The 56,717-nt window shown below is 71.8% G+C and carries 50 protein-coding genes and 4 tRNA genes (1 of these 54 running past the window's edge); 24 read left to right on the forward strand and 30 right to left on the reverse strand.

The genetic code is table 11. The annotated features are described in order from the left end of the window. The 3 genes from ACX6XY_RS20115 to glmS all read left to right on the forward strand — a co-directional run. Positions 1–192, forward strand: a 192-nt coding sequence (locus ACX6XY_RS20115; protein ID WP_460332485.1) for an SHOCT domain-containing protein, incomplete at its 5' end; no start/stop codon positions are given. A 133-nt stretch (positions 193–325) separates the two neighbouring features. Beyond that, positions 326–583 (forward strand): hypothetical protein, encoded by a 258-nt coding sequence (locus tag ACX6XY_RS20120; RefSeq protein WP_460332487.1) that lies wholly within the window; start codon positions 326–328, stop codon positions 581–583. 44 nt (positions 584–627) lie between these two features. Next, positions 628–2,445, forward strand: coding sequence for a glutamine--fructose-6-phosphate transaminase (isomerizing) (gene glmS / locus ACX6XY_RS20125; protein WP_460332489.1), 1,818 nt, complete (start codon positions 628–630; stop codon positions 2,443–2,445). A 258-nt stretch (positions 2,446–2,703) separates the two neighbouring features. Here the strand turns inward: glmS and ACX6XY_RS20130 are convergent, their stop codons facing one another. Beyond that, entirely contained in the window at positions 2,704–3,228 is a 525-nt protein-coding gene (locus ACX6XY_RS20130; protein WP_460332491.1) for a universal stress protein, read from the reverse strand. Positions 3,229–3,950: 722 nt separating this feature from the next. On the opposite strand from ACX6XY_RS20130, the gene ACX6XY_RS20135 reads away from it, so the two are divergent. The 3 genes from ACX6XY_RS20135 (at position 3,951) to ACX6XY_RS20145 (ending at position 6,151) form a co-directional block, all read left to right on the forward strand. Next, entirely contained in the window at positions 3,951–5,336 is a 1,386-nt protein-coding gene (locus ACX6XY_RS20135) for a helix-turn-helix domain-containing protein (protein WP_460332493.1), read from the forward strand. A gap of 5 nt (positions 5,337–5,341) precedes the next feature. Further along, positions 5,342–5,944, forward strand: coding sequence for an oligoribonuclease (gene orn / locus ACX6XY_RS20140; RefSeq protein ID WP_460332495.1), 603 nt, complete (start codon positions 5,342–5,344; stop codon positions 5,942–5,944). Positions 5,945–6,078: 134 nt separating this feature from the next. Then, positions 6,079–6,151 (forward strand) — tRNA-His (locus ACX6XY_RS20145). Positions 6,152–6,259: 108 nt separating this feature from the next. Here ACX6XY_RS20145 and argG read toward each other — a convergent pair. From argG to ACX6XY_RS20160, 3 genes are all read right to left on the reverse strand, one after another. Further along, positions 6,260–7,705: an argininosuccinate synthase gene (gene argG / locus ACX6XY_RS20150; protein ID WP_460332497.1), complete on the reverse strand. Its 1,446-nt coding sequence runs from the start codon at positions 7,703–7,705 to the stop codon at positions 6,260–6,262. 88 nt (positions 7,706–7,793) lie between these two features. Further along, positions 7,794–8,234: an SRPBCC family protein gene (locus tag ACX6XY_RS20155; RefSeq protein ID WP_460332499.1), complete on the reverse strand. Its 441-nt coding sequence runs from the start codon at positions 8,232–8,234 to the stop codon at positions 7,794–7,796. An 83-nt stretch (positions 8,235–8,317) separates the two neighbouring features. Continuing rightward, entirely contained in the window at positions 8,318–9,352 is a 1,035-nt protein-coding gene (locus ACX6XY_RS20160; protein ID WP_460332596.1) for a LacI family DNA-binding transcriptional regulator, read from the reverse strand. Positions 9,353–9,696: 344 nt separating this feature from the next. Between ACX6XY_RS20160 and ACX6XY_RS20165 the strand changes: the two genes are divergently transcribed. Genes ACX6XY_RS20165 through ACX6XY_RS20180 form a run of 4 tightly spaced genes read left to right on the forward strand, consistent with a single transcriptional unit; the run spans position 9,697 to position 14,408 of the window. Then, positions 9,697–11,031: an ABC transporter substrate-binding protein gene (locus ACX6XY_RS20165; protein WP_460332501.1), complete on the forward strand. Its 1,335-nt coding sequence runs from the start codon at positions 9,697–9,699 to the stop codon at positions 11,029–11,031. Positions 11,032–11,036: 5 nt separating this feature from the next. Further along, positions 11,037–12,035: a carbohydrate ABC transporter permease gene (locus ACX6XY_RS20170; protein WP_460332503.1), complete on the forward strand. Its 999-nt coding sequence runs from the start codon at positions 11,037–11,039 to the stop codon at positions 12,033–12,035. Continuing rightward, on the forward strand, positions 12,032–12,946 hold the full coding sequence (locus ACX6XY_RS20175; protein ID WP_460332505.1) for a carbohydrate ABC transporter permease: 915 nt from the start codon (positions 12,032–12,034) through the stop codon (positions 12,944–12,946). Before ACX6XY_RS20170 ends, ACX6XY_RS20175 begins: the two co-directional genes overlap by 4 nt. Before the next feature lie 37 nt (positions 12,947–12,983). Next, positions 12,984–14,408, forward strand: a complete 1,425-nt coding sequence (locus ACX6XY_RS20180; protein ID WP_460332507.1) for a GH1 family beta-glucosidase — start codon at positions 12,984–12,986, stop codon at positions 14,406–14,408. Between the two features lie 5 nt (positions 14,409–14,413). Here the strand turns inward: ACX6XY_RS20180 and ACX6XY_RS20185 are convergent, their stop codons facing one another. From ACX6XY_RS20185 to ACX6XY_RS20205, 5 genes are all read right to left on the reverse strand, one after another. Further along, a complete protein-coding gene (locus ACX6XY_RS20185) occupies positions 14,414–15,265 on the reverse strand; it encodes a spermidine synthase (protein ID WP_460332509.1) in 852 nt (283 codons plus the stop codon). Between the two features lie 91 nt (positions 15,266–15,356). Continuing rightward, positions 15,357–16,727: an AAA family ATPase gene (locus ACX6XY_RS20190; RefSeq protein WP_460332510.1), complete on the reverse strand. Its 1,371-nt coding sequence runs from the start codon at positions 16,725–16,727 to the stop codon at positions 15,357–15,359. Then, positions 16,724–18,328, reverse strand: a complete 1,605-nt coding sequence (locus tag ACX6XY_RS20195; RefSeq protein ID WP_460332512.1) for a hypothetical protein — start codon at positions 18,326–18,328, stop codon at positions 16,724–16,726. The genes ACX6XY_RS20190 and ACX6XY_RS20195 overlap by 4 nt, the downstream gene beginning before the upstream one ends. Then, positions 18,319–19,524 (reverse strand): hypothetical protein, encoded by a 1,206-nt coding sequence (locus ACX6XY_RS20200; protein WP_460332598.1) that lies wholly within the window; start codon positions 19,522–19,524, stop codon positions 18,319–18,321. Before ACX6XY_RS20200 ends, ACX6XY_RS20195 begins: the two co-directional genes overlap by 10 nt. Then, positions 19,439–20,452, reverse strand: coding sequence for a phosphatase PAP2 family protein (locus tag ACX6XY_RS20205; RefSeq protein ID WP_460332514.1), 1,014 nt, complete (start codon positions 20,450–20,452; stop codon positions 19,439–19,441). Before ACX6XY_RS20205 ends, ACX6XY_RS20200 begins: the two co-directional genes overlap by 86 nt. Before the next feature lie 405 nt (positions 20,453–20,857). On the opposite strand from ACX6XY_RS20205, the gene ACX6XY_RS20210 reads away from it, so the two are divergent. Beyond that, positions 20,858–21,454 carry a histidine phosphatase family protein gene (locus ACX6XY_RS20210; RefSeq protein ID WP_460332516.1) on the forward strand — a complete coding sequence of 199 codons (597 nt, stop codon included), beginning with the start codon at positions 20,858–20,860 and terminating at the stop codon, positions 21,452–21,454. Positions 21,455–21,497: 43 nt separating this feature from the next. Here the strand turns inward: ACX6XY_RS20210 and ACX6XY_RS20215 are convergent, their stop codons facing one another. Continuing rightward, on the reverse strand, positions 21,498–22,955 hold the full coding sequence (locus ACX6XY_RS20215; protein ID WP_460332518.1) for a hypothetical protein: 1,458 nt from the start codon (positions 22,953–22,955) through the stop codon (positions 21,498–21,500). Between the two features lie 262 nt (positions 22,956–23,217). Here ACX6XY_RS20215 and ACX6XY_RS20220 point away from each other — a divergent pair, with 262 nt between their 5' ends. The 4 genes from ACX6XY_RS20220 to ACX6XY_RS20235 all read left to right on the forward strand — a co-directional run bounded on the left by ACX6XY_RS20220 (position 23,218) and on the right by ACX6XY_RS20235 (position 25,018). After that, positions 23,218–23,697, forward strand: coding sequence for a hypothetical protein (locus ACX6XY_RS20220; RefSeq protein ID WP_460332520.1), 480 nt, complete (start codon positions 23,218–23,220; stop codon positions 23,695–23,697). 78 nt (positions 23,698–23,775) lie between these two features. Next, entirely contained in the window at positions 23,776–24,117 is a 342-nt protein-coding gene (locus tag ACX6XY_RS20225; protein ID WP_460332521.1) for a hypothetical protein, read from the forward strand. Between the two features lie 210 nt (positions 24,118–24,327). Beyond that, positions 24,328–24,759 carry a CchlQ gene (locus tag ACX6XY_RS20230; RefSeq protein WP_460332523.1) on the forward strand — a complete coding sequence of 144 codons (432 nt, stop codon included), beginning with the start codon at positions 24,328–24,330 and terminating at the stop codon, positions 24,757–24,759. A gap of 185 nt (positions 24,760–24,944) precedes the next feature. Then, a tRNA-Lys gene (locus ACX6XY_RS20235) sits at positions 24,945–25,018 on the forward strand. Positions 25,019–25,090: 72 nt separating this feature from the next. Here the strand turns inward: ACX6XY_RS20235 and ACX6XY_RS20240 are convergent. From ACX6XY_RS20240 to ehuB, 5 genes are all read right to left on the reverse strand, one after another. Beyond that, on the reverse strand, positions 25,091–25,849 hold the full coding sequence (locus tag ACX6XY_RS20240) for an IclR family transcriptional regulator (RefSeq protein ID WP_460332525.1): 759 nt from the start codon (positions 25,847–25,849) through the stop codon (positions 25,091–25,093). 199 nt (positions 25,850–26,048) lie between these two features. Continuing rightward, positions 26,049–26,819, reverse strand: a complete 771-nt coding sequence (gene ehuA, locus ACX6XY_RS20245) for an ectoine/hydroxyectoine ABC transporter ATP-binding protein EhuA (RefSeq protein WP_460332600.1) — start codon at positions 26,817–26,819, stop codon at positions 26,049–26,051. A 73-nt stretch (positions 26,820–26,892) separates the two neighbouring features. Next, the gene (gene ehuD / locus ACX6XY_RS20250) at positions 26,893–27,540 is read right to left on the reverse strand and encodes an ectoine/hydroxyectoine ABC transporter permease subunit EhuD (RefSeq protein ID WP_460332527.1); all 648 of its coding nucleotides are present in this window, start codon (positions 27,538–27,540) and stop codon (positions 26,893–26,895) included. Next, positions 27,537–28,271 (reverse strand): ectoine/hydroxyectoine ABC transporter permease subunit EhuC, encoded by a 735-nt coding sequence (ehuC, locus tag ACX6XY_RS20255; protein ID WP_460332528.1) that lies wholly within the window; start codon positions 28,269–28,271, stop codon positions 27,537–27,539. Before ehuC ends, ehuD begins: the two co-directional genes overlap by 4 nt. Then, a complete protein-coding gene (gene ehuB, locus ACX6XY_RS20260; RefSeq protein ID WP_460332530.1) occupies positions 28,268–29,194 on the reverse strand; it encodes an ectoine/hydroxyectoine ABC transporter substrate-binding protein EhuB in 927 nt (308 codons plus the stop codon). The genes ehuC and ehuB overlap by 4 nt, the downstream gene beginning before the upstream one ends. 96 nt (positions 29,195–29,290) lie before the next feature. On the opposite strand from ehuB, the gene ACX6XY_RS20265 reads away from it, so the two are divergent. Continuing rightward, entirely contained in the window at positions 29,291–29,779 is a 489-nt protein-coding gene (locus ACX6XY_RS20265) for a DUF3830 family protein (RefSeq protein WP_460332532.1), read from the forward strand. Here the strand turns inward: ACX6XY_RS20265 and ACX6XY_RS20270 are convergent. Beyond that, entirely contained in the window at positions 29,760–31,307 is a 1,548-nt protein-coding gene (locus tag ACX6XY_RS20270) for an amidase (RefSeq protein ID WP_460332534.1), read from the reverse strand. The genes ACX6XY_RS20265 and ACX6XY_RS20270 overlap by 20 nt on opposite strands. A 135-nt stretch (positions 31,308–31,442) precedes the next feature. After that, a complete protein-coding gene (locus ACX6XY_RS20275; RefSeq protein WP_460332536.1) occupies positions 31,443–32,393 on the reverse strand; it encodes a D-2-hydroxyacid dehydrogenase in 951 nt (316 codons plus the stop codon). A 262-nt stretch (positions 32,394–32,655) separates the two neighbouring features. On the opposite strand from ACX6XY_RS20275, the gene ACX6XY_RS20280 reads away from it, so the two are divergent. The 3 genes from ACX6XY_RS20280 to ACX6XY_RS20290 all read left to right on the forward strand — a co-directional run bounded on the left by ACX6XY_RS20280 (position 32,656) and on the right by ACX6XY_RS20290 (position 35,531). Continuing rightward, on the forward strand, positions 32,656–33,549 hold the full coding sequence (locus ACX6XY_RS20280) for a maleate cis-trans isomerase family protein (RefSeq protein WP_460332538.1): 894 nt from the start codon (positions 32,656–32,658) through the stop codon (positions 33,547–33,549). A gap of 38 nt (positions 33,550–33,587) precedes the next feature. Beyond that, positions 33,588–34,319, forward strand: coding sequence for a maleate cis-trans isomerase family protein (locus tag ACX6XY_RS20285; protein WP_460332540.1), 732 nt, complete (start codon positions 33,588–33,590; stop codon positions 34,317–34,319). 120 nt (positions 34,320–34,439) lie between these two features. After that, positions 34,440–35,531, forward strand: a complete 1,092-nt coding sequence (locus ACX6XY_RS20290; protein ID WP_460332542.1) for an LLM class flavin-dependent oxidoreductase — start codon at positions 34,440–34,442, stop codon at positions 35,529–35,531. Here the strand turns inward: ACX6XY_RS20290 and ACX6XY_RS20295 are convergent. Further along, on the reverse strand, positions 35,528–37,501 hold the full coding sequence (locus ACX6XY_RS20295) for a putative bifunctional diguanylate cyclase/phosphodiesterase (protein WP_460332544.1): 1,974 nt from the start codon (positions 37,499–37,501) through the stop codon (positions 35,528–35,530). The genes ACX6XY_RS20290 and ACX6XY_RS20295 overlap by 4 nt on opposite strands. Before the next feature lie 378 nt (positions 37,502–37,879). Between ACX6XY_RS20295 and ACX6XY_RS20300 the strand changes: the two genes are divergently transcribed. Next, positions 37,880–39,133, forward strand: a complete 1,254-nt coding sequence (locus ACX6XY_RS20300; RefSeq protein ID WP_460332546.1) for a M6 family metalloprotease domain-containing protein — start codon at positions 37,880–37,882, stop codon at positions 39,131–39,133. Positions 39,134–39,218: 85 nt separating this feature from the next. Here ACX6XY_RS20300 and ACX6XY_RS20305 read toward each other — a convergent pair. The 3 genes from ACX6XY_RS20305 to ACX6XY_RS20315 form a co-directional block, all read right to left on the reverse strand. After that, a tRNA-Lys gene (locus ACX6XY_RS20305) sits at positions 39,219–39,292 on the reverse strand. A gap of 75 nt (positions 39,293–39,367) precedes the next feature. Further along, on the reverse strand, positions 39,368–40,495 hold the full coding sequence (locus tag ACX6XY_RS20310; RefSeq protein WP_460332602.1) for an SPFH domain-containing protein: 1,128 nt from the start codon (positions 40,493–40,495) through the stop codon (positions 39,368–39,370). 649 nt (positions 40,496–41,144) lie between these two features. Next, positions 41,145–42,428 carry a peptidoglycan-binding protein gene (locus tag ACX6XY_RS20315; RefSeq protein WP_460332548.1) on the reverse strand — a complete coding sequence of 428 codons (1,284 nt, stop codon included), beginning with the start codon at positions 42,426–42,428 and terminating at the stop codon, positions 41,145–41,147. A gap of 185 nt (positions 42,429–42,613) precedes the next feature. On the opposite strand from ACX6XY_RS20315, the gene ACX6XY_RS20320 reads away from it, so the two are divergent. The 3 genes from ACX6XY_RS20320 (at position 42,614) to glxA (ending at position 46,830) form a co-directional block, all read left to right on the forward strand. Next, positions 42,614–42,687: transfer RNA gene (locus tag ACX6XY_RS20320), tRNA-Lys, on the forward strand. Between the two features lie 301 nt (positions 42,688–42,988). After that, the gene (locus ACX6XY_RS20325; RefSeq protein ID WP_460332550.1) at positions 42,989–44,893 is read left to right on the forward strand and encodes a glycosyltransferase family 2 protein; all 1,905 of its coding nucleotides are present in this window, start codon (positions 42,989–42,991) and stop codon (positions 44,891–44,893) included. Continuing rightward, positions 44,890–46,830 (forward strand): radical copper oxidase GlxA, encoded by a 1,941-nt coding sequence (glxA, locus tag ACX6XY_RS20330; RefSeq protein WP_460332552.1) that lies wholly within the window; start codon positions 44,890–44,892, stop codon positions 46,828–46,830. Before ACX6XY_RS20325 ends, glxA begins: the two co-directional genes overlap by 4 nt. A gap of 94 nt (positions 46,831–46,924) precedes the next feature. Here glxA and ACX6XY_RS20335 read toward each other — a convergent pair whose 3' ends face one another. From ACX6XY_RS20335 to ACX6XY_RS20345, 3 genes are all read right to left on the reverse strand, one after another. After that, a complete protein-coding gene (locus ACX6XY_RS20335) occupies positions 46,925–47,974 on the reverse strand; it encodes a glycoside hydrolase family 6 protein (protein ID WP_460332554.1) in 1,050 nt (349 codons plus the stop codon). Positions 47,975–48,107: 133 nt separating this feature from the next. Further along, positions 48,108–48,770 (reverse strand): class F sortase, encoded by a 663-nt coding sequence (locus tag ACX6XY_RS20340; RefSeq protein WP_460332556.1) that lies wholly within the window; start codon positions 48,768–48,770, stop codon positions 48,108–48,110. A 19-nt stretch (positions 48,771–48,789) separates the two neighbouring features. Continuing rightward, positions 48,790–49,341 (reverse strand): hypothetical protein, encoded by a 552-nt coding sequence (locus ACX6XY_RS20345; RefSeq protein WP_460332558.1) that lies wholly within the window; start codon positions 49,339–49,341, stop codon positions 48,790–48,792. 239 nt (positions 49,342–49,580) lie between these two features. On the opposite strand from ACX6XY_RS20345, the gene ACX6XY_RS20350 reads away from it, so the two are divergent. After that, the gene (locus ACX6XY_RS20350) at positions 49,581–50,360 is read left to right on the forward strand and encodes an HAD-IIA family hydrolase (protein ID WP_460332560.1); all 780 of its coding nucleotides are present in this window, start codon (positions 49,581–49,583) and stop codon (positions 50,358–50,360) included. 79 nt (positions 50,361–50,439) lie between these two features. Here the strand turns inward: ACX6XY_RS20350 and ACX6XY_RS20355 are convergent, their stop codons facing one another. The 6 genes from ACX6XY_RS20355 to ACX6XY_RS20380 form a co-directional block, all read right to left on the reverse strand. After that, positions 50,440–52,029 (reverse strand): alkaline phosphatase family protein, encoded by a 1,590-nt coding sequence (locus ACX6XY_RS20355; protein WP_460332562.1) that lies wholly within the window; start codon positions 52,027–52,029, stop codon positions 50,440–50,442. Between the two features lie 157 nt (positions 52,030–52,186). Further along, positions 52,187–53,242, reverse strand: a complete 1,056-nt coding sequence (locus tag ACX6XY_RS20360; protein ID WP_460332564.1) for a 2-aminoethylphosphonate ABC transporter substrate-binding protein — start codon at positions 53,240–53,242, stop codon at positions 52,187–52,189. Between the two features lie 84 nt (positions 53,243–53,326). Continuing rightward, a complete protein-coding gene (locus tag ACX6XY_RS20365; RefSeq protein WP_460332566.1) occupies positions 53,327–54,124 on the reverse strand; it encodes an ABC transporter permease in 798 nt (265 codons plus the stop codon). Next, positions 54,111–55,025 carry a 2-aminoethylphosphonate ABC transporter permease subunit gene (locus tag ACX6XY_RS20370; RefSeq protein WP_460332568.1) on the reverse strand — a complete coding sequence of 305 codons (915 nt, stop codon included), beginning with the start codon at positions 55,023–55,025 and terminating at the stop codon, positions 54,111–54,113. The genes ACX6XY_RS20365 and ACX6XY_RS20370 overlap by 14 nt, the downstream gene beginning before the upstream one ends. Further along, positions 55,018–56,145, reverse strand: a complete 1,128-nt coding sequence (locus ACX6XY_RS20375) for an ABC transporter ATP-binding protein (RefSeq protein ID WP_460332570.1) — start codon at positions 56,143–56,145, stop codon at positions 55,018–55,020. The genes ACX6XY_RS20370 and ACX6XY_RS20375 overlap by 8 nt, the downstream gene beginning before the upstream one ends. Next, positions 56,142–56,717: the 3' portion of a phosphonatase-like hydrolase gene (locus tag ACX6XY_RS20380; RefSeq protein WP_460332572.1), read on the reverse strand. The gene runs 144 nt beyond the window's last position; only the last 576 of its 720 coding nucleotides appear in the window; its start codon lies off the right edge, out of view; its stop codon occupies positions 56,142–56,144. The genes ACX6XY_RS20375 and ACX6XY_RS20380 overlap by 4 nt, the downstream gene beginning before the upstream one ends.

Below are 56,717 nucleotides of genomic sequence, written 5' to 3' on the forward strand. Positions count from 1 at the left end.
GCCGACGGCCGGGCCGCGCTGGCGTCCGCGCCCGCCTCCGAGCCCGCGTCCGCCTCCGCGCCCGGACCGGGCGGCGACGACCATGACGCCCTGCTGCGTCGGCTGCGGGAGCTCGGGGAGCTGCACCAGTCCGGAATCCTCACGGACGAGGAGTTCGCGACAGCCAAGCAGGCCGTACTGAAGCGCCTCTGAAGCGCCTCCGAAGCACCCCTGAACCGCCCCCAGAGGGCCGATCCCGCACCCCCATGGCACGACATTGCCATGATCCTGCCCGAATCCGGGCAGGTTTCTTGCGAATGGCGCGCCGATCGCACAGGATCGTCGGGTGCACGACGACCTTGTAGATCACCTGACGCGCTCCACGCCGCTCCAGCGCGGCGAGGCCCTGCGCGTGATCCAGGACGTCCTCGCCTACTTCGACGAGACGACCGAGGAGTTCGTCCGCCGCCGCCACCGCGAGCTCCAGGGCCAGGGCCTGGTGAACACGGCGATCTTCGAGCGGATCGCGGCGGACCTCGCGTACCGCGCGGTCGCGCCGCCCGAGCTCTCCCTGCGGCAGCTGCGCCGCATCGTCTACGGCTAGCTTCACGACTCGCTCTCCACCAAAGGGACTAAGGGGAATCACCTATGTGCGGAATTGTCGGATACATCGGTAAGCGCGATGTGGCGCCGCTGCTCCTCGAAGGGCTGCAGCGCCTGGAGTACCGGGGCTATGACTCGGCCGGTGTGGTCATCACCGGGCCCAAGGCCCCCGGCCTGAAGATGGTCAAGGCCAAGGGCCGGGTACGCGACCTGGAGGCCAAGGTACCCAAGCGCTTCGCGGGCACCACGGGCATCGCCCACACCCGCTGGGCCACCCACGGCGCCCCGTCCGACGAGAACGCCCACCCCCACCTGGACCCGGAGAACAAGGTCGCCGTCGTCCACAACGGCATCGTCGACAACGCCACCGAGCTGCGCGCCAAGCTGGTCGCCGACGGCGTGGAGTTCCTCTCCGAGACCGACACCGAGGTGCTCACCCACCTGATCGCCCGTTCCCAGGCGCCGACCCTGGAGGAGAAGGTCCGCGAGGCGCTCCGGCACGTCGAGGGCACCTACGGGATCGCCGTCCTGCACGCCGACTTCACCGACCGCATCGTGGTCGCCCGCAACGGCTCCCCGGTGGTGCTCGGCATCGGCGAGAAGGAGATGTTCGTCGCCTCCGACGTGGCGGCGCTGGTCTCGCACACCCGCCAGGTGGTCACCCTGGACGACGGCGAGATGGCCACCATCAAGGCCGACGACTTCCGTACGTACACCACCGAGGGCTCCCGTACGACGGCCTCGCCGACCACCGTGGAGTGGGAGGCCGAGTCGTACGACATGGGCGGCCACGACACGTATATGCACAAGGAGATCGCCGAGCAGGTCGACGCGGTCGACCGGGTGCTGCGCGGCCGGATCGACGACCGGTTCTCGACGGTGCACCTGGGCGGCCTGAACCTGGACGCGCGCGAGGCGCGCACCATCCGCCGGGTGAAGATCCTGGGCTGCGGCACCTCGTACCACGCGGGTCTGATCGGCGCCGGTCTGATCGAGGAGCTGGCCCGTATCCCCGCGGACGCCGAGCCCGCGTCCGAGTTCCGCTACCGCAACGCGGTGGTCGACCCCGACACGCTGTACGTCGCGGTCTCCCAGTCCGGTGAGACGTACGACGCGCTCGCCGCCGTACAGGAGCTCAAGCGCAAGGGCGCGCGGGTCCTCGGCGTGGTGAACGTGGTGGGTTCGGCGATCGCCCGCGAGACCGACGGCGGCGTGTACGTGCACGCGGGCCCCGAGGTCTGTGTGGTGTCCACCAAGTGCTTCACCAACACGGTGGTCGCGTTCGCGCTGCTCGCGCTGCACCTGGGCCGTATCCGCGACCTGTCGGTGGCCGACGGCAAGCGCCTGATCGCGGGCCTGCGCAAGCTGCCCGAGCAGATCGCGGCGATCCTCGAGCAGGAGGGCGAGATCAAGAAGCTGGCCGAGGAGTACGCGGGCGCCAAGTCGATGATGTTCATCGGCCGGGTGCGCGGCTACCCGGTGGCCCTTGAGGCGTCCCTGAAGCTCAAGGAGATCTCGTACATCCACGCCGAGGCCTACCCGGCGTCCGAGCTGAAGCACGGCCCGCTGGCGCTGATCGAGCCCGCGCTGCCGACGGTGGCGATCGTGCCGGACGACGATCTGCTGGAGAAGAACCGCGCGGCGCTGGAGGAGATCAAGGCCCGCAGCGGCCGGATCCTCGCGGTCGCGCACCAGGAGCAGCCGAAGGCCGACCACACGATCGTGGTGCCGAAGAACGAGACCGAGCTGGACCCGATCCTGATGGGCATCCCGCTGCAGCTGTTCGCGTACCACACGGCGCTGGCGATGGGCCGCGACATCGACAAGCCCCGCAACCTCGCCAAGTCGGTCACCGTGGAGTGACCCCACCCCGCGAACAACCCCCTGTGCGTGCCACCACGCCGCACAGGGGGTTGTTCCTCCGGCGGCCGGAGGTCGCCCATTCCCTCCGGCCGCGCCGCTGCCGCAGCCGGTGGCCGTCACCCCCCGGTGGGCAGCTCGCTCTCACGTGTTCGCGGTGTTCCAGCCACCCGTATCTACCCTTCGCAGGGGAGCAAACCACCTCTACGCACGGGTAGTTTTCCGCTCAACGTACCGGCATGACCAGGCACATCACGGAATTCACGGAATGACGACGACCGGCCGCCGCGCGCGCCGCGCGAGCCGCCCCGCCACCGAGCCGAAGATCCGGCCGACGACGCCGTGCGTGGAGCCGACGACGATCGCGTCCGCCTCGTACTCGCGGCCGACCTCCTCGAGTTCGTGGCAGATGTCCCCGCCGCGCTCGACCAGCACCCAGGGCACGTCGCCCAGATAGTCGGCGCAGGCGAGTTCGAGTCCGAGCACCTCGGTGCGGTGGTCGGGGACGTCCACGAAGACGGGGGGCTCGCAGCCCGCCCAGACGGTGGTCGGCAGCCGGTTGGCGACATGCACGATGATCAGCCCGGAGCTGGAGCGGCTGGCCATACCGATGGCGTACGACAGGGCCCGCCCGCTGGAGGTCGAGCCGTCGAAGCCGACGACGACGCCGTGCCGGAAGGCGGGGTCGCAGGACTGGCGTGGCTGTTCCGCCGCGAGGGGGTCGGCCGTGGAGTCGGCGACCTGTCGCTTGCGGTCAGCGGGTTCGGGGAATTCGTGACCGGCCATGGGTGTCTCGGCTGAAGGAGTCCTCTATGGAAGGGGCGTTCTCGGGCGGCGGTGACGCTGGCGGCGCTGCCATGTCCGGGAATCATCTTCCCAAGCCCATACCCCCAAGGGTACGGCGACACTCCTCTCCCGCCCAGCTCGCGGGAGGCTCCCGCAGCGCCTCGGGGAGCATGCCCGAGCACGCGCCGATATGGCAACGGTTGCTGTGTCGTACAGCCTTTTGACCGACGCGTGTCATCCAGTCTTCAACCACGTACTTCAACCGCGTACGGTTTCGCGCCAGCGCCTGGGGAACGGTCGGCGGAGCACCCGAGGTACGCCGGACGCCGACGTGTTCCGCCCTCACACTCCGATGGTTTTCAGCCAAAGTCCGAAGGGCGCGATTTTCGTGCTCGGATGGCTCGCCGCCCTCCTGTCCACCAGGGAGAAAGGACCGCGGACGGCGTGCGCACCCTACGAGGACCGGCCACCGACGAAACGCGCACTTCCCTGTGCCACCCCCCGAGTGCCACGCTTCGTGATCGAAAGCTTCACGCCACGTGGCCTTGTCGACATTGCACGGGGTGCTGAACTGGTCACCGAGGCCCTGCGTGACGCAGTAGATTCGATCATGACCGTTGGGGCGGGGGACTTGTGTAGGACCGAGGGGCTGTGACTTCCAGAAGCAACGCGCAGGAGCGACACGACCAAGGAGCCGCGACCACTGAGGGGGGCTTAGCACCATGAGCCACGACTCCGCCGCCGTACCAGATGGAGTGCGGCAGCTCTCCGGGCGCCGCCGCAGAGAAATCGTCGCCGTGCTGCTGTTCGGCGGCGGGCCCATCTTCGAGAGTTCCATCCCACTCTCCGTGTTCGGCATTGACCGGCAGGACGCGGGAGTGCCTCGCTATCGGCTGTTGGTGTGCGCCGGCGAGGACGGACCACTGCGCACCACGGGCGGGCTCGAACTCAGCGCGCCCTACGGCCTGGACGCGATCGCGCGGGCCGGCACCGTCGTCGTGCCGGCCTGGCGGTCCATCACCTCACCGCCGCCGGAGGAAGCGCTCGACGCGCTGCGCCGCGCCCATGAGGAGGGCGCCCGCATCGTCGGGCTGTGCACCGGCGCGTTCGTACTCGCCGCGGCCGGACTCCTGGACGGGCGTCCGGCGACCACCCACTGGATGTACGCGCCGACGCTGGCCAAGCGCTACCCGTCCGTCCACGTCGACCCACGCGAGCTGTTCGTGGACGACGGAGACGTGCTCACCTCGGCGGGCACGGCGGCGGGCATCGACCTCTGCCTGCACATCGTGCGCAGCGACCACGGCACGGAGGCCGCCGGGGCACTGGCCCGCCGCCTCGTCGTACCGCCGCGCCGCAGCGGCGGTCAGGAGCGCTACCTCGACAGGTCTTTACCAGAGGAGATCGGCGCCGACCCGCTCGCGGAGGTCGTCGCCTGGGCGCTGGAGCACCTCCACGAGCAGTTCGACGTGGAGATCCTGGCCGCGCGCGCGTATATGAGCAGACGGACCTTCGACCGGAGGTTCCGCTCGCTCACCGGGAGCGCTCCCCTGCAGTGGCTGATCACCCAGCGGGTGCTCCAGGCGCAGCGGCTGCTCGAAACCTCCGACTACTCGGTCGACGAGGTCGCGGGCCGCTGCGGGTTCCGCTCGCCGGTCGCGCTGCGCGGGCACTTCCGCCGCCAGCTCGGGTCGTCGCCCGCGACCTACCGGGCCGCCTACCGGGCCCGCAGGCCGCAGAGCGACAAGGCCAAGGCGGCAGCCGAGCGCGCGCAGAACGACCGGCCGCAGAACGACCGTCCGCAGAACGACCGGCCGCACGCTGACCGGCCACACAGTGACCGCCCACCACACGACCGATCCCCACACGACCGCCCACCACATGACCGGCCCCCGCACGACCGCCCACAGCACGACCGCCTCAGTGACCCAGCCGACGTTCCCGGCCCCCTGCCCGCGCAGACCCGGCGCAGCGCCGCGTCGTACGGGCATCCGGGGACGGCGGCGGCGGCCGCGTCGACCGCCACGGAACCGGGCAACCCGAGCTCCGATCTGTACACACCCGCGCACGCGACGCTCCCCGGCCAGCGGGAACGCCCCGTAGGCTAAGCCGTATGAACGATCGCATGGTGTGGATCGACTGCGAGATGACCGGGCTCTCGTTGACGGACGACGCACTTATCGAGGTGGCCGCACTGGTCACCGACTCGGAGTTGAACGTGCTCGGCGAGGGTGTGGACATCGTGATCCGCCCTCCGGACTCGGCACTGGAGACCATGCCCGAGGTGGTGCGCACCATGCACACCGCCTCGGGTCTGCTCGACGAGCTGGCCGGCGGCACCACGCTGGCCGCCGCCGAGGAGCAGGTCCTGGCGTACGTACGCGAGCACGTCAAGGAGCCCGGCAAAGCCCCGCTGTGCGGAAACTCCGTGGGCACCGACCGCGGCTTCCTGCTGCGCGACATGCCGACGCTGGAGGACTATCTGCACTACCGGATCGTGGACGTCTCCTCGGTCAAGGAGCTGGCCCGCCGCTGGTACCCGCGGGCCTACTTCAACAGTCCGCCGAAGAACGGCAACCACCGGGCGCTCGCCGACATCCGCGAGTCCATCGCCGAGCTGCGCTACTACCGTGAGGCGATCTTCGTTCCCCAGCCGGGCCCGGACTCGGACACCGCCCGCGCCATCGCCGCCAAGCACGTGCTGTCCGACGACTGACCCTCCGGGCAGGCCCCGCGAAGCCCTCGCGCGGGTCTGGCGCGGGCCTGGCCGGGCCTCGCGAAAAGGTGGCGCGAGCACCCTCTCGGACCCTGTACACTTTTTCTCGGCCGGTCAGGAAAAAGCCGGTCGTGGTGGGTGTAGCTCAGTTGGTAGAGCACCTGGTTGTGGTCCAGGTGGCCGCGGGTTCAAGTCCCGTCACTCACCCTGAGGGCTCGGCCCCCGACCTGATCCAGGTCGGGGGCCGAGCCCGTTTCGCTGTCCGGGCCTTCGCCGTCCGGGCCCCGGCGGAACGGATCCGCCGGGGCCTCGCACTCAGTCCGTGCCGGACTCCATCGCGGCGCGGTCCAGCGCCTCCTCGTCCGCGGCCGCGCCGCGGGAGGCGATCGCCTGGGCGCCGCCCTCGTCCATGGCGCCGATCAGGCCGGTCGAGGCCGCCTGCGCGGCGCCGATCAGCGTCGGGTGGTCGGCGCCGACCATGCCGAGGCCCGCGTACTGCTCAAGCCGGGCACGGGAGTCGGCGATGTCCAGGTTGCGCATGGTCAGCTGGCCGATCCGGTCCAGCGGGCCGAACGCCGAGTCCTCGGTCCGCTCCATGGAGAGCTTGTCCGGGTGGTAGCTGAGCGCCGGTCCCCGAGTGTCGAGCACGGAGTAGTCCTCGCCGCGCCGCAGCCGCAGGGTCACCTCGCCGGTGATCGCGGCCCCCACCCAGCGCTGTAGCGACTCGCGCACCATCAGCGCCTGCGGGTCCAGCCAGCGGCCCTCGTAGAGCAGCCGCCCGAGCCGCCGCCCCTCGTTGTGGTACGCGGCCACGGTGTCCTCGTTGTGGATCGCGTTGACCAGGCGCTCGTAGACGATGTGCAGCAGCGCCATGCCGGGCGCCTCGTAGATGCCGCGGCTCTTGGCCTCGATCACCCGGTTCTCGATCTGGTCGGACATGCCGAGGCCGTGGCGGCCGCCGATCGCGTTGACCTCCATGACGAGGTCGACCGGCGAGGCGAACTCCTTGCCGTTGACGCTGACCGGGCGGCCCTGGTCGAAGCCGACCGTGACGTCCTCGGTGTCGATCCGGACCGACGGGTCCCAGAACCGCACGCCCATGATCGGCTCGACCGTCTCGATGCCGGTGTCGAGGTGCTCCAGGGTCTTGGCCTCGTGGGTGGCGCCCCAGATGTTGGCGTCCGTGGAGTACGCCTTCTCAGTCGAGTCCCGGTACGGCAGGCCGTGCTCGACCAGCCACTCGGACATCTCCTTGCGGCCGCCGAGCTCGCTCACGAAGTCCGCGTCCAGCCAGGGCTTGTAGATCCGCAGATGCGGATTGGCGAGCAGCCCGTACCGGTAGAACCGCTCGATGTCGTTGCCCTTGAACGTGGAGCCGTCACCCCAGATCTGCACCCCGTCCGCGAGCATCGCCCGCACCAGCAGCGTGCCGGTCACGGCACGGCCCAGCGGCGTGGTGTTGAAGTACGGGCGGCCGCCCGACCTGATGTGGAACGCGCCGCACGCGAGCGCCGCGAGGCCCTCCTCGACCAGCCCGGCGCGGCAGTCGACGAGCCGGGTGATCTCGGCGCCGTACGCGGAGGCACGGCCGGGCACGGACGCGATGTCGGGCTCGTCGTACTGGCCGATGTCGGCGGTGTACGTACACGGAACGGCGCCCTTGTCGCGCATCCAGGCGACGGCGACGGAGGTGTCGAGCCCGCCGGAGAAGGCGATACCGACGCGTTCGCCGGTGGGGAGTGAGGTCAGAACCTTGGACATGGCAAGACTATGCAGCATTCCGCATCATCATGCAACGTGGGCCTGCGCACGCCCCTGGACCCCGCCTGGGTCCAGGGGGGGGCGGCGCTCACGCCTCAAGCAGCGCCTTCAGCCTCGCCTGGTCAGCCGGAAGCTGCTTCCGGATCTGCGGGCGGGCGACCAGCGGGGCGATCACCTTGCCCATCCCGTGCGTCTCGAAATCGACCTCGAAGGTCATACGCGAGCGCTCCCCGTCGTCGAGCGGCTCGATCGTGCCCGTCACATCTCCTCGGATGGGGCCGTCGACGCCGTGGAAGTGCCACCTCCTCGGCGGTTCCAGCTCCACCACCTCCATGGTCATCGGCATCTCCCGGCGTCCCATCCGCCGCACCGTCTCAAACCTCGACCCCACGGTCAGCGGGCCGTCGCCCACCGTGTGGGCCGATACGGCGCTCTCCTGCCACTCGGGCAGATGCGAGGGATCGGTCATGTACGAGAAGACCTCTTCGGGGCGGCGGGCGATATCGACCGTTTCCTTGATCGCGGACATTTCGTCGCCTTCTTCCTGCCTCTACCAGCATCGTCCCACCGGGGCGACCGCCACGCGAGACGCACGGTGCGCGCACGGACCGTTCAGGACGACGCGCGCGGCACCAGCTCCGTCGGCAGGATCAGCTGCTGGCGGTCCAGGCGGCGGGAGGCCGCCGGTCGGTGGGCGGAGACCGCGGCGATCTCCTCCAGGAGCAGGTGCGTCATGGCCGCGCCCATCTCCTCGACCGGCTGACGGACGCTGGTCAGCGGCGGGTCCATATGACGGGCGACCGCCGAGTCGTCGAAGCCGACGATCGCCACGTCGTCGGGTATCCGGCGGCCCGCCTCGCGCAGCGCCCGCCGGGCGCCGGCCGCCGTCACGTCGGAGGCCGCGAACACCGCGTCCAGGTCGGGGCGGCGCGCGAGCAGTTCGGCCATCGCGCGGCGGCCGCCCTCCTCGGTGAAGTCGCCGAACGCCGTCAGGTCGTCCTCCGCCGCTCGCCCCGCCTCGGCGAGGCCCTCGCGGTAGCCGTCCAGGCGGCGCTGGGCGCCGTACACGTCGAGGCGGCCGGTGATGGCGGCGATCGTGGTGCGGCCGCGCTCGACGAGGTGGCGCACGGCGGCGCGGCCGCCGCCGTAGTTGTCGGAGTCGACCGACGCGAGCGGCTCATCGGCGGAGCGGCGGCCGCTGATCACGGCCGGGAGGTCCAGCGACTCCAGCATGTCGGGCAGCGGGTCGTCGGCGTGCACGGAGACCAGCAGCACCCCGTCGACGCGCTGCGCGGCGAGGTAGTGGGCCAGCCGCTGGCGCTGCCGGTCGCCGCCCGCGAAGGTCAGCAGCAGCTGGACGTCGGTGTCGGCGAGCGCGCCCCCGACGCCGTGCACGATGTCGGAGAAGTACGGCTCGGCGAAGAAGCGCCGCTCGGGCTCCGGGACCACCAGCGCGATGGCGTCGTTGCGGTTGGCGGCCAGCGCCCTGGCGGCCGTGTTGGGTACGTAGCCGAGCTCCGCGACCGCGGCCTCGACCGCCTCGCGGGTCCGCTCGCTGACCCGCGGCGAGCCGTTGATCACCCGAGAGACCGTGCCCCGTCCGACACCCGCGCGCGCGGCGACCTCCTCAAGCGTGGGCCGCCCCACGTTACGCCCCGCGCCGCGGCCCGCGTTACGCCCCGCATCGCGCCCCGCGCCGCGGCCCCGAGCCTGACCCCGCGCCTGGTGTTCCGTCACACCCGTCTCCCTCCCATGCCACCTCCGTGCCGCATCAACCTAACGGCCGGATAACCGAACACACTCGCCGTGCACGGTCCCTTGACACTGCCGAGACCAGCCGAGACCCTTCAACACATCACCAGTGGGAGCGCTCCCACCGTACCGGACTCATTCATGACCCGCACGTTCCCTGCCCGAGCCGCACCTTCAACTCCTCAGCATCACCGGCCAGTTGGCCGTGACCGGCACGTCAGGGCACTAGAGAGGACGCAATGCGCTACAGGACACGTACGTCCCGCCAGGCGGTGGTCCTCGCGGCCGTCGCCGCGCTGGGGGCCGGGCTGCTGGCCGGCTGCGCCGAGGACGAGGACGAGCCCGGCGGCTCGACGGGCGGCGGCGGAGGCGGCGGCAAGGGCAAGACCACGCTCACCGTCGGCGTCTTCGGCACGTTCGGCCTGAAGGAGGCCGGGCTCTACGACCAGTACATGAAGGAGAACCCGGACGTCGTCATCAAGCAGACGTCCATCGAGCGCAACGAGAACTACTACCCGCAGCTGCTCACCCACCTGAGCACCGGCAGCGGCCTCGCCGACATCCAGGCCGTGGAGGTCAACAACATCGCCGAGGTCACCGCGACCCAGGCGGACCGCCTCGTCGACCTCGGCAAGGCGCCAGGCGCCGACAAGGACAGCTTCCTGAACTGGAAGTGGCAGCAGGGCACCGCCCAGAACGGCTCGACCGTCGCCCTGGGCACGGACGTCGGCCCGCAGGGCATCTGCTACCGCAAGGACCTCTTCCAGCAGGCCGGGCTGCCCACCGATCGCGACGAGGTCGGCGAACTGTGGGCGGGCGACTGGCGGAAGTACCTGGACGTCGGCAAGCGGTACCAGGCCAACGCCCCTGAGAACAGCGCCTTCGTGGACGGGGCGAGCGGCGTGATGGCCGCCGTCACCGGAAGCTACGAGGAGCGCTTCTACGACAAGGACGGCGAGGTCGTCTACAAGGACAGCGCCGCCGTCAAGGAAGCCTGGGACATCGCCTCCGAGTTCGCCACCGAGGGGCTGACCGCCAAACTCCAGCAGTTCCAGCCCTCCTGGGACCAGGCCTTCTCCAACGGCGCCTTCGCCACCGTCTCCTGCCCCGCCTGGATGCTCGGCTACATCAAGGACAAGGGCGGCGACAAGGCCGAGGGCAAGTGGGACGTCGCCCAGGCGCCCAAGCCGTCCAACTGGGGCGGGTCGTTCCTCGTCGTGCCCAAGGCGGGCAAGAACACCGAAGAGGCCGCGAAGCTGGCCGCCTGGCTGACCGCGCCCGCACAGCAGGCGGTGCTCTTCGAGAAGCGCGGCAGCTTCCCGAGCTCCACCGCCGCCTACGACCTGCCCGCCGTGAAGGACGCCGAGCACCCCTACTTCGAGGGCGCGCCCATCGGCCGGATCTTCAGCAAGGCCGCCCAGGGCGCACCCGTGCAGATCCTCGGCCCGAAAGACCTGATCATCGCGCAGAACCTCGCGGACGTCGGCATGCTCCAGGTCGACCAGAAGGGCGCGTCGCCCGAAGACGGCTGGAAGGCCGCCGTCAAGGCGATCGACAACGCGCTGGACGAGTGACCCACGTGGCACGGGACACCGAGACCGCCGCGCCCTCCCTCAGGAAGGGCGCGGCCCCGCCGCCCGACGGGCCGCGTGAGCAGCGCAGACGGGAGCGGCGCAGCCGCCGCTACCGCTGGGACGTGAAGTGGAGCCCGTACGCGTATGTGGCGCCGTTCTTCCTCTTCTTCGCGGCCTTCGGGCTCTTCCCGCTGCTGTACACCGGCTGGGCCGCGCTGCACCGGGTGTCGCTGACCGACCCGAACTCCATGGAGTTCGTCGGCATGCACAACTTCACCCGCCTGCTGAGCGACGACTTCTTCTGGAACGCCCTCCAGAACACCCTGACGATCGGCCTGATCTCGACCGTCCCACAGCTGCTGATGGCCCTGGGCCTGGCGCATCTGCTCAACTACAAGCTGCGCGGCTCGATGTTCTTCCGGGTGGTCGCCCTGACGCCGTACGCCACGTCGGTGGCGGCCGCGACGCTGGTCTTCGTCCTCCTCTTCGGCCGCGACTACGGCATGATCAACTGGGCGCTCGGCACGGTCGGCGTCGACCCCGTCGACTGGAAGAACGGCACCTGGACCTCGCAGATCGCGGTGTCGTCCATCGTGATCTGGCGCTGGACGGGCTACAACACCCTGATCTATCTGGCCGCGATGCAGGCCATCCCGAACGACCTGTACGAGTCCGCCGCGCTGGACGGGGCCTCCCGCTGGCAGCAGTTCTTCCACGTCACCCTCCCCTCCCTGCGGCCGACGATCCTGTTCACCTGTGTCGTCTCGACCATCGGCGCGGTGCAACTCTTCGGCGAGCCGCTGCTGTTCGGCTCGGGCGCCACCGGCGGACCCTCGCACCAGTACCAGACGATCGGCTTGTACCTGTACGAGCAGGGGTGGACCAATCTGCACCTCGGCCGGGCGTCCGCGATCGCCTGGGCGATGTTCCTGATCCTGGTGCTGATCGGCCTGGTCAACTGGCTGATCGCGCGGAGGCTGACCAAGAGCGAGGGGGGAGCGTGACCGCGCCCGTACTGACTGAGGAACCGCACCAGGACCCGCCGCGCACCGCGCACGGCAAACCGGCCAGGGCCCGCCGCAGCCGGGCCGGACGCACCCTGCACGGCGGCCGGATCACCTACGCCGTCCTGATCCTGGTCTCCGTCGTCTCGCTGTTCCCGCTGGTGTGGACGGCGATCGCGGCGTCCCGCAGCAACACCCGGCTGGCCGAGACACCGCCGCCGTTCTGGTTCGGCGGCAACCTCTTCAAGAACCTGGAGATCGCCTGGACCGACGCCAACATGGGCGCGGCGCTGCTCAACACGACCATCGTCGCCGGGTCCATCGCGACCGGTACGGTCCTCTTCTCCACCCTCGCCGGATTCGCCTTCGCCAAGCTGCGCTTCCGCCTGAAGAACCTTCTCCTCCTCCTCGTCATCGGCACGATGATGGTCCCGCCGCAGCTCAGCGTCGTACCGCTGTACATGATGATCGCCAAGCTGGAGTGGACCGACCAGCTCCAGGCCGTGATCCTGCCGACGTTCGTCAGCGCCTTCGGCGTGTTCTTCATGCGGCAGTACCTCCTCCAGGCGCTGCCCACCGAACTCATCGAGGCGGCCCGCGTGGACGGCGCGAGCAGCCTGCGTGTCGTCTGGCATGTGGTGTTCCCCGCCGCCCGGCCCGCGATGGCCGTGCTCGGCATGCTCACCTTCGTCCAGGCCTGGAACGACTTCTTCTGGCCGATCATCGCGCTGACCCAGGCCGGGAACCCGACCGTGCAGGTCGCGCTGACCGGGCTCGGCCACGGCCATATCCCCGACCAGTCGGTGATCATGGCGGGCTCGCTGCTCGGGACGCTGCCGCTGCTGCTGGCGTTCGTGCTGTTCGGCAAGCAGATCGTCGGCGGCATCATGCAGGGCGCCGTCAAGGGCTGACCCACCTCACCCCCTCCCTACCCAGAGGAGCACCCCCGTGCCACAACCGCCCCTGAGCTTCCCGCCCAGCTTTCTGTGGGGCGCCGCCACCGCCGCCTACCAGATCGAGGGCGCCGCCCACGAGGACGGCCGCACCCCGTCCATCTGGGACGCCTTCAGCCACACCCCCGGCAAGGTACTCGGCGGCGACACCGGCGACACCGCCTGCGACCACTACCACCGCTGGCGCGACGACGTCCGCCTGATGGCGGACCTCGGCCTGCGCGGCTACCGCTTCTCGATCTCCTGGCCCCGCGTGCAGCCCACGGGCCGGGGCCCCGCCGTCCAACGCGGCCTGGACTTCTACCGCGAACTGGTAGACGAACTCCTAGCCCACCACATCACCCCGACAGTGACCCTCTACCACTGGGACCTCCCCCTGGAGCTGGAGTCCGCCTTCGGCGGCTGGCCCGAGCGGGACACCGCGCACCGCTTCGCCGAGTACGCCGGAATCGTCGCCGAGGCACTCGGCGACCGCGTCGAACGGTGGACCACCCTCAACGAGCCGTGGTGCAGCGCCTTCCTGGGGTACGCCTCCGGGGTGCACGCTCCGGGCCGCACCGACCCCGCGTCGGCCCTCCGCGCGGCCCACCACCTCAACCTGGCCCACGGCCTCGGCACTCAGGCGCTGCGCGCCGCCCTGCCCGCCCGCGCACAGCTCGGCATCAGCCTCAACCCCAGCGCGGTCCGCCCGCTGACCGGTTCGCCCGAGGACCTGGAGGCCCAGCGGCGCATCGACGCACTCGCGAACCGGATCTTCTCGGGCCCGCTCCTGAGGGGCGCCTACGACGACGACCTCATCGCGGACACCGCACACCTCACCGACTGGTCCTTCGTCCACGCCGACGACCTGACCGCCGCCAAACAGCCGCTCGACTTCCTCGGCATCAACTACTACACGCCCACGGTCGTCTCGGCCGCGGCCGACACCTCCCCCGCCGCCCCCCGCAAGGACGGCCACGGCGACAGCCCGCACTCCCCCTGGCCCGGCTCCGAATCCATCCTCTTCCATCACGCACCGGGCGAACTCACCGCGATGAACTGGCCGGTGGACCCCACCGGCTTGACCGACCTCCTCCTGAAGTACACCGCGGAGGCCCCCGGAATCCCCCTCTACATCACGGAGAACGGCGCCGCGTACGACGACAAACCGAACCCCGACGGCTCGGTGCACGACCCCGACCGCATCCGCTATCTGCACGCCCACCTCACCGCCGTGCACCAGGCGATCCGCGCCGGGGCGGACGTGCGCGGCTACTACCTCTGGTCGCTGCTCGACAACTTCGAGTGGGCGTACGGCTACAGCAAGCGCTTCGGCATCGTCTACGTGGACTACGAGACCCAGACCCGGTCTCCCAAGGCGAGCGCACGCTGGTACACGAAACTGGCGACCACGGGCGAACTGCCTCCAGCCGAAAACTGAGCGACTCACCGAAAGACGCCGGGCGGCGGCGCCGGTGAGGCGACCGCGCCCGCGTCGGTCACGGCGGCCGCGCCCCCGGTGAAGTCCCGCAGCGCCCGCCCGTGTTCCACGCGCCCCGGATGCGGGTCGCCCGCGATGCGCCGGGTCAGCTCGGCGATCGGCAGCTCCCGGTCGGAAGCGAGCAGTACGGCGTTCCCGAACCGCTTGCCGCGCAGCACGGCCGGGTCGGCGGCGAGCGCGAGCTCGGGGAACACGGCGGCCGCGGTGGCGACCTGGCCGCGCAGATGGGCGAGCGGCGGGCCGTCGGTGAGGTTCGCCGCGTAGTGGCCACCGGGCCTGACGACCCTGCGTACGTCGGCGAGGAACTCCGTACTGGTCAGGTGGGCCGGAGTCCGCGCGGCGCTGAACACGTCGGCGATCAGCAGGTCGGCCCAGCCGTCCGGGATCTTGGCGAGCCCGTCCCGCGCGTCCACGGACCGCACCCGCACCCGCGCGCCGCCGTCCAGCGGCAGCTCCCGCCGCACCAGTCGGACCAGGGCCGCGTCCCGCTCCACGATCTGCTGTGTGGACCGCGGCCGGGTGGCGGCGACATAGCGGGCCAGGGTGAACGCGCCACCGCCCAGGTGCACGGCCCGCACCGGCTTGCCGGGCGGCATGACCAGGTCGACGATATGCCCGAGCCTGCGCTGATAGGCGAAGTCGAGGTAGGTCGGGTCGTCGAGGTCCACATGCGACTGCGGCGCCCCGTCCACCAGCAGCGTCCAGGCCCGCCCCCGCTCCGGATCCGGCACCAGCTCGGCGACCCCGCCGTCCACGTCCTCGACGACGCCTTCCCCATCCCGCTTCTTCCTGGCCACGCCCCCATTATCGCCCCTGGCCACAGACCCGACTGGACCAACCGGAACCGGCCGGAACCGGCTGAGACCGGCCGGAATCGACCGGAACCCCTCACGGCCGCCAGACCACCCGATGCTCCGACCAATGATCCCAAGTGGACATCATCGCCTCCCACCCGTCCGGGAACTTGACCGTCACACCAAGCTGGACCGGCTCCGTCGAGGGGTGGTCGTCAAGCAGGTCGGCCACGCCCGCGCGGCAGACGACGATGCAGGCGTGCCGGTGGCGGGAGGCCAGCACGCAGAGGCGGCCCGTCTCCAGGTGGAAGGCGGTGGCGTCGGGGCGCCCCGAGAGGGGGTGCAGGACGACGGTGACGTCGTACTCGCGGCCCTGGAGGCGGTTGGCCGTGTCGACCGTGACCCCCGTGACGCCGAGGTCGGCCAGCGCGGCGCGGACCGCGGCGGCCTGGTCGCGGTGGGCGGTGCCGACGGCGATGCGACCGGGCGTGAGCGGCGCGGGGCCGGGGGCGCGCTCGCTGACGGTCGCGCCGCCGCGGTCCAGGAGGCGGCGGACCACCTGGGCCAGGGCCTGGACCGCCTCGGGGTCGGTGCGCGGGGTGTGCCGGGCGGGCAGTTCGAGCAGGCCCCAGCCGGATGCGGCCGCCTCGTCGATGACCCGGTCGGGCGCGGAGCCGTCGGCGGCGACCCCGAAGGTGAGCGCCCGATCGCCGTGGTCGGTGCCGCTACGGAACGGGGTGTACGGGTAGAAGGCGGCACTGACCAGGGGCGCGGCGGAGGCCGGGAGCCGCCAGGACACCGGCAGGCGGTGCTGCGGCAACTCCGGGTTGTGCGCGAGAAGGGTGCTCACCGCGCTGGCCGACGGATCGTAGGCGAGCCCCGCCCACTGCTCGGCGCCGACGATGGCGAACGGGTCGAGCTGGCCGGGGTCGCCCACGAACAGGGCGCGCTCGAACAGCCCGGCCACGGCGAGCAGCGCGTCCGAGCGCATCTGGTAGGCCTCGTCGACGATGGCGTGCCGCCAGGGCTCGACGCCCTTGACGTGCGCCCACTTGGCCGCGGTGGAGATGACCACGTCGAGGCCCGCGAGGTCGGCCGCCTTCGCCGACTTCCGGACGTGTCCGAGGTCGTCCAGGGCCTTGTCGTAGGGATCCGCTTCGCTGCTGTGCAGCCGCCCGACGGGCAGCTCGGGCTGTTTGCCGGCGAGCCGCAGCACCAGGTCGTCGACCTGGGCGTTGGTCTGCGCGACCACCATCAACGGGCGACCGGCCGCGGCCAGTTCCAGGGCGGCGTTGACCACAAGGGTGGATTTCCCGGCGCCGGGCGGTGAGTCCACGACCACGCCGCGCGCGGCGCCGTGCAGGGTGTCGCGCAGGATCGCGCGGGTGGCCTCGTCAGCGGCGGCGCCCGGATCAAAGCCGACTGGATCGGTACCGGTCGTGTCGTGTGCTCCGTGGTCGTTCACAGGACATCCTCATCGGTCACCGGGTCGGGCAGCGGCACGGCGGCCGCGCCGCCCGCGGAAGCGTCCGGGGGCCCGCCGTGCGTCCACGGGGTCTCCTCCGGGTCGGGCAGCGCGGGGCCGCCCCTCGGCGCGTGCTCGAACAGGGTCCAGCAGACCCGCTCGCCCCGCTCCGGCACCGATCCGGCCTCCGGCTCCTTGCCCCGCCCCATCTTGTCCAGCAGCCGCAGCACCACCGAGCCGTCCGCCTCGTACGCCACGAACTGCGCCGACTGGGGCTTGCCCGCGAGCGAGCGGTGGACCTTGGCCCGCTCGGCGAGGTGCGGGCGGTCGTCCGTGCGCACCGTGACCAGCGGGCGCGGGCTGGGGCGCTTGCCCTCGCTGTACGCCATGACCACCTCGGTCACCTCTCCGGCGAAGGCCTCCCCGGCCAGGCGGCGGCCGGCCATCACCAGCGGGTCGTCGAGCGCCTCCTGCGCGTCGAGGCGGGCCTGCGCGGTCTCGCGCGCGGCGAGTTTGTTCGCCGCGGTGACCGCGTCGTCGTGGCGGGGCTGCGGGGGTTCGCCCGCCAGGACGCGGTCCCGGTGGCCGGTGTACGACCAGCGGTCCCGAGTCCACCGCTCGGCGGCCCGGTCGGCTTCGGGCAGCTCGCGCAGCAGGTCGAGGCCGCGCCAGACGGCGTCCCAAGCAGGGCGGGTACGGCTTTCGACGAGCGCGCGGATCTCCTGTTCGGCCGCGGCGAGTCCGGCCAGCCGCCGGTCGGCGGTCAGACCGTCGGCGGCGGCCGCGAGCGCCGTGCGCGCGTGGTCGTAGCGTTCGATCGCGGGGGCCAGGAGCCTGTTGTCGAACGCCGGGTCGGTGGCCGGTCCCGCGGGCGGGCAGAGCAGCTGCCCGTCGGCGTCCCTGGCCAGTTCGGCGCGGTGGGCCGCCTCGGCGCCCAGCTCCCCGCACGGCGGGTCGATCCAGGCGAGCAGCGCGCCCAGATGCTGGTCCTCCAGGCTGGACTGGCCGCTGACCCAGTGCCGGGACAGCAGTTCCGTCATGGCCAGCAGCAGGGCCGATCCGGGCACTCTGGCCCGCTCCCCGAGGTGCGTCAGCCAGCGGCCGAGCAGCGGGACGCGGGGCGGCGCGGGGTACGGCGTGTCCGGGTCCTGGTCGGCGGTGCGCCTGAACCGCATGGACCGGCCGAGCAGCCGTACGAACTCGACGCCCGCCCCGCTGGGCACGATCAGCTGCGGGGCGTCGGTGCACAGCTCGACCTCGACCTTGACGCGCTTGCCGGTCTCCGGGTCGGTCTCGCTGCGCTCGGCGGGCTCGGTGTCCGCGGCGAACCCGTCGACATAGGGCAGGACGACCTCCGCCAGCTCGGCGAGGAACACCGACCGCAGGTCGCGGTCGCGCGGCTGGGGCACAACGAGCAGCCGGGGCGCGGCACGCTCCGTGCCGACCAGGGCGCCGAGCGGCGCGCCCGCCTCGCCCGCGGTCGTCAGGGGGACGAACACGAGCGGGCGGTCGGCGAGGTGGCGGTGCCGCACGGTGGCCGCGGGCTGGGCCCGGCCCGTCTGTACGGCCTCCAGCCGGGCGAGGGTGCTGATCAGCGACATGCCGCGTCCCCCAGGCTCTCCGCGCGCAGCGCCGCCGCCCTGCGCAGGGCTCCCACCGTCGGGTCGTCCGGGTCGCCGGACTCGCCGCGGGCCGCCGCCAGGACCCCGGACACGGTCGTGAACTCCCCGAGTTCGCCCCGTACGGAGCGGCCGAGCGTGGTCACGGCGCCGTCGGCGCGTGCCCGCGCGCGGCAGTGGAAGGCCAGTTCGCAGGAGGCCAGGCACTCGGGTGCGTACGCGGCGGGCACCGACTCGACGGCGGCCGTCAGCTCGGCGGCGGGGCGCTCGGGGTCGAAGGTCGTGCCGGGCGGCAGCGCGGCGGCGATGTCCTCGATCCGAGTGAGCCGGGCCAGCTGCCGCCGGGTCACGGACAGCTGTTTGCGCACGTCGACGACGGACGCGGTCGGGAGGTTGGAGAAGTCCTTGGGGCAGACCAGCAGGACACGCGAACGCACACGAGGACGGCCCCGAGAGACCGCCCCCGGCTCGCCGCCCTGCCCGGCACTCCGCGCGGCCACCCGCTCGGCGACCCGTTCCAGTGCCAGCGCGTACACCGCCGCCTGGCGGGCTGCCGCGCCGACCTTGGCCGGGTCCGCCGAGCCGTCGATCATCGGGAAGGACTTGATCTCGACGACGGTCCAGTGCCCGTCCGGGTGCACCACGACCGCGTCCGGCTCCAGGAAGGCGACCGAACCGGCGACGTCCAGCGCGAGCATCGGATGGTCGAGCAGCGCCCAGCCCCCGGCCTCGGCCGCGTCGCGCAGGGCGAGCGCGGTACGGGCGGACCGGCCCTCGGGGCCCGCGGCGGTGAGATCGGGGGCGGCCGTCGCGCCGGGCGTCGGCTCCGGTCCGCCGCCGACGTGCTCGTACACCAGGCGCAGCAGTTCGGCGCCGCCGTCCGCCTTGACCCGTGCCTCGAAGGCGTTGCCCCGTACGAACGCGAACTGGGACTGGCCGTATCCCGAGGGCGAGCCGAGCGCCTGGGCGAGCGCGGACTTGTCCACGCCCGCGCCGTCCAGCAGGGCGCGCCGTCGGCAGCCGGGGTTGGCCGCGAGCGCGGCCAGGGCGCGGGCGTCCAGCGGCCTGGGCCTGGCCGCGGGGCCCCGCAGCTCAGCGAGCCGCTGTCTCAGCGGTGTCGCTGACACCGCTGGTGTCGCCGGTGCCGCCGATGACCCCGGTGTCCGCGTCGGCGGGATCGCTGTCGGTCCCGCGCTGATGGGGAATTCGCTCACCTGCGGAAGTCTCGCATCCGCCACTGACAACCGGGGCCGAAGCGCCGGACGCGCCCGCCGAAGCGACCGGTCCGACCAGCGGCACGACCGGTTCGATCAGCGGCGCGACCGGCGCGGCCGACGGCGCGGCCGGCGCGAGCCGGGCCCGCACCCGCCCCGAGAGCCGCAGCGCGGGCCGGGTCAGCAGCAGGCCGAGCCCCATGACGGCCGCGCCCGCGACCGCGTCCAGGAAGTAGTGGTTGGCGGTGCCCATCACCACGATCGTGGTGATCAGCGGGTAGGCGACGCCGAGTGCCCTCAGCAGGGGCGTACGCCCGTGCCGCCAGAGCATCACGCCGCACCACAGGGACCATCCGACGTGCAGGCTGGGCATCGCCGCGTACTGGTTGGTCATGCCGCCCAGACCGCGCGGCGCGCTCGCCTCCGCGCCCCACCAGCCGTACGAGCTGTACTGGGCCATGGTGTCGACGAAGCCGTGACCGGCGTCGAGCAGCCGCGGCGGGCAGGTCGGCATGAGCGTGAAGCCGACCAGGCCGATCAGGGTCGACACCATCAGCCAGGTGCGGGCCGCGCGGTAGTGCACGGCGCGGCTCCGGAACAGCCAGACCAGGATCGCGGGCGTCACCAGGTAGTGCAGCGAGGCGTAGACGAAGTCGGAGGGTATGCCGAGCCAGGCGTGTTCGGTGAAGAGCCGGTTCAGCGGGTGCTCGAAGTTGAGGGAGAGCGACTTCTCCAGGCGGAGGATCGCCAGGCCGTTGTCGACGGCGGTGGACACGTCCCCGCGGACGACCAGCCGCCCCAGCGAGTACGCCACGTACACCACGGCGATCAGCGGCAGCTCGCTCCATACGCGAGGTCGCCCGTCGGTGCGCGGTACCCGAATACGCGGCATCCGGTCGCTCCCCCTCATGTGTGCTAGGCGGCCTGAAGTGTGCTCCACGACCGAAGGCGGGCTGGGTCGGTCGTGGTCGGGCCGGTCGTCCACCCTACGGGTAGCTGAACGGAACAAGGCGCTCACCCCACTCGGTCCTGGGGTTCACGCCCGAGGTTCGCGCGGTTCACCCGGTACACACGGCCCGTGCGTGGAAGACGCGGAGACCGGGTGCGGGGTTGCGCGGCGGGGCCGCTTGCTGGGGTGTCCGCCAGGGGCCGCTGGGGTGTCCGTCGGCGCCCGCTGGGGTGTCTGCCGGGGTGACCACCGGGGTGCGCGATGATGGAGGGAATGGATGGGACGGGACGCCAGCGCTGTCGTGACCGATCCGCACCACGTACGTCTCACATCCTTGGGAGTGACCTCATGGCACCGCGCATCCTGCTGGCCCGGCACGGGCAGACCGCATGGTCGCTGGCCGGCAAACACACCGGCAGGACGGACATCCCGCTCCTGGACGAGGGACGGCGCGGCGCCAAGCTCCTGGGCGACCGGCTCCACGGAGCGCCGTACAACGGCCTGCCGGACGTCGAGGTGCGCACCAGCCCGCTCCTGCGCGCGCGTGAGACCTGCGACATCGCCGGTTTCGGGGACCGGGCGCAGGACTGGGACACGCTGATGGAGTGGGACTACGGCGCGTACGAGGGCCTGGCCCCGGCCGACATCCAGGCGCTGCGCCCCGGCTGGTTCATCTGGCGTGACGGCGTCCCCGAAGGGGAGACATTCGCCCAGTTCACGGCGCGCGCGGACGAGGTCGTGCGGTGGGCGCGCGACGCCGACCGCGATGTGCTGCTGTTCGCGCACGGGCACATGCTGCGCGCCATCGGAGCGCGCTGGCTCGGCCTCCCGCTCGACTTCGCGGCCCGCATCCGCCTCAGCCCGACCTCGCTGTCGATCCTGGGGTGGGCGTACGGGGAACCCGCGATCGAGTCGTGGAACGACACCGGGCACCTGGACGGCTAGGCCCTGTCTTCAGACTCCCGCGATGGTCGGGGTGGTGTGGCCGTCAGGCTGTGCGCGGCAGGGCCGCATGGCGGTCCAGGAAGCCGTCGACGCCCGCGGTGCGGCGGTGCTGTCCCAGTACCCGGCTGGTGCGGGCCAGCATCGCCTGGACCCGTGACGACTGGACCTCGCCCAGCAGGTCGAGCACCCGGTGCCCGGCCGCCGCGGACTCGTCCGGCCGCCCGGCGCGCGCCAGGTCGTCGGCGAGTTCCGCGGTGTACAGCGCGAGGTTCCGGCTGAAGTGCGGGTCCTGTACGGCGGCGGCGTACCGGGCGTGCCGCGCGGCGCGCGGCCAGTCGCCCAGCGCCGACCAGCACTGCGCCTCAAGGCCCGACAGCTCGGCCTCGCCGTAGAAGGTCATCCACTCGGGATCCGCGTCCGACGGGCCGCGCTCGAACAGGGACCGTGCGCGGCCGAGCGCCTGCGCGCACCCCGCGCTGTCCCCGAGCCCCGCCCAGCCGCCCGCCTCGCGCAGGGCGAGCAGCGAGAGCAGCCGGTCCGAGCCGCACGCCCTGGCCGACCGCTGGGCCGCCTGCGCGGCCCGTACCGCCTCGCGGTGGCGGCCCGCGTCGCGCGCGAGGAAGGACATGTTGCAGAACGCGTGCGTCTCCAGGGCCGTGTCCCCCGCCATCCGGGCGGTCGCCAGCGCCTCCGCGTAGTGCGAGCGGGCGTCGCCGAAGCGGCCCGAGTCATGGGCCAGCCAGCCGACCGTGATGGCGAGTTCACCGGCGCTGCTGTGCAGCCGGTCGGCCGTGGCCTGCCGGGAGGTACCCGCGTCGAGCAGCGCGTACGCGGTGCGCAGTTCGGTCGCCGCCCGCTGGTAGAGGCCGTCGGCGCCGTGCCGGTCGTCGAGGAGCCGGATGCGGCGTACGGCCTCCTCGGCCGCGGCGGCCTCGGTCTGTCCCGCGTGCCGTCGGCTGCCCGGTACGCGGCCGGTGGTGGCGGCGGCAGCTTGGGCGACCAGTCCTGGCGGGCCGCCGAGGCCCAGTGAGGCGGCGGCCACGGTGGCCGTGCCGCCGGTCATGAATGCGCGACGCAGCACGTCGCTCTCCTCATCGCTCTGTGTGCTCTGTGTGCTTGCGGTGCTCTGTGTGCTGGGGGTGCTGGGTGGGCTTGGCGTGCCGTGGGCGTTCTGGCGCGTGGTGTGCGCGGGGGGCGCGGTGGTGGCTCCGCGCGCCCCCCGCCCTCGTACCGTCTCGCGTGGCGCGAACCCCAGGTCGGCCAGCGTCCGGCCGGGGAACATATGCAGGAACACCCGCTCGTACGCGTAGTTCGGGCAGCGGATCTCGCCCGACTCGACCCGGCCGATGTACCGCGCGTCACAGGCGACGTGCTCGCCGATCTCTCGGGCCGCCCGGCGCACCACCGAGGCGAACTCACCCGGTGAGAGCTGTCCGCGCAGCCGTCGGAAGGCGAGGTTCGGTCGGGGGGAACCCGCTGACGGTGCCATTGACGACGCCATGGCCACGGCCTCTCGTGATGTTTCCGTGCCGGAGTACGCGGGCGCGGCCCGTGGGCCGCCCCCGCTCCGACGGGGCATGAACGTACCGGCTGGGTCCGGGCCGCTATGCGGAGTTTGGCTACAAACCGGAAATCTCACCCGGCTTCCGCCATGAACTGCCACTCAATGAGGCGGTCTGCCGCCGTAGCTGTTGACGTCGTCCCGCGTTGGACCTTACGGAGAGGGAGCTATCCCGCGCCCTCTTGAGCGAGGAGGGGTTCCCTTGTTGCACGCCACGACAGAGAACGGCGACTTCCGGGCGACCAAGACGTCACCCCCGGCCGACCCGACCCACCCGACCCACCCAGCCGACTCGACCGCTCAGCGCAGCTCGGCGCAGGACCGTTCCTGCGCGCGCGTCGACTGCGACCTGGTGACCGTCCCGGCCCGGCAGGGCCTGGAGGCCGTGGACATCCTCCGGCGCGGCGCGGCCCCGGCAGTCGGGCCCGTCCTGCACGACGGCGACTGCGACACCCTCGGCTTCCTGGTGCCCCCCGGCACGGCTGACGCCTGGGACCTGCCGGGCAGCGCCTGCATCCAGACCTTCGACGGCGGCCGCGCCCACGACCCCGCACCGCCCGTCGCCGGGACGCGCTGGCTCCTGCCGCCCGCCGAAACGGGCCCCGTCACCGACCCGGCGATGCTGCGCGCGGCGCTCGGCGAGGCGGCGCGGATCATCGAGGCGGCGGACGGCTGTCGCTAGGGCGGGCCGGCGGGCGGCGACAGGCGTACTTGCGCGCTCCTGGAGAATGGAAGGGCACCCGTACGAGGAGGAGACCCCATGGCGGAGCCCGAGCGGACCGAGCCGCGACTGCGACCCGCGCCGCTGCTCTTCGAGCCTGCGGAGGCGGCCGCCGACCCGGAGCACTTCTTCGACCTGGAGTCGATCGAGGACCCCCGAGAGCTGCTGTCCCGCGCCACCGAGCTGACCCACGCCTTCCGGGCCGCGACCGACCGCGCCATCGAGTTCCAGGCCATCGCGGCGGCCCAGCTGGCCGATCCCCGCCGCTTCGACCGCCTGACCCCCGCGGCCATCGGCGAGCGCGCCGAGTGGACGGAGGACTACGCGAAGCGCATGGTCGACTTCGGCCGTGAACTCCTGCGCACGAACAACCCCGAGTAGGGTCGCGGGCAGCGCCCCGTTCGGGGGACGCTACAAGTAGGTTGGGGCTCGACTTCAACGTGCGATCACCGCCGGGGGGCTGACGTGGACTGGGGGACGCTCGTCGCTACGGTGAGCGGTGGCTCTATCGCCATCTCCGGCACCGTTCTGGCTGACCGCCTACGCCACCGCTACGAGGATGTCCGCGGAGTCGGGGAGCGTCGGCGGGCCGTGTACATCGAGTTCATCAGCGCCGCCGAGGCCTGCCACTCCCGGTTGCGCCAGATCGCCCAGACCCAGGGCGCCGCCGCCGACGCCGAGGTCGACCTGGACACGGCCACGCGCGCGGCACTGAGCGACGGCGCGATCTACGAAGCGCGTGAACGGCTGTTCATCGACGCGAGCACCGCCGTCGCCAGCGCCGGGCAGGCGATGTTCGAGCAGCTCCGCGCCCTCCAACGCACGGTCGCGGCAGGCGCCGAGCCGACGTCACCGGCCTTCCATGCCGCCTACCACCCCTACATCGGCACGGTGTGGACCTACCGCGTGGCCGTGCGCAAGGAGTTGGAGGGCCAGTCCCTCTCACCGACGGTCTTCGGATGGGACAAGTGGGACGGCACGGACCGCTGCCCGATGTGCCAAGGGGCGGCCGTCCCACGCTAGGTCCCCGGCACCCCCGCGTCACCCCGGACGGCCTGGCCTGGCTCGCCTCCGCGAGCCCGTACCCGCGGAGCACGCTCGCGCTCCGGGACTCCCGGCCGACCGCCCCGGTGGTCCGCCCGCGCGGCGGTGCGCATATCGATTTTTCCTCGCCCGGATCAGGGTGCTAAGGTCTACGACGTCAGCAGGCGCCGCTAGCTCAGTTGGTTAGAGCAGCTGACTCTTAATCAGCGGGTCCGGGGTTCGAGTCCCTGGCGGCGCACAGACGACGGAAGGCCCCTCGCGCGAGCGAGGGGCCTTCTGTGCGTCGGCTCACATCCGGCGGCGGCCCGGCTCAGATCGCCAGCGAGAGCAGCACCGGCGCCGCGCCGCGGTTCAGCGTGTCCGCCGCCGCGCGCAGCCGGTGGGCGTGCTCGACCGGCAGCGACAGGGCCAGGCAGCCGACCATCGCGCCCGCGGTGATCGGCACGGCCGCGCAGACCGTGCCCACCGCGTACTCCTGGAGGTCGAGCACGGGGACCGAAGGCGGCTGGGCGTCCAGCTTGCGGAAGAGGAGCCGCTCGTCGGTGATCGTCCGGGAGGTGAGCCGGGCGGGCTTGTGGCGGGAGAGGTGGTCCCGGCGGCCGTTCATGTCCAGCTGGGTGAGCAGGCTCTTGCCGACCGCGCTGGCGTGCGCCGCGGAGCGGAAGTCCACCCACTCGTTCACCTTGGGGGCGCGCGGGCCGTCCGCGTACTGGGTGATCTTGACCTCGCCGTCGATGTACCGGCTGACGTAGACCGCCGCGCCGACCGTGTCGCGCAGTCCGTCCAGGGCCTCCTGGACCTGCTGCCGGATCGCCCGCTCGCGCCCGGCGGCGGAGCCGAGCCGGTGCAGCGCCTCGCCCGCGACATAGGCGCCGTCGGCGACCTGCTGGACGTACCCCTCGCGGCGCAGCATGAGCAGCAGCGGGGTCAGCTGGCGTGCGGGCAGCCGGGCCTCGCGGGCGATCTGGACGTCGCTCACGCCGGTGCCGTGGCGGGCGACCGTCTCCAGCACGCGGAGGGCGTGTCGCACCGAGTGGTTCGACGCGGTCGGCTCAGGTTTCAGCGCCACGGTATCCCCCTGCATGGACCGGTTCCGGACAGCTGGGCTCTGTACCACGATAGCCGCCAAGAGGGGTATTCGTGGGGGGTGTTGACCAGATTGGCGGCGCGTTCCGTGCGTCGCGTGAGCCGCGTACGCAGGGACGCGCCACCCTGGCATATGCCACTGTCATGACATGACGCTCTGAGCTGGCCGTTACCGTCCGTACTCAGAGGACAGCGCTCAGGAAGTCCCGTGTGCGCTGGTGGTCGGGCTCGCCGAAGATTTTCTCCGGAGCGCCGGACTCGATGACCCGGCCCGAGTCGAACATCAGGACCTGGTCCGAGATGTCGCGGGCGAAGTTCATCTCGTGGGTCACGCAGAGCATGGTGATGTCCGTGGTGCGGGCGATGTCCCGCAGCACGTCGAGCACCCCCGCCACCAGCTCCGGGTCGAGCGCGGAGGTGACCTCGTCCAGCAGGAGCACCTGCGGCCGCATGGCCAGCGCCCGCGCGATGGCGACCCGCTGCTGCTGACCGCCGGAGAGCTGGGTCGGGTACTTGTCGATGTGCTCGGTCAGACCGACGAGTTCGAGCAGCTCGCGGGCGCGCTGGTCGGCCTCGTCCGTGGACAGGCCGAGCACGTGGACCGGCGCCTCGGTGATGTTCCGCAGCACCTTCATGTTCGGGAAGAGGTTGAACTGCTGGAACACCATGCCGATGTTCTTGCGGACCTCGCGGATGTGCCTCTCGCCGGCCGGGACGAGCGTGCCGCCCTTCTCCTCGTGGGTGAGGTACTGGTCGCCGACCCTGATGGTGCCCTCCTCGGGCTTCATCAGCGTCATCAGCAGCCGCAGGATCGTGGTCTTGCCCGATCCGGAGGGGCCGATGAGGGTGACGTGCTTGCCCGAGTTCACCGAGAAGTCGAGCTGGTCGAGTACGACATGGCTGCCGAACCGCTTGGTCACCTTGTCGAAGCGGATCAGCTCGCTGCCGTCCACGGCGGGGTTCGCCGTCTCGTTGGAGCCGGTGGCCTCGGCCGAGCCGGGGGTTTCGTTCGGGGTGCTGCTGCTGTCACTTGACAAGACGACGCTCCATGAATCGGAGAAGAACGGAAGCCGGGTAGGCGATGACGATGAAGGCGACGCCCACGACGCTGATCGCCTCGTAGGTGAAGGTCTCCTGGCTGAAGCCCTTGGCCTCGCCCAGCATCTCCAGGGCGCCGATGGCCATGATCTGCGGCGAGTCCTTGAGCATGGCCACCACGTAGTTGCCCAGCGCGGGAATCACCCGGCGGACGGCCTGCGGGAGGATGATCGCGGTCCAGGTGCGGCGCTTGGGCAGGCTGAGCGCGGTCGCCGCCTCCCACTGGCCGGTCGGGACGCCGTCGATGCCCGCCCGGTAGACCTCCGCGGTGTAGGTCGAGTAGTGCAGGCCGAGGCCGACGATGCCCGTGGTGAGCGGCGACATCGTGGGCCCGAACTCGGGCACGACCGTGAACAGGAAGAACAGCTGCACCAGCAGCGGGGTGTTCCGCACGAACTCGGTGAACCCGGTCACCGGCCAGCGGATCCAGGCCTGGTCGGAGCGCTGCGCGATCGCCCAGACGAGACCGAGCGAGAAGGCGATCAGGGCGCCCCAGGCCAGCGCCTGGAGAGTGACCAGCACACCGTCCCAGAACCGCGGCATGAAGGCGTCGACGTTGGACCATTCCCAGTTCACTTGGCACCCCCGGCACCGGTCACGACGTCGATCGTCGACTTGGAGCGCAGCCCGCCGAACAGTCCGGTCCGCTCCGGCGCCCGTCCGACCTTCGACTTGGCGTGCTGCTCAAGCAGCCGCATGCCCCGTGTGAGGAGGAACGCCAGCACGAAGTACACGACCAGGAGCACCGTGTACACCGGCGCGCTCTCGGCGGTGACCAGCCGCCAGAGGTTTCCCGCGAAGGTCATGTCGGCCACCGCGATCAGCGAGACCAGCGAGGTGCCCTTCAGCAGCTCGATCAGCAGGTTGTTGAACGGCGGCAGCATCTCGGGCCAGGCCTGCGGGATCTCGATCTTGCGCAGCCGCTGCGTCGGCGTGAAGTTCAGCGCGATGCCCGCCTCCCGCTGCGCGGCCGGTACGGCGGCCAGCGCGCCCCGTACGATCTCCGAGCCGTACGCCCCGTACGTCATGCCGAGCGCCAGCACACCGGCCGCCATCGGCAGGAAGCTGTAGCCGAACAGCATCGGCACCGTGAAGGCCATCCAGAACATGAACACCAGGGCCGACGTGCCCCGGAAGATCTCGAAGTAGGCCCCGGCCAGGAAGCGGACGATCCAGTGCTTGGACGTCCGCAGCACACCCACCGGGAAGGCGATCACGAACGCCAGCGCCGCGCTGTAGACGGTGATCTGAACCGTGATCCACAGGCCGGGCAGGAACCACTTCGCGATGAAGTCCCACGTCATCATGCGGAGGCTCCGTCCGCCGGAGGGCACAGATCCTCGACCGTCAGGTCGGTCATCTCGTCCTCGTTGAAGCCGAACGGCTTGACGATCCGCAGCAGTTCGCCGCTTTCCTTCAGCTTGTGGAGTTCCTCGTTGAAGGCGTCGCGGAGGTTCTTCTCGTTCAGCCGGAACGCGAAGCCGCCCGCGCCGTACGCCGGTTTCCCGTCCAGCTCGGGCTGGAAGGCCTCGGTGGCCTCCACCTTGTTGCTCCCCTTCACCACGTCCCGGACGGTGATGGCCGTGCCCGCGAAGGCGTCCACCCGGCCCTGCGCCACGGCGTCCCTGCCCGCGACCTGGTCGGGGAGGATCAGGATGTCCTTGACGCCCGCGTCCTCGGCGTAGGCGATCTCCGCGTACGCCGTGCCGCTGGCCATCTTGAGGCCCTTCTCGACGATGTCCTCGTAGCGCTTGATCCCGTGCGGGTTGCCCTTCTTCACGATGAAGCCGTCAAGCATCACATAGTCCGGGTCGGAGAACAGGACCCGCTCACAACGACCGGGGTTGATGTACATCCCGGCGGACACGACGTCGAACTGCTGCGCCTGCGTCAGCCCCGGAATCAGCGCGCCGAACTCGGTGGGCACCGCCGACACGTTCGGCACTCCCAGCCTGGGGAAGATCACCTTGGCGATCTCCGGAGCCTCGCCGGTGACCTCGCCCTTCTTGTTGATGTAGCCGTACGGGATCTCTCCCGCGACGCCGATCCGGACCGTTCCCCTGTCCTGGAGACGCTTCAGCAGGTCCCCGCCCTCCACCTTCCCTTCCTCCGGCACCTTGGCGCATCCCGCCGCCCCCAGCGCACCGAGCGCCGCTGCCCCCGCGAGCAGGGAGCGGCGGCGCAGTCGCCTGCCTGTGAATCCCTCGTGGTTCTCATGTGGTGGAGCCATGGGCGCGCGACTACCCGAGACCGCCCGAGGTATGCCGATCTCTTTCGGCCCGTGACGCGAGTGAGATCTGCCCGGCCGCGGGGGATGCATGGGGGCATGAGCGATCGCCACATCGAAGTGTCCCTCGACAAGCGCGGCGTCAGCTGCACGGCCAGGCTGCTCGACGACCGCGCGCCGATCACCTGTCAGGCGGTGTGGGACGCCCTGCCGTTGGGCTCGGACGTCTATCACGCCAAGTACGCGCGTAACGAGATCTACGCGCTCTTCCCGGCCTTCGCCCCCGAGGAGCCGCCCCTGGAGAACCCCACCGTCACCCCCATCCCCGGCGACCTGTGCTACTTCACGTTCTCCGGCACGGAACTGGGCACCAAGTCCCACGGATACGACACCGAGCAGCGCGGCACGGTCGTCGACCTGGCGCTGTTCTACGAGCGGAACAACCTGCTGATCAACGCGGACGTGGGCTGGGTGCCCGGCATCGTGTGGGGCCAAGTGGTGGACGGCCTGGACCGGATGGCCGAGGCCTGCCAGGACCTGTGGCGCGCGGGCGCGCTGGGCGAGTCGCTCAACTTCCGGCGCGTGTAGCCGGGTCGGGCCTGGAGGCCGGTCCGGATCCGGAGGCGGTATCGGATCCGGAGGCGGTATCGGGTCCGGAGGCGGTATCGGGTCCGGAGGCGGTATCGGGTCCGGAGGCGGTATCGGGTCCGGAGGCGGGATCGGGCGGGCCGGGGATCGTCGCGGCCCCCGACTCGTAGAGCGCGTGGGCCGCCCGCAGTACCAGCGCGTCCGCGTGCCGGGCGGCCACCAGCTGCACCCCGATCGGCAGCCCGTCCGCGTCGACGCCGCAGGGCACCGTCGCCGCGGGCTGCTGGGTGAGGTTGAACGGGTACGAGAACGGCGTCCAGCCCGTCCAGCGCCGGTGGCCGGAATCCTTCGGCGTCTCCCGGCCCGCCTCGAACGCGGTGAGCGGCAGGGTGGGCGTGACCAGCAGGTCGTAGGTCGAGTGGAAGCGGCCCATCCGGCGGCCCAGGTCCATCCGTACGTCCACGGCCGCGAGATAGTCCAGCGCGCTGTAGCGGGCCCCGCGGTCGCAGATCTCGCGCAGGCCGGGGTCTAGGAGCGCCCGCCGCTCGGCGCTGAAGTGCTCGGTGACGCGGGCCGCGCCGCTGAACCAGAGCGTGTGGAACGCCTCCACCGGCTCGCTGAAGTCGGGGTCGGTCTCCTCGACGTACGCGCCGAGTTCGTCCAGCTTCTGTACGGCGGCGCGCACCGCGGCGGCGACCGCGGGCCGCACCGCCACCTGGCCGCCGAGCGTCGCCGAGTACGCCACCCGCAGCCCGCGTACGCCGCCCGCGAGGCCGTCGCCGAAGCTGCCCGCCGCCGGGCCGAGCCCGGACCAGTCGCGCGGGTCGGGGCCGCTGATCACGTCCATCACCAGGGCCGCGTCCGCCGCGTCGCGGGTCATCGGGCCGACGTGCGCCAGCGTGCCGAAGGCGCTCGCGGGGTACAGCGGCACCCTGCCGTACGTCGGCTTGAGCCCGAAGATCCCGCAGAACGAGCCGGGGATACGGACGCTGCCGCCGCCGTCGGTGCCCAGCGCCACCGGACCCGCGCCCAGCGCCACGGCCGCGGCGCTGCCGCCGCTGGAGCCGCCCGCGGTGCGCCGCGGGTCGTACGGGTTACGGGTGATCCCGGACAGCGGGCTGTCCGTCACGCCCTTCCAGCCGAACTCGGGCGTGGTGGTCTTGCCGACGAACACCGCGCCGTGCTCGCGCAGCCGGGCCACGGACGGGGCGTCCTCGTCCCAGGGCCCTTCGGTGGGTGTGGCGAGCGAGCCGCGGCGGGTGGGGCCGCCGCGCTGGAGCAGGATGTCCTTCACCGCCACCGGCACCCCGTCGACCAGGCCCTGCGGCTCGCCGCGCCGCCAGCGGCGGGCGGCGGCCTCGGCCTGTTCCAGGGCCTCGTCGGGGGTGACCCGGACGAACGCGTTGACGGTCGGCTCGGTCTCCTCGATCCGCGCCAGCACGGCCCGCGTCGCGTCCACCGGGCTGAACTCGCCCTTGCGGTACCCGTCGATGAGCTGTACCGCGCTGAGCCTGCACAGGTCGGTCATGCGTCCTCCAGTGGTTCGGTGGCGCGCGTGGGGGAGATCTCCCCCACCCCGCCCCTTCCCGAAACCGGGGGCAAGCCCCCGGACCCCCGATCGCCCCGATCGCCCTCCGGGCTCGTCCTCGATCGCCGGACAGGCTCAATTCGGCCCTGGTACATACCCCAGCGACTTGTCGATCACGTTTGGCAGGGGCTTGCCCGCCGCCCACAGCTCGAAGAACTCCACGAACTGCTCCCCGAGCGCGTCCCGCCACCCCACGGTGTCCCCGCTCATATGCGGGGACACCAACAGCCCCGGCGCCTCCCACAGCGGGCTGTCCGCGGGCAGCGGCTCCCGCTCGAACACGTCCAGCGCCGCCCCCGCGATCGCCCGCCGCTCCAGCGCGTCCACCAGGTCGTCCTCCACCACCAGCTGGCCCCGCCCCACGTTGACGAAGCGCGCCGACGGCCGCATCAGACCGAAGCGGCGGCGGTCGAACATGCCCCGCGTCGCCTCCGTCAGCGGTGCCACGGACACCACCCAGTCGGCCCCCGCCAGCAGCCGGTCCAGGTCCTCCTGCCCGTGCACCCCGGCCCGCGCCGTCCGGCCCACGACGGCCGTGTGCACGCCGAGGGCCGTCAGGGTCGCGGCGATCGCCTGCCCGATCGGCCCCGCACCCACCACACACGCGCGGGTCCCCGCGACACGCTCGGTCTCGCGGTGCCGCCAGCGCCGCTCCCGCTGGAGCTCCAGGCTGCCCGGCAGGTCCTTCGCGAAGGCGAGCACCAGACCGGCCACGTACTCCGCGATAGGCCGGTCGAAGATGCCCCGCGCATTGGTCACCACGGTGTCGGACGCGACCAGCTCGGGGCAGAGCAGATGGTCCGCGCCCGCGCTCGCGGTGTGCACCCAGCGCGGCCGGGGCCCCGGTCCCGGCCAGGCGTGGCGTACGGCCTGCGAGGAGAAGTCCCAGACGAGCAGGACGTCCGCGAGCGGCAGCCGCTCGGCCAGCGTGCCGGCGTCGGCGTGCAGCACTCGGGCGCGCCCCGCGAGCCTGCCGAGCCGGGGCGGGGGCTCGGCGTCGAGCACCAGAAGAGTGACGTCGGACATCGGGGCGAAACCGTTTGGCAATGCGTATCCGCTTCCCTGGGAGAAATCTTTCGGGGCCGTCTGAGATGTGCGGATTGACCACGCTGGCACCTGAATCTACCTTCGTCAATAAGGGCACTCCACGAGTCCCTGAAGACGTCTCACACGTCTGCTCGCTCTTCTGTCCCGACGTCCCGGCGAGTGCCGGATCTCGTACCGCCCGGCCGCCGGCCGGCCCTTCCTTCCCTCCCTGCTGCACCTGCTGAATCAGTTGGGGCCTGTCATGGACGTCTCTTTCCTGGGTGGTCCTCACCCACAACGCGGCATCGGTATCGTCGCCCCTTTTGACTTCGCTCTCGACAGAGAGCTGTGGCGCTGGGTACCCGACGAGATCTCCCTGCATCTGACCCGTACGCCCTACGTGCCCGTGGAGGTCAGCCTCGATCTCGCGCGCCTGGTCAGCGAGCACGAGACGCTGCGCGACGCGGTACGGGCGCTGGGCGCGGCCGAGCCCGAGGTCATCGCGTACGCCTGCACCTCCGGCAGCTTCGTGGACGGCATGGTCGGCGAGCGCACCATGAGCGCGGCCATGGAGGCCGCGTCCGACACGCCGTCGCTGACCACGTCGGGCGCGCTGCTTGAGGCGCTGGCCGAGCTGGGCGCGGAGCGCATCGCGCTGGTCACGCCCTATACGGAGTCGGTGACCGAGGCCCTGGAGGACTATCTGGGCGAGGCGGGCATCACCGTCGTGAGCCGGACCAGCCTGGGGCTCACCCGGCACATCTGGAAGGTCTCGTACCACGACGTGGTGGCCATGGCCAGGACCGCGGTGCCGACGGACGCCGCGTCCGCGGGCACGGCGGGCGCGGCGGACGCGGCGGACGCGGACGTGGACGCGCTGTTCATCAGCTGCACCAACCTGCCCACCTACGACGCGATCCCGCAGCTGGAGGCCGAGCTCAGGGTGCCGGTCATCTCGGCCAACCAGGTCACGATGTGGTCAGCGCTGCGCCGCCTGGGTACGACTGCGGTAGGGCCGTACCAGGCCCTGATCGACGCCTCGGCGCGGCGGATCCTGCGCGGGCCCGCCATTCCGGGGCCACCGCTCACGGAGCCGGTCCAGGAGTCGCCGCTGCCGGAGCCTCCGGCGTTCCCGGAGTACCCGACCGCCGAGTGACCCGAGCACCGCGTACCCACGAACACGAAAGGGCGCAGATGACCGCACTCGGATTCCTCTACCCAGGCCACTCAGCCGAGGACGACTACCCGCGGATGGAGACGCTGCTCGACAGCGACATCCGGCTGGCCCTGATCCACACGGACATCGGCGAGGACGCCCACCGGGTCGACGCGCTGCTCGAGATGGGCTCGGCGGACCGGCTCGCGGCGAAGGTGGAGGAGCTGCGGCTGGCCGGGGCCGAGGCGGTGGTGTGGGCCTGCACCAGCGGGAGCTTCGTCTTCGGCTGGGAAGGCGCGCACGAGCAGGTGCGCGGCCTGGCCAGGGCGGCGGGGCTCCCGGCGTCCAGCACCTCCTTCGCCTTCGCGCACGCGGTACGGCATCTGGGCGCGACCCGCGTGGCGATCGCGGCGACCTACCCCGAGGACGTGGCCGGGCACTTCACGGCCTTCCTCAAGGCGTCCGGCACCGAGGTGGTCGCGATGCGCGGCAGCGGGATCATCACGGCGGCCGAGGTCGGCACCTGGGGGCGGGCGGAGGTACTGGCCCTGGCGCGCGACGGCGACCACCCGGACGCCGAGGCCGTGCTGCTGCCGGACACGGCGCTGCACACGGCGGCCTGCATCCGCGACCTGGAGGCGGAGCTGGGCAAGCCGGTGCTCACGGCGAACCAGGTCACCGTCTGGGAGGCCCTCCGCCTGGCCGACCGCCGCGCCAACTGCCCGGCCCTGGGCCACCTCTTCACCAGGGAGCCGCTCGTTCAGGCATGAGAGCAGGAACAGACAGGATAGACAGGAATAAAGCGGAGACTGCCTCCTGTTTGCTGGGTGCGTCGCGGAGCATCGTGACGCACCTATCCACGCACATACGCGGTTCAGGAGGCACCACCTGTGAGGGACGACGAGACCATCCGCGGCACGGCCCAGGGGGACGCCCCGGCCCCCCTGTCCGTACTCGACCTGGCCACCGTCGGCGCGGGGCGTACCGCCACGCAGGCGCTGCGGACCAGCGTGGAGATCGCCCGGCTCGCCGAGCGCCGGGGCTTCCACCGCTACTGGGTCGCGGAGCACCACTCCATGCCCGGCGTGGCCTCCTCGTCCCCCGCCGTGATCCTCGCGCACCTGGCCGCCCACACCCGGCGCATCCGCCTCGGCTCCGGCGGTGTGATGCTCCCCAACCACGCCCCGCTGGTCATCGCCGAGCAATTCGGCACCCTTGAGGCGCTGGCTCCGGGCCGCGTAGACCTGGGCCTGGGGCGCGCGCCGGGCACCGACGGCGCGACCGCCGCCGCCCTGCGCGGGACCGGCCGGCTCGGCGAGGGCGCGGACGACTTCCCGCAGCAGCTCGCCGAGCTGACGCACTTCCTGGACGACGACTTCCCCGACGGGCACCGGTACGCCCGTATCCACGCGGTGCCGGGGCCGGTCCAGGGCACCGCGCCGGGCGGCGTCCAGTCCGCCGCCCGCCCGGCCGTCTGGCTGCTCGGCTCCTCCGGGTTCAGCGCCCGGCTGGCCGGTGCGCTCGGGCTGCCGTTCGCCTTCGCGCACCACTTCTCCGCGCGGAACACCATCCCCGCGCTCGACCTGTACCGCGACTCCTTCCGGCCGTCCGCGGTGCTCGACGCGCCGTACGCCCTGATCGGCGTCTCGGCGCTGGCGGCGGACGACGCGCGTGAGGCCCGCCGTCAGGTGCTCACCGGCGCGCTGTCGATGCTGCGTCTGCGCACCGGGAAGCCGGGCCTGATCCCGACGCCCGACGAGGCCGAGGCGTACGCGTTCAGCGACCTGGAGCGGGAGTTCGTCGACGGCTGGCTGGGCAACGTCGTGCACGGCACCCCGGACGAGGTCCGCACCGGCCTGGACGACCTGCACAAACGCACCGGGGCGGCGGAGCTGATGATCACCGCCAACGCGCACAGCGGCGAGGCCCGGCTGCGCTCGTACGAACTGATCGCCGACGCCTACGGGTTGCCGACCGTCTAGGACGAAGGGGAAGGAGACGGCGACGGGGTGGCGGGGGACGCCGCCGGGGCCGTGGGCGACGCCAGCAGCGCGGCGATACGGTCCGGCGGCACCGCGCGCGAGTAGAGCCAGCCCTGCCCCGTGTCGCAGCCGATCCGCCGCAGCCGGTCGGCCTGACCCGGTGTCTCGACGCATTCGGCGGTGACGGTCAGGCCCAGCCGGTGGGCGAGCTGCACGAGGGCCTCGACGATGGTCTGGGTCTGGTCGGCGGGGGTGGCGTGAGCGCCTCCTCCGACGCCCCGGCTCCCGGCCGCCTGGGCCCCCGCGTCCGCGGTCACGGCCGCGGCGTCCTCGTCCCCGTTCCCGTACTGGAAGCCCCGTACGAACGAGCCGTCCAGCTTCAGCACGGACACCGGCAGGCGGCTCAGATACGCGAGGTTCGAGTACCCGGTGCCGAAGTCGTCGATCGCGATGCACACGCCCATGTCGCTGAGCGCCTGCAACGCCTGGAGCGGGCGTCCGCCGGAGCCCATCACGGCGGACTCGGTGAGCTCCAGTTGCAGCAGCCGCGGCGGCAGCCCGGTCTCGGCGAGGATCTCCGCCACGTCCGCGACCAGGTCGGAGTCCCACACCTGACGCACCGCGACGTTGACGCTGACGAACAGCGGCCGGGCGTCCGGGTGTTCCAGCTGCCAGCGCCTGGCCTGCCGACAGGCCGTACGCAGCACCCAGCGGCCCAGCGGGACGATCGCGCCGTCCTCCTCGGCCAGTGAGATGAACCGATTCGGCGTCAAGGTCCCGAACCGGGGGTGATGCCAGCGCACCAGCGCCTCGACCCCGCGCACCCCGCCGTCCGCCATGTCCACCAGCGGCTGGTACTCCAGCGCGAACTCCCCCCGGTCGACGGCCGGGCGCAGCGTGGACGACAGGGCCTGACGGGTCATCCGGTGGGCGTTGCGCTCCGGGTCGAACAGCGTCCAGCGGGCCTTGCCGTCCGCCTTCGCCCAGTACAGCGTGGTGTCGGCGGCCTGCATCAGGCCGGTCGCGCTGGTGCCCGCCGCGAGCCGTTCCACCACGCCGATGGACGCCGAGAGCGAGAGCCGGTGCCCGGACAGGTCAAAGGGCTTCTGGAGGGCGTTCAGCACGGACTCCGCCAGGTCGGACAGCTGCTCGGTGCCGGTGGAGTGCTCGACGAGCAGCGCGAACTCGTCGCCGCCGAGCCGGGCCACCAGCGGGGCCCCGGCGCCGGGACCGGCGTGCGGCGGGCCCCAGCGGTCGTAGCCCGCCTGGTCGGCGCAGTGCGTGAGGCGGGTGGCGACCGCCGCGAGGAGCCGGTCGCCGGTGCGGTGGCCGAGGGTGTCGTTGACCGCCTTGAACCCGTCGAGGTCGAGGTAGCACAGGCCGATCCGCCCGGTGCCGCTGCCGTGGTAGGCGGCCGCCTCCAGTGCGCCGGTGAGCCGTTCGAAGAACAGGGCGCGGTTGGGCAGCCGGGTCACCGGGTCGTGCATCTGCAGATGGCGCAGCTGTGCCTGGAGCTCGCGGCGGGCGCTGATGTCCGCGACGGAGAGCAGCACGGCGGAGCCGCCCGGCACCGGTGAGACGGTGATCTGCGCCCAGAGGGAGTGCCCGTCGGGGTGCTTGAGGCGGCGCGAGCAGCGCAGCTTGGCCTGGCGTCCACGCAGCACCTCGCGGTACGCGTGCCAGGTGCGGGCGTCCGTCGTCAGGTCCATCAGGTCCGCCGCGGCCAGCCCGGCCAGCTCGGTCGGCGGGGCGCCGAGCAGGGTGCCGAGCGCGTCGTTGGCGACGGTGACGTACCCCTCCCGGTCGACGACGGCCATGGCGAAGCAGGAGGCGAGGAAGGCGGCGCGGTAGTCGTGCGGCTCGGGCGCGGTGTGACGCTCGGGCGCGGTGTGACGCTCCGTGCAGGCTGGTCTGATGGCGTCGGAGGCCGGCGCCGCCGCGGGCATCGGCCCTTCGGACGTTCCGCTCACCACTCGCTCCCGCAGGGCAGTCGTCGTCGAACAGGTCTGGTCGGGGTGGGCCGGCCGGAAAGTGTGCCGATCATAGAGGCTGGCTGGAGCGCCGATCCAGCTCCGCCACGGGATGTGGCACTCCGGAGGGACACGGTCCGGGTGCGGTTGCCGTCGCCCGCCGTTGCCGACTGATCGTTTCTGCTCGGTGCTGATCGCGGCCATTTTGCGCGCGGCCACCAGTCGATCGGTCGCGGTGTTCCTCCCGACCGAATGTGACTGTCCGTGACGCCTTTGTTTGGCGTGCCCTCACTCGACTGGGGCACTTAAAGCGAGCAAACACGCATAAATACACACAAGGTGGGTGAGGTCCCGTCGTCCGCGTATCCGGAGGTTGACGTGGAGCGTCAGCTCCCCTCGTGGGATCTCCCCCGTGGCGGGGAGCGGTCCCCGCGCGCCCGCAGGGTGGCGGCCGTCGTCACCTCACTGGCCGCCATGGCCGCCACCTCGCTGGCCGCGGGCCCGGCCGTCGCCGAGCCGGCGACGAAGCCCTGCGCCCTGCCGCGCACGGCCGCGCACCACTCGGAGGGTGTGGACACCTGGAACCCGCACTACCCGCGTCCGGAGCGGCATCTCGACGCGGTGATGATCTTCCTCTCGTTCCCCGACTCCGCGCCGCGCACCACACCGGCCGAGCTGACCGCCGACTACTTCCCCGCCACCAGCCGGTTCTTCGCGCGGTCCTCGTACGGCAGGTTCACGCTGCATCCGTGGCCGCGACGGCAGTGGGTCGAGATGCCCGACGACTCGCTCTCGTACGAGATACGGCGCGACTGGGCGCCCGCCAGGCGGACCGCCTACCTGCGCGACGCCATCGCCGTGGCCGACCCGCTGGTGGACTTCGGCCAGTACGACATCGTCTACCTGGTGGCCGACCCGGACGCGCCCGGCGTCGACTCGGACGCGACCAAGGTGGTCAACTTCGACCGGCCGATGCGCGCCGACGGCACGGACATCCGGCGCATCGTCACGGTCTTCGAGCGGCACCCGCCGGACCGCAACGTGCTGGCCCACGAGACCGGGCACGTCTTCGACCTGCCCGATCTGTACCACCGCCCGGTGGACGGCAAGGGCGACTGGGACACCCATGTCGGCGACTGGGACCTCATGGGCAGCCAGTTCGGGCTCGCCCCCGACTTCTTCGGCTGGCACAAGTGGAAGCTCGGCTGGCTCCGGGAGCGGCAGGTGGCCTGCGTCGAGGGCCCCGGCGACCGGATGGTCACGCTGGTGCCGATCGCCGCGCCGCCGACTCCGGGGCACGCGGGCGGCACCCGGCTCGCGGTGGTCCGCACCGGCCGGGACAGCGTGATCGCCGTGGAGGCCCGGAGCGCCGCCGGGAACGACCGGACGACGTGCCGCGAGGGCGTGCTGATCTACCGGGTGCACGGTGCGGAGGCGTCCGGGGGCGGTCCGGTGGAGGTGGTGGACGCCCACCCGGAGACCGAGGCCTGCTGGGGCAGGTCCGTGTACCCGCCGCTGGCGGACGCGCCGATGCGGGTGGGGGAGAGCTTCACCGTGCCGGGAGAGCGGGTGCGGGTCCAGGTGGGGGGCCGTACGGTCTCGGGGGCGTGGACGGTGAAGATCACGACGTGAGGGCGTACGGCACGAGGGCGTACGGCACGAGGGCGTACGGCACACGGAAGGCCCCCCGCTTGCGCGAGGGGCCTTCCGTCGTCTGTGCGCCGCCAGGGACTCGAACCCCGGACCCGCTGATTAAGAGTCAGCTGCTCTAACCAACTGAGCTAGCGGCGCCTGCTGACCTGTAAATCGTACCTGGTCCCGAGGGGTGCTCCGGACCACGCGGCCACCCCCGTCGGCGGCCGGATCTCAGCGGTCGCCGTGCCCCGTGTAGAACGCCACCGTCAGGTCCTTCACCAGCGCCTTGCGCTCGTAGTCGTCGAGCTCGACCAGACCGCGGCCGGTCAGCCGGGTCACCGTGTCCTCCACGGAGTCGACGAGCTGGCTGAGCGCGGTCTCCCGGTGCCGGGCGTCCAGCGCCGCGACCCGGCGGTGCCGCATCAGCCGGGCCACCTCGGGGGTGTACTCGATACGGGTCGGCTGCACCGAGAACACCTCGATGCCCGCGGCCCTGACGTCCGCCGCGAGCATCCGGGTCAGCGCGTCGCCGACCGACTCCGTGTCGCGCAGGGTCGGGCCGTCGCCGTGGAAGGCGTCGGCCGGGAGCCGCGAGAACACCCGAGCCATCGCCGCCTCGACGCACTGCCGCAGATAGGTCTGGTAGTCCTCGACCGCGTATGTGGCGCGCGCGGTGTCCTCGATCCGCCACACGACCAGCAGCGTGACCTGAAGCTCCGCGCCGTCCGCGTCCATCGCGGGCAGCGGGTCGCTACGCCAGTGCCGCAGCCGCACATCGAGGCGGCGCCGCTTGAGCAGCGGGTTGATCCAGACCAGCCCGGTACGCCGGACACTCCCCCGGTACCGCCCGAACAGCGACAGCACCCAGGCCCGGCCGACCCGACCCCGCCCCAGGCCGCCGAACGCGAACAGCGCCGTCGCGCCCGAGCCCGCGAGCACCGCCCACTGGGCGGGCCCGAGTCCCGCGCCCGGATAGCCGGTCAGCGCGGCCAGCGGCGGGACGACCCCCGCCCACCAGAGCCCGGCCGCGCATCCGCCGAGCCCCGCCGCGCCGGTGGCCGCCGCGACCGCGCCCGGTACCGCCGCGCCGGGCCGCTCGACGATCTCGCCGTCCACCGGCGGCGCGGGGCGGGCCGGGCCGGGCCGCGGCGTCCGGCCGACGCGCGGCTGCTCGCCCGTACCGTGCCTGCGTCCGACGACAGTGGGCGCGAGCGGGACCGGCACGGGCCCGGTGTCGTCCCGGAAGAGCAGATGTACCGGGATCTCGGTGGTCGCCTCGTTCTGGATGAGCCGCCCCCCGCGCGCGGCGGCCTCCTCACGAGCCCCCGGACCAGCCCCCGGCTTCAGGCCCGGCTTCAGCTCCGATGCCGACACCCCGGCCGCTACCGGCACCGCGGCCGATACCGGTGCCGGACCGGATGCGTCACGCGCGCCGTCCGACTCCGGCCCCGGCCCCGGCCCCGGCTCCGGCCCCGGCCCCGGCCCCGGCTCCGGCTCCGCGGGCTCGGACCGCCGCGCACTCCCGGCCTCCTCGTCGGCCCGCCGCCCAGCCAGCCCGCCGCCGCACCCGGCCCCGGCCCCGCCAGGCCGCTCGCACTCCTCCGCCACCTCACCCCGCGAGGCCCCCTGCTCGCTCCGACCGGCCTCACCCGACCGTCCGGCCAGTCCGCGCCGTACGCCCCCCTCCGGCGCCCCCGACGCCTCGGCCGGTGGGCTCCACCCGGCCCGTTCGCTCAGCTCGGCGCTCCCGCCTTCCTCCGACGCCTCACCCAGCGAGGCCCGCTCGGGCCGCGCGGCCCGTGGGGCCGTCCGCGCCTGCCCGGTGCGCGGGGGCTGGTCGGGCTTCCCCGGCTGCTCGGTCGTGGTGCTCATCGTGCCTCCGCCATGTCGTGCGTTCGGTCCCTGTCATCGAGGTCGTACGCGTGCATACGAGTGCGTGCGCGTGCGTACGCGTGCGTACGAGTAGTCCGGCACGCACCGGCCGCGCCGCCCGGCGCGGTGCGCCCGGTCACCGGAAGAGTCGGCGCCAGGTCTCCGGGCCCGGATAGCCGTCCGCCGCGCGGCCGCGCCAGCCCTGGGCGCGCTGGAAGGACTCCACGTTGCGCCGGTCGGCCTCGCCCCAGCGCGGGCCAGGACCCACTCGGTAGTGCTTGCCGAAGCCCTTCTTGACCAGTTGCCTGCCGAGCCGCGTGACGTGCGCGTTCGACTGACCAGGGCGGAACACCGCCCGGCCGGGAAAGGCGGGCGTCCCCGCCGACGCGCCCGCGGGGATGTCCCGCCCCTTCCCGTTGACCAGGAGGCTCCACGTGGTCGGGCCCGGCAGACCGTCCGCGTCGCGCCCCGTCCAGCCCTGGGCCCGCTGGAACGCGCGCGTCGCCGCCCGGTCCGCCTCCGTCCACACCGGTCCGGGGCCCGAGCGGTAGAACCGCCCGCCGCCGCGCGCGACCAGCATCCGGCCGAGCCGGGTGACGGCCTCGCCGCGCGCGCCGGGCCCGAAGGCCGCCGCGCCCGGAAAGCGGTCGCCCTGCGGCCCCGGCCCCGGCCCCGGCGCCGAGGGCGCCAGGGCCTTGTACCGGTAGGCCCGGTAGCTCCTGGCGTGGCTCCAGTAGGCGTACGGCGTGGCCTGTCTGCGCGCGTGCGGCCGGGCCTGCTCATAGGCGATGTACTGCCCGCGCGTGTAATCCGTCCAGCCGCCGAAAATCGTCACATGCGAGCCCTTCACAGGGTCGGCCCGATTATGGAAGAGGAGAATGTCGCCGGGCCGCAATTCATCCCGCTCGATGGGCACGGCGTAACGCGCCAGCGTTCCGGTCCACTCATTGCGGCCGAGGTTCCAGGCCATCGAGACAAAACCCGAGCAGTCCTGCCGATAGCCGTCCTTCCAGTACTTCTCCAGGCTGTACGGAACCTCCGCCGCGATCCACCGCTTCGCCCGGTCGATGATCTCCGCACGGGTGATCGGGCGGGCCTGCGCCTCCGCCGTCGACGCGCCCGTCGCGCCGTGCAGCCCGCCCTCGCCGCCCTGCGGATGGGTGTCGGGATCGCCCGTCGCCGCCCGCCCCGGCCTGCCCTGACTCTGCTCGGTCAGGGCACTGGACGGCACCGTGTGCCCCGTACCGAACGCCGTTCCCGCCATCGCGGCCAGCACCAGCGCGCGGCGCGCGCCCCGCGCCGCCGGGTGACCGCCGAGCCGCCGCGGAATTCTCGCCGTCCGCCTCAGCCAGACGCACCCGGCGCAGGCGCACACACCCGCGGGGTCGAATTCCTCGAAGACCGGAAGATCTGCCGTCATGCGATTCCTCTCACATCCAGGAAGAACTCTCCACGGATCTGCACGGTCGTTAGTTTCTCAACTGACCACCGGTATCGCATGTTGACGATCCGAATGCTGTACGTGTCGCCCGGCGCGCGAAGCCGCCGGGCCGCCCGTGGTCGGGAGCACCCCTCGGCATCCGGTAAAGTTCTCCGGGTCAGCAGGCGCCGCTAGCTCAGTTGGTTAGAGCAGCTGACTCTTAATCAGCGGGTCCGGGGTTCGAGTCCCTGGCGGCGCACCGACAGCGAGAAGGCCCTCCGCCGAGCGGGGGGCCTTCTCGTATGCGCTCGCATGAGCGGCGTCACTCTTGCGATCATGAAGGGGGCCGTAGAACCCTGGGCCGGTTGCAAGTTGGTCAAGAGGGTGGGGGCCCGTTTCCTGTACGGATGTTCGGGCGGGCATCATGCAACCGGAAGGTCGTCGTTCCCTGTCCTAGGGGACAGGCACCTGCCACTGATGCGCCTGTGAACGTCGCGGGAAACCGGAGCGGGCGGAAGGAACGACGACACGCGGACCGCCGCGTGTGGGGGAGATGACTCATGACGTCCACGCCGCCTGGCGCCGGGCATAACGATCCGTCGCAGACGACTCAGCTGCGGGTGCCCCAGAACCGGACGGGCGGTCTCGGGCGCATCAAGAAGAGCCTGCCCCGGTACGACTACGAGCACTACAGCCGACTGGCGGGCCCCCTGACCCAGCCCGCCCGTGACAAACCGTACCGGGTCCAGTACCGCTCGCTGCTCTCCCAGGAGCCGCACCGCGTCCGCGCCGCCCTGATGCTCTGCGCCGCGCCGCTGGTCTCGATCGTGCTGCTGGCCTGGCTGCTGCAGCCCAGCCACTGGACCGAGCGCGAGAACCCGGCGTACGACTTCCTGCCCGCGCTCGACGTCGTGATGCTGGTCTCGATCGGCCTGATCGAACTCTTCCGCTGTATGAACGTGGTCTCCAACGCGCACGCCACCCTGGTCGCCCGCGACCCGGTCCCGGTGGTGCCCGAGACCGGCACCAGAGTCGCCTTCCTCACCTCCTTCGTGCCCGGCAAGGAGCCGCTGGAGATGGTGACCAAGACGCTGGAGGCCGCGGTCAGGATCCGCCACCGCGGCCTGATGCACGTCTGGCTCCTGGACGAGGGCGACGACCCGGCGGTCAAGGAGGTCTGCGCCCGGCTCGGCGTGCACCACTTCTCCCGCAAGGGCGTGGCGAAGTGGAACCAGCCCAAGGGCCCGCACCGCGCCAAGACCAAGCACGGCAACTACAACGCGTGGCTGGACGCGCACGGCGACGACTACGACTACTTCGCCTCCGTCGACACCGACCACATCCCGCTGCCCAACTACCTGGAGCGGATGCTCGGCTTCTTCCGCGACCCGAACGTCGGCTTCGTCATCGGCCCCCAGGTCTACGGCAACTACGACAACTTCATCACCAAGGCCGCCGAGTCCCAGCAGTTCCTGTTCCACGCCCTCATCCAGCGGGCCGGGAACCGCTACGGTGCCCCGATGTTCGTCGGCACGTCCAACGCCGTCCGGATCTCCGCGATCAAGCAGATCGGCGGCCTGTACGACTCGATCACCGAGGACATGGCCACCGGCTTCGAGATCCACCGCGCCAAGAACCCGGCGACGGGCAAGAAGTGGCGCTCGGTCTACACGCCGGACGTGCTCGCGGTCGGCGAGGGCCCGAACGCCTGGACGGACTTCTTCACCCAGCAGCTGCGCTGGTCGCGCGGGACGTACGAGACGATCCTCAAGCAGTACTGGAAGGGCTGGGGCACACTGCCGCCCGGCAAGCTCTTCAACTACACGATGATGATCATCTTCTATCCGATGTCGGCCCTGAACTGGATCCTCGCGGCGCTGAGCTGTGTGCTGTTCCTCGGTCTCGGCGCGTCGGGTGTGAGCATCGACCCGACGATCTGGCTGATGCTCTACGGCAACGCGTCCGCGCTCCAGATCGGCCTCTACATCTGGAACCGCCGCCACAACGTCTCCCCGCACGAGCCCGAGGGCTCCGGCGGCGTGGCCGGAATGATGATGTCCGCGCTGTCCGCCCCGGTGTACGCGCGCTCCCTGATGGACGCCGTACTGCGCCGCAAGAGCGGCTTCGTGGTCACCCCGAAGGGCGACTCGGCCAGCCCGGACACCCTCTCCGGCACGTTCCGCATCCACCTGTTCTTCATCGCGGTCTTCGGCGGCTCCGCCGTCGCCTCGTTCTTCCTCGGCAACGACCACCCCGCGATGATCACCTGGGCCTCGCTCGCCCTGCTGATCACAGCAGCGCCGATCTTCATCTGGCGCTGGGGGATGCGGCAGGACGCGAAGAAGCGGAGCGAGACCCCGCCGCCGAGCCCCGCACCGCGCCCCGCACCGGAGCAGCAGCACCAGCCCAGTTGGGCGGGGAACGACCAGACCATGCAGATTTCCCTTGGGGGACGTAAGAAATGAAAGACGGTTCCAGCCGCCGCCGCGCCCGCCGCATAGCGATAGGCGCGGCGGTGGTGCTCGCGCTGGCCGGGATGAACGGGCCCGCCCTGTGGCGTTTCGGCTCCGAGCAGTACCACGCGTACAAGATCGACCGGCCCGAGTACAAGGCCGACAACGGCAAGTGGGAGATCGTCGACGTCCCGGACGAGTACCGGCTGAACACGATCCACTCGGCGCTGCTGCACACGGGGAAGGTGCTGCTGGTCGCGGGCTCCGGCAACAACCAGAAGAACTTCGACGCGGGGAAGTTCGACACGGTCCTCTGGGACCCGGTCAAGAACACCTTCAAGAAGATCGACACGCCCAACGACCTGTTCTGCACCGGCCACACCCAGCTGCCCGACGGCAGGCTCCTGGTCGCGGGCGGCACCAAGCGGTACGAGACCCTCGAAGGCGATGTCACCAAGGCCGGCGGCCTGATGATCGTCCACAACGAGAACCCGGACAAGCCGATCACGCTGCCCGCCGGGACGAAGTTCACCGGCAAGGAGAACGGCAAGACGTTCGTCTCCCAGGACCCGATCGTCATCGAGCGCGCCGAGAAGCAGTTCGACAAGGAGACCGGGAAGTTCCTGGGCAACAAGCCCGGCTTCAAGCGCGTCTACGTCGAGGCCGCCAAGAGCGGCAAGAAGTACGAGACCGGCACCGAGGACAACTACCGCGTCGAGGGCCTCAAGGGCGCCGACGCCCGCAACACCTACGGCATCGCCCAGAAGCTCGCCCTGGACAAGAAGGACTTCCAGGGCATCAACGACGCCTACGAGTTCGACCCGGTCGCCGAGAAGTACATCAAGGTCGACCCGATGAACGAGTCGCGCTGGTACCCGACCCTGACCACCATCTCCGACGGCCGCGTCCTCGCGCTGTCGGGCCTCGACGACATCGGCCAGATCGTCCCCGGCGACCGTAACGAGGCGTACGACCCGAAGACCAAGAAGTGGGAGTACGTCAAGCAGAAGCGCCAGTTCCCGACGTACCCCGCGGTGTTCCAGCTGCCCAGCGGCAAGCTCTTCTACTCGGGCGCGAACGCCGGTTACGGCCCCGCCGACGTCGGCCGCGACCCCGGCCTGTGGGACTTCGAGAGCAACGAGTTCGAGAAGATACCCGGCCTCAGCGACGCCAAGCTGATGGAGACCGCGGGCACGGTCATGCTGCCGCCCGCGCAGGACGAGCGGTTCATGGTGATCGGCGGCGGCGGCGTCGGCGAGTCGGACAAGTCCAGCAAGAAGACCCGGATCGTCGACCTCCAGGAAGACGACCCGAAGTTCGTGGACGGCCCCGAGCTCGACAAGGGCACCCGCTACCCGCAGTCCTCCGTCCTGCCCAACGACGACGTACTGGTCACCGGCGGCTCCGAGGACTACCGCGGGCGCAGCGACTCCAACATCCTCCAGGCGCGGATGTACGACTCGGGCAGCAACACGTTCCACCGGGTCGCCGACCCGCTGGTGGGCCGCAACTACCACTCGGGCTCGCTGCTGCTGCCGGACGGCCGGGTGGTGGTCTTCGGCTCCGACTCGCTGTTCGCGGACAAGGCCAACACCAAGCCCGGCAAGTTCGAGCAGCGCATCGAGATCTACACCCCGCCGTACAACTACCAGGGCGACAAGCCGACGCTCAGCGGCGGTCCCGAGTCCATCGAGCGGGGCGGCACGGCCACCTTCAAGACCGACGACTCGTCGTCCATCAGGAAGGCGCGGCTGATCAAGCCGAGCGCCACGACGCACGTCACCGACGTCGACCAGCGCTCCATCGAGCTGGAGCTGGAGAAGAAGGACGGCAGCGTCCAGGTCACGGTGCCGAAGAACAAGAACCTGGTGCAGTCCGGCTGGTACATGCTGTTCGTGGTGGACGAGCAGGGCGTGCCGAGCGAGGCGGTCTGGGTGGAGATCCCCTAGCGGCCGCCCCCGCTCCTGCTCCTGCTCCTGCTGTACGTACGTGAGGGCGCCCCCTGTTCGCAGGGGGCGCCCTCACGTACGTACGACCGCCGCGCTACTGGCTGGCCCTGACGAGGTCGAGCGCGTACTCGGGCCACCACTCGCCCGCCTTCGGGCCGCCCTTGCACTCGCCGTCGGACTCGCCCGGACGCTTCACCCACAGATAGGCGTCCACCAGTGGGTCACCGGTGTCGGTGGTGGGCGTCTCGCCGAGCGCCCGGCCCGGCGGGTTGCACCAGCGCTCGCCCGGATCGCCCTCGGTGTAGGGGCCGTTGCCGTTGCGGCTGGTGTCGATGACGAACGGCTTGTCGCCGATCTTCGCCGAGAGCTTCTTGCCGAACGCGATGCTGTCCTCGGTGGAGTAGAAGTTCGACACGTTCACCGCGAAGCCGTCGGCGTCGGCGACCCCCGACCACGTCAGCGGCTCGAAAAGCGAGTCGGGCGAGCCCCAGCCCGCGTTGCCCGCGTCCAGGTACACCTTGGTGTTCGGCAGCGCCTTGAGCGTCTTGATGGCGCCCTTGAGCGCCTCGTAGCGCTCCTTGTGGTACTCGCCGGGCGTGCAGTCGTCCACCAGGTGCAGCACCGCGTCCGGTTCCAGGATGATCGTGGCGGGCCGGTCCTCGATGCCCGCGGCCACCTCGCCGATCCACTCGGCGTACGCCTCGCCGTCGGCGGCGCCGCCGCCCGAGTACTGGCCGCAGTCGCGGTGCGGGACGTTGTAGAGGACCAGCAGCGCGTCCCGGTCGGCCTTCCGCGCGGCCTCGGTGATCTCGCGGGTCTCCTCGCGGGTGCCGCCGTCGGTGCGGATCCAGTTCCCCACCGGCTGCTCGGCGATCTTCTTGATCAGCTCGGCGTCCTCGTCCTTGCCGTCCCGCCGGTAGTCGGCGACCGCCCGCGCCGCCTTGCTCTCGGGGTTGACCCAGTACGGGTCCTCGCTCTTGGGCCGCTGCTTGGCGGCGGGCGGGTTCGCGTTGTCCTCGTCTGAGCCGTCGCCCGATCCCCCGGAACATCCGGACAGCAGCAGCGCCGCCCCCACGGCGCCTGCTCCCGCCCTTACCCCCCAGCGTGCGGACCTGCGCCCACGGCGGCTGTCACGGCCGTACATCCACTCCCCCTCGGGTGCCCTGTGTGGCCCCCAATCCTGGCATACGGGCCGCACCCGCCGGTGCCGCCGCCCGCCGGGCTCTGCCGGGGGGCCGGGCGCTGCCGGGGGGGCGGGCGCCGCCGCTCGCCGGGTGCTACCGCGTGCCGGTGAGATACGCGGAGACCACCACGTTGGCGGTGTAGCTGCGCCTGGCCCGGTCGAACGTGCCGCCGCAGGTGATCAGCCGCAGCTCGGCGCGGCCCGCCTGGCGCTCTCCGTAGGCCTTGCGGGCGTCGAAGCCGTCCCGCGGGAGGACCAGGACCTCCTCGACGGTGAACTCCGCGAGGGACCCGTCGGAGCGGGCGACGCGGATCCGCTCGCCGGGGCGCAGGGTGCTCAGGTCGTAGAAGACCGCGGGTCTGGTCTCGGTGTCCACATGGCCGACCAGCAGCGCGGTGCCCTGAGCGCCGGGCCGCACCCCGGCCGCGTACCAGCCGACGACACCGGCCTGCGCGTACGGGGGCGGGTCCACGGCCCCGTCGGCGTCCAGGCCGCGCCGCACCACCGGGGCCTGGACGCCCATCGCGGGGATGTCGACGCGCTGCGGCAGCGCGGCGGGCAGCGGCTCGCGCGCGGCCGGGAGCCGCACTCCGGGCGGTCGCCCGACCGCGGCGACATCGCCGGTGGCCGGGGCCGCGTACCCGTCGGGCAGGTCGGTGACCTCCCGCCCCCACAGCCACAGGCCGACCAGCAGGACCGCCCAGGCCACCCCGGCCAGCAGCCTGCCCGAGCCCCGCCCCTTCTCCGGCTCGCGCATCGATCCGTGCACCGGTCCGCTACTGACCGCGACGCCGGCGCCGGATCAGGCCCGCCACGGTGAGACCGGCCGCGCTGGCGAACAGCACGCCGAGCACGAGATACCCGGATCCCGAGCTCTGGCCGTCGGCGGCGGACACGGTGGCGGCCCGGTCGTCCGCGGTGCCGCCGCCGCCCGCCCTTATCGGCGCGGTGGGCGATGCGGTGGTCGCGGGCTGGTCCGACGGCTTGCCCGTCGCCTGGTCCGCCGGGGCCTTCCGGACGACCTCAAGCTCGCCCCGGACCGTGCCGCCCTTGTCCCCCTTGTCCCCCTTGCCGCCGTCGCAGGTCACGGTGATCTCGTACGTGCCGGGGGTCACCGTCGACCGGATCATCGCCTCCCCGGACAGCGGGAACCCCTTCCCGGCCCGCGCGGCCAGATCCGCGTCGGCCACGAACGCCTCGGACGCCGCGACCGCCTTCGTCCCGTCGCACCCCGCCGCCAGCAGCTCGACCTCGCTGCCCGGCGTGGCCTTGGCGGGGGCGACCTTGACGCCTCCCGCGGCCTCGGCGGCCAGCGCGACACCGGGCACGCAGACACCCCCGGCGATGACGGCGGCACAGAGTGTGACCGCGAGACGGTTTCGTCCAGTAGGGCGCATGGTGGACCTCCTGATACTCCGAAGGTCCAGCGCCCGGCGGCGGCCCGCACGCGCAGCGGGCCGCCGCTAGGCCATCCGGGTGGCGGCCGGGGGTCTCGCGGTCCGGACACGCCCCGCACCAGGCCCGTTATCATCGGGGCCCTGATACTGACCGTGAAGGAGTCGCATCCATGTCAGAGCGCAAGCCGATCGAATCCTGGCTCACCGACATGGATGGCGTGCTGATGCACGAGGGTGTCCCGGTGCCGGGGGCGGACGCCTTCATCAAGAAGCTGCGGGAGTCCGGCAAGCCCTTCCTGGTGCTGACCAACAACTCCATTTACACCGCCCGCGACCTCCAGGCCCGGCTGATCCGGATCGGCCTGGAGGTCCCGGTCGAGAACATCTGGACGTCGGCGCTCGCCACGGCCAAGTTCCTGGACAACCAGCACCCCGGCGGCACCGCGTATGTGATCGGCGAGGCGGGTCTGACCACGGCGCTGCACGAGGCCGGGTACATCCTGACCGACTCGGACCCGGACTTCGTGATCCTGGGCGAGACCCGCACTTACAGCTTCGAGGCGCTGACGAAGGCGATCCGCCTGATCAACGACGGCGCCCGGTTCATCTGCACCAACCCGGACAACACCGGCCCCTCGACCGAGGGCGTCCTGCCCGCGACCGGTTCCGTGGCCGCGCTGATCACCAAGGCGACGGGCAAGGAGCCGTACTTCGTCGGCAAGCCGAACCCGCTGATGATGCGGACGGGACTGAACGCGATCGGGGCGCACTCGGAGACCAGCGCGATGATCGGCGACCGGATGGACACCGACGTACTGGCGGGTCTGGAAGCGGGCATGGAGACGTTCCTCGTACTCACCGGGCTGACCGGCAAGGACGACATCGACCGCTACCCCTACCGGCCGACCACGGTCGTGGACTCCATCGCGGACCTGGTCGACCGCGTCTGATCCGGGCTCGGCGGGCTCGGCGGATTCCGCGGATTCCGCGGCCGGGCGGGCGCCAGGGCGTCCGCCCGGCCGCCGGCGGTCAGCGGAGCCAGACGTCGTCCAGCGTCCAGTACCAGTTGTTGTCGCCGCTGTAGCGGAAACTGACCTGGATCTCGTCGGCGCCCCGCGTGTTGAGCGGGATCTCCTGCCACTGGGCGACGGTGTCGGCGGTGTACGACTTCACCACGGTCGGCGTGCCGCCGTCGTACGAGACGAGGACCTCGGCGCGCTGGCCGGGCTCGTGCCGCAGATGGGTGCGGAAGCGCAGGCTGCGGGTGGCGTCGCCCGCCACGTTCCACTTGGGGCTGATCAGCGTCGAGTCGAAGGCCCCGGTGTGCGACTTGTCGTCCCACTCGTCGGAGTCGGCGACGGCGAAGACATCGCGCTGGCCGACGTTGAGTTCGCGCCACTGGTCGCGCTGCGACCGCGACCAGAAGTCGTCGGTGGCGAAGGTCCAGCCGCGCCACTCGGTGACGCCGCCGGCGCCCATCCGGGAGTTGTCGACCGTCCAGCCCGCGGGCGGGGTGTGGGTGAAGCCCCGCACGCCGGACGGTATGTGAGTCTCGTCGACGCGGCCCTGGAGCTTCGGCCGCAGAGTGTCGAAGTCGTCGTGGTCCCCGCTGTCCAGCGGCTGTCCGGCCAGACCGGCGGTGGCCACCCCGACGTGGTCCAGCGCGGTGGCGGCGACGTCCACGAGGCGTACGTCATGCCGCACGGAACCGGCCGGGATGCCCGCGCCCTTGGCGATGACGAAGGTGCCGCGCTCCTGGGCGCTTGAGCCGCCGTGGCCGCCCGCGTCGGTGTGGCCGTGGTCGGTGGTGACCAGGATCTTCCAGTTCTCCTGGTCGTAGGTGGGGCGCGCGGTGACCGAGTCGAGCACCTGGCCGACGAGCGTGTCGACCTTGGCGATGGCATCCAGGTAGCGCTGGCTCGCCGCGCCGTAGCGGTGGCCCGCGATGTCGATCTCGCCGAGGTAGACGAAAGCGGCGTCCGGGTCGCGGTTCCTCAGTTCGTCGGAGGCCGCGGCGGCGATCTTCGGGTCCTCGACGTCGTAGCCGTTGGCGTCGCCCTTGAGGCTGAGCCGCTTGTCGATCTTCGGGCCGAAGATCGGGCCGCCCTTGTCGGACGAGGTGATCGGCTCCCAGTCGGCGGCCGCGTAGGTGTCGAGGGACGGCTTGGCGTTCTCGACGCGGGTGAGGAAGTCGGGGTAGGCGTCGAACCGCTTGCCGGAGAAGGAGTTGCCCCTGACTCCGTGCTGGTCGGGCCAGACGCCGGTGGCGATCGTGGACCAGCCGGGGCCGGACGAGGTGGCGGCCATCGGCCGTGCGTACAGCAGGGATTCGGCGGTCAGGCCCTCGGCCATCAGCCGCTTGAGGCGGGGCGCGTCGGCCTGCTTGAGGCGGTCGAGGTTGACGCCGTCGAGGCCGATGACCAGCACCTTGTCGGTATCGGTATCGGCGGCGGTACCGACGGCGGTATCGGCGGCGGTATCGGCGGCGGTACCGGCCGTGGGGGCGGCGGCGGGGGTGACCGTGGGGGCGGCCGTCGCGGAGAGCTGGGTGACGCCTGCGAGCAGGGCGGCCGCGGTGGCCGCTGCGGCCAGGGTGCGGCCGCGTCCGGGCTGGGGCATGGGCACGTACTCCTCCTGTGGGGTCGAGGCGGGCCCGGCCTGAACGGGGTTCGCTCCGCTCCCGTTTGGACCAGACCCGTTACCTTCGCGCCGCGGGGCGACACTGTCCAGATCCTCGACGGCGTCGATGGCGGCGGGGTTACCGGTTCGGGGCGGGTCAGCTTCCGGTCGCGGACTTCCAGGCGTCGACGTACGCGTCGAGGTTCTCGTCGATGTCGGCCCAGTCCGGCTCGAAGACCTCGACCCCGTCCATGATCCTGGTGAGCTCGATGGCGTTGGCGTCGGTCGCCTTGACGTCCTTGCGCGCCGCGAACCCGCCGCCGACCGCGCTGACCTGCTGCTGCGCCTTCTCGCTCAGCAGGTAGTCGAGAAGGCGGCGGCCGTTGGCGCTGTGCGGGGCGTCCTTGACCAGACCGGCCGCGTAGGGCAGCGCGAAGGTGGTGGGCTTGCCGCCCGCCTTCTTCGGGAACCAGATGCCCAGGTTCGGCATGGACTTGGACTGCGCGAAGTTCATCTGCACATCGCCGTTGGCGACCAGGAGTTCGCCCTTGTCGGTCTTGGGCGCCAGCTTCGATGTGGACGAGGACGGGCCGACGTTGTTGGGCTGGAGCTTCTTCAGGTACGCCATGGCGGGCTCCTTGCCGCCGAAGTCGTGCATCGCCTTGATCACCATGGCGGTGCCGTCGCCCGCGACGCCGGGCGTGGAGTACTGGAGCTTGTTCTTGTAACGGCTGTCGAGGAGTTCCTCCCAGGTCTGGGGCGCGCGCTTCAGCTCCTTCTTGTTGTAGACGAAGGAGAAGTAGTTGTTCACGACCGCCGTCCAGTGGCCGTTCTCGGCCCGGTCCGCGCCGTCGACCTGTTCGACGCCCTCGGGCCGGTACTCCGTCAGCAGGCCCTTTCCGTCGGCCTGTTGGATGAACGGGGGGAGGGTGACCAGCACGTCGGCCTGGGTGTTGGTCCGCTCGCGCAGTGCGCGCTGGACCATCTCGCCGGAGCCGCCCTCCACATACTTGACCTTGATGCCGGTCTCGTTCTCGAAGTCCGCGAAGACCTGGTCGTACCAGCCGTCGCCGCCCTCGCCCTTGAGGCCGTCGGCGCTGTAGACGGTGACGACCTTGTCGTCGGACGCGGCAGAGCCGCCGCAGGCGGTGAGGGAGACGGCGAGGGCGAAGCCGCAGGTGAGGGCGGCGGTGATCCGGGCGGGGCGGCGCATGGCGTCGGGTTCTCCTTCGTGTCGATTCGTTGGGTGCTCGTGTTGTTCGGAGTGCGCTGTTCGGAGCGCGTTGTTCGGAGCGCGTCAGCGGTAGGAGGCCTTGGTGCGGATACCGGACATGGCGAGCAGCACCAGCAGCGTCGTCCCCATCAGGACCACGGCCAGCGCGGAGCCGGTGAGCAGCGAACCGCGGTCGGTCGCCGCGAAGATCCGGACCGGGAGCGGCATCCAGTCCGGCGGGTAGAGCATCATGGTGGCGCTCAACTCGCCCATGGACAGGGCGAAGCAGAGGCCTCCGGCCGAGGTGAGCGCGGGCAGCAGCAGCGGCAGCCGCACCCGCCACAGGACGTACGAGGGGCGTGCGCCGAGGGACGCGGCGGCCTGTTCGTACGCCGGGTCGAGCCGGGCGGCCGCCGCCGCGACCGACTGGTAGGCGAAGGCCGTGACCAGTACGGCGTGCGCGAGGATCACGATCCAGCGGGTGCCGTTCAGCAGCATCGGGGGCTTGCTGAAGGCGACCAGCACGGCGAGCCCGACGACCACGCTCGGCACGGCGACGGGCAGCACGAACAGCGCGTCCAGCGCCCGTTTCCCGTACCCGCCGACGGCCGTCGCGGCGAGCGCCGCCCAGGTGCCGACGGTGAGGGCGAGCACGCTCGCGGTCAGCGCGGTGACCAGGCTGGTGGTGAGCGCCTGGAGGGACTCGCCGCGGGCGGCGGCGGTGTAGTGCTCGGCGGTGGGCCCGGACGGGAAGGCCCCGGACCAGTTCGCCGACAGGGACGCGGCGAGGATGACCAGCAGCGGCAACGCGAACAGCGGCAGGAAGAGGACGGCGAACAGCGCCCAGCTGGCCAGCCTGCCGAGGCGGCTATGCACCAACACGGCGGCTCACCACCCGATACAGGCCGTAGAGGCCCACGGATATCGCGATGTTGACGACGGCGACGACACAGGCGGCCGGGTAGTCGGACTCCAGGATGGCCTTGCCGTAGATGAGCGTCGGCAGGGTGGTCACGCCCTTGGCCCCGGTGAACAGCACGATCCCGAACTCGTTGAGGCACAGGACCAGGACCAGGCTGCCGCCCGCGGCGAGCGCGGGCAGCGCCTCCGGCAGGATGACCCGCGCGACGATGCGCGGCGCTCTGGCGCCCAGCGAGGAGGCGGCCTCGATCTGCGCGGTGTCGAGCTGCGAGAAGGCGGCGAGCAGCGGCCGCATCACGAAGGGCGTGAAGTACGTGACCTCGGCGAGGAGTACGCCCCAGGGGGTGGTCAGGAACTGGAAGGGTCCGCTGTCCGCGCCGGTGACGTCGGTCCACAGGCCGTTGGCCATCCCGACGCTGCCGTAGATGAACAGCAGCGCGAGGGTGATCAGGAACGACGGGAAGGACAGGAACACGTCGACGAACCTCGCGACGGCCTTCCCACCGGGGAACGGCACGAAGGCGATGACCAGAGCGAGGACGAAGCCGAGTACCAGGCAGCCGACGGTGGCCCCGACGGCCAGCCACACGGTGGTGGCGAGCGCGTCCCGGAAGGCCGGGGAGGCGAAGACCTCGGCGTAGGGCCGGGCGGAGACGCCGCCTTCGTCGGGCGAGAAGGACTGCCGGACGACGAGGGCGAGCGGATAGAGGAACACGAGCGCGAGGACGACGACGGGCGGCAGCGCCCAGAGCCAGGGCGGTACGCCGCGCGGTTCCGCGTCCCGCTGGCGGCGCGGGGCGGGCGCGGGGCGCGGGGCGGGCGTGGGGCGCGGGGCGCGCGGCGCGGCGGTGGGGCTAGCCATGGCTCACCTCGGCCGTGAGCAGCACCGCGTCCTCGGGCGCGAAGCACAGGGTGACCTCGGTTCCGGGAACCGGCGGCTGCCGGAGTTCGCGGAGGTCGGCCCGTACGGTGTGGCCGCCGACGTCCGCGTACAGCCGGTGGGTGGAGCCCCGCCACTGGACCTCGGTCACGGTGCCGCGCAGGGCGTTCGCCCCGCACCCGCCCGCGTCCGCATCCGGGGCCGGGGCCGCGTCCGTATCCGCATCCGGGTTCGGGGCCGTATCCGGGTGCGCGAGCCTGATCAGGTGGGGCCGCACGCAGAGCGTGGCCTTCGCCCCCTCCACGAGGTCGCCCGCGGTCTCGACCTTCAGGTCGGTGCCCGCGAAGCGCACACCGCCGTCGGCGACGGCCACCGGCAGCAGGTTCGCGTCGCCGACGAAGGACGCCGTGAACGCGGTGCGCGGGCTGCGGTAGAGCCGCCGTGGCGTGCCGCAGTCCCGCAGCCGCGCCTGGTCCATCACGGCGATCCGGTCGGCGAGCGTCAGCGCCTCGACCTGGTCATGGGTGACGTACAAGATGGAGACGTCGGGCAACTCGCGGTGCAGCCTGGCGAGTTCGGCGAGCATCCCGGAGCGCAGCCGGGCGTCGAGCGCGGACAGCGGCTCGTCGAGCAGCAGCACACCGGGCCGGATGGCCAGCGCCCGCGCGATGGCCACGCGCTGCTGCTGCCCGCCGGAGAGTTCGCGGGGATACCGCTTGGCGTAGGCGCTCATCCCGGTCATCTCCAGGACTTCGGCGACCCGTGCCGGGATCTCGCGCCGCGCGGCTCGCTGGGCCTTCAGCCCGAAGGCGACGTTGTCCTCGACGCGCAGGTGCGGGAACAGCGCGTACTGCTGGACGACCATGCCGACGCCCCGGCGGTACGGCGGCAGCCCGGTGACGTCGCGCCCGCCGATGAACACCCGCCCGGCCGCGGGCCGTACGAATCCGGCGACGGCCCGCAGCGCGGTGGTCTTGCCGGAGCCGGACGGCCCGAGCAGGGCCAGCACCTCGCCGGGTTCGACGGTGAGTTCCAGCGAGTCGAGGACCACGGTCTTCCCGTACGCGACGGTGACGCCGTCGAACCGTATGCCGCTGCTCATCGCCGACCTCCGCCGAGCAGCGCGGGCAGTTCGGCGACCGAGTCGAGTACGTGGGTGGCCCCGGCCGCCGTGAGCCGCCGCGCGTCGTGCGCCCCGGTCCGCACCCCGGCGACGGTCCCGGCCCCGGCGCGGCGTCCGGAGCGCATGTCGTAGGCCGTGTCGCCCGCGACGGCGATCTCCCGTACGTCGTCGGCGGCGGCGGTGCGCAGCAGCGCGGCCAGCACCATGTCCGGGTAGGGCCGCCCGCGCCCGCCCGTGTCGGCCGGGCAGAGGGTGAGTTCCACCAGGTCGCGCCAGCCGAGCGCGTCGAGGATCGCGTCCAGGGTGACACGGGCGAAGCCGGTGGTCAGGACGACGGTGCGGCCCGCGCCCTGGAGCTGCTCAATGGCCTCGCGGGCGCCGGGAATCGAGGCGACCCTGCCCCCGTCGACGCGTTCGCCGTACGCGGTCTCGAAGGCGGTGTTGGCGCGCTGGGCGAGCGTCTCGTCTCCGTACAGATGCCGGAATACGGAGATCTTGGACTCGCCCATGGTGGCGCGTACGTAGGCGAGTTGCTCGGCGTGCTCCGGGGA

It is taken from the genome of Streptomyces sp. O3 (assembly GCF_054788135.1).

Bases quoted from the DNA above. Each gene is read 5' to 3' on its own strand.
- glmS (WP_460332489.1), top strand. From the start codon at position 628: ATGTGCGGAATTGTCGGATACATCGGTAAGCGCGATGTGGCGCCGCTG.
- ACX6XY_RS20130 (WP_460332491.1), bottom strand. From the start codon at position 3,228: ATGGCCGGTCACGAATTCCCCGAACCCGCTGACCGCAAGCGACAGGTC.
- ACX6XY_RS20135 (WP_460332493.1), top strand. From the start codon at position 3,951: ATGAGCCACGACTCCGCCGCCGTACCAGATGGAGTGCGGCAGCTCTCC.
- orn (WP_460332495.1), top strand. From the start codon at position 5,342: ATGAACGATCGCATGGTGTGGATCGACTGCGAGATGACCGGGCTCTCG.
- argG (WP_460332497.1), bottom strand. From the start codon at position 7,705: ATGTCCAAGGTTCTGACCTCACTCCCCACCGGCGAACGCGTCGGTATC.
- ACX6XY_RS20155 (WP_460332499.1), bottom strand. From the start codon at position 8,234: ATGTCCGCGATCAAGGAAACGGTCGATATCGCCCGCCGCCCCGAAGAG.
- ACX6XY_RS20165 (WP_460332501.1), top strand. From the start codon at position 9,697: ATGCGCTACAGGACACGTACGTCCCGCCAGGCGGTGGTCCTCGCGGCC.
- ACX6XY_RS20195 (WP_460332512.1), bottom strand. From the start codon at position 18,328: ATGTCGCTGATCAGCACCCTCGCCCGGCTGGAGGCCGTACAGACGGGC.
- ACX6XY_RS20205 (WP_460332514.1), bottom strand. From the start codon at position 20,452: ATGCCGCGTATTCGGGTACCGCGCACCGACGGGCGACCTCGCGTATGG.
- ACX6XY_RS20210 (WP_460332516.1), top strand. From the start codon at position 20,858: ATGGCACCGCGCATCCTGCTGGCCCGGCACGGGCAGACCGCATGGTCG.
- ACX6XY_RS20215 (WP_460332518.1), bottom strand. From the start codon at position 22,955: ATGGCGTCGTCAATGGCACCGTCAGCGGGTTCCCCCCGACCGAACCTC.
- ACX6XY_RS20225 (WP_460332521.1), top strand. From the start codon at position 23,776: ATGGCGGAGCCCGAGCGGACCGAGCCGCGACTGCGACCCGCGCCGCTG.
- ehuC (WP_460332528.1), bottom strand. From the start codon at position 28,271: ATGATGACGTGGGACTTCATCGCGAAGTGGTTCCTGCCCGGCCTGTGG.
- ehuB (WP_460332530.1), bottom strand. From the start codon at position 29,194: ATGGCTCCACCACATGAGAACCACGAGGGATTCACAGGCAGGCGACTG.
- ACX6XY_RS20265 (WP_460332532.1), top strand. From the start codon at position 29,291: ATGAGCGATCGCCACATCGAAGTGTCCCTCGACAAGCGCGGCGTCAGC.
- ACX6XY_RS20270 (WP_460332534.1), bottom strand. From the start codon at position 31,307: ATGACCGACCTGTGCAGGCTCAGCGCGGTACAGCTCATCGACGGGTAC.
- ACX6XY_RS20275 (WP_460332536.1), bottom strand. From the start codon at position 32,393: ATGTCCGACGTCACTCTTCTGGTGCTCGACGCCGAGCCCCCGCCCCGG.
- ACX6XY_RS20280 (WP_460332538.1), top strand. From the start codon at position 32,656: ATGGACGTCTCTTTCCTGGGTGGTCCTCACCCACAACGCGGCATCGGT.
- ACX6XY_RS20285 (WP_460332540.1), top strand. From the start codon at position 33,588: ATGACCGCACTCGGATTCCTCTACCCAGGCCACTCAGCCGAGGACGAC.
- ACX6XY_RS20315 (WP_460332548.1), bottom strand. From the start codon at position 42,428: ATGACGGCAGATCTTCCGGTCTTCGAGGAATTCGACCCCGCGGGTGTG.
- ACX6XY_RS20325 (WP_460332550.1), top strand. From the start codon at position 42,989: ATGACGTCCACGCCGCCTGGCGCCGGGCATAACGATCCGTCGCAGACG.
- glxA (WP_460332552.1), top strand. From the start codon at position 44,890: ATGAAAGACGGTTCCAGCCGCCGCCGCGCCCGCCGCATAGCGATAGGC.
- ACX6XY_RS20335 (WP_460332554.1), bottom strand. From the start codon at position 47,974: ATGTACGGCCGTGACAGCCGCCGTGGGCGCAGGTCCGCACGCTGGGGG.
- ACX6XY_RS20340 (WP_460332556.1), bottom strand. From the start codon at position 48,770: ATGCGCGAGCCGGAGAAGGGGCGGGGCTCGGGCAGGCTGCTGGCCGGG.
- ACX6XY_RS20350 (WP_460332560.1), top strand. From the start codon at position 49,581: ATGTCAGAGCGCAAGCCGATCGAATCCTGGCTCACCGACATGGATGGC.
- ACX6XY_RS20355 (WP_460332562.1), bottom strand. From the start codon at position 52,029: ATGCCCCAGCCCGGACGCGGCCGCACCCTGGCCGCAGCGGCCACCGCG.
- ACX6XY_RS20360 (WP_460332564.1), bottom strand. From the start codon at position 53,242: ATGCGCCGCCCCGCCCGGATCACCGCCGCCCTCACCTGCGGCTTCGCC.
- ACX6XY_RS20370 (WP_460332568.1), bottom strand. From the start codon at position 55,025: ATGGCTAGCCCCACCGCCGCGCCGCGCGCCCCGCGCCCCACGCCCGCC.
- ACX6XY_RS20375 (WP_460332570.1), bottom strand. From the start codon at position 56,145: ATGAGCAGCGGCATACGGTTCGACGGCGTCACCGTCGCGTACGGGAAG.